The organism is Companilactobacillus suantsaicola, from assembly GCF_004745525.1.
Taxonomy (GTDB): Bacteria; Bacillota; Bacilli; order Lactobacillales; family Lactobacillaceae; genus Companilactobacillus; species Companilactobacillus suantsaicola.
This window is the reverse complement of record NZ_RKLY01000005.1, coordinates 1-57671: the sequence shown is the minus strand read 5'-3', so window position 1 is coordinate 57671 and position 57671 is coordinate 1. Positions and strand designations below refer to the sequence as shown.

42 protein-coding genes, 3 tRNA genes and 1 pseudogene are annotated in these 57671 nt (G+C 37.6%); 3 read left to right on the top strand and 43 right to left on the bottom strand.

Going from position 1 to position 57671, the window contains the following annotated elements; translation table 11 throughout:
* Positions 1–386: 386 nt before the first annotated feature.
* The 17 genes from EGT49_RS02935 to rbsK all read right to left on the bottom strand — a co-directional run bounded on the left by EGT49_RS02935 (position 387) and on the right by rbsK (position 19186).
* Entirely contained in the window at positions 387–611 is a 225-nt protein-coding gene (locus EGT49_RS02935; RefSeq protein WP_135371470.1) for a helix-turn-helix domain-containing protein, read from the bottom strand.
* Between the two features lie 95 nt (positions 612–706).
* Positions 707–892: a hypothetical protein gene (locus EGT49_RS02930; protein ID WP_135371469.1), complete on the bottom strand. Its 186-nt coding sequence runs from the start codon at positions 890–892 to the stop codon at positions 707–709.
* Between the two features lie 90 nt (positions 893–982).
* Positions 983–2341: a 23S rRNA (uracil(1939)-C(5))-methyltransferase RlmD gene (gene rlmD, locus EGT49_RS02925; protein ID WP_135371468.1), complete on the bottom strand. Its 1359-nt coding sequence runs from the start codon at positions 2339–2341 to the stop codon at positions 983–985.
* 60 nt (positions 2342–2401) lie between these two features.
* Complete coding sequence (locus EGT49_RS02920; protein ID WP_135371467.1) at positions 2402–3409, bottom strand: diacylglycerol kinase; 1008 nt, start codon at positions 3407–3409, stop codon at positions 2402–2404.
* Positions 3410–3421: 12 nt separating this feature from the next.
* Positions 3422–4852: an Asp-tRNA(Asn)/Glu-tRNA(Gln) amidotransferase subunit GatB gene (gene gatB, locus EGT49_RS02915; protein ID WP_135371466.1), complete on the bottom strand. Its 1431-nt coding sequence runs from the start codon at positions 4850–4852 to the stop codon at positions 3422–3424.
* Positions 4852–6309, bottom strand: coding sequence for an Asp-tRNA(Asn)/Glu-tRNA(Gln) amidotransferase subunit GatA (gene gatA / locus EGT49_RS02910; protein WP_135371465.1), 1458 nt, complete (start codon positions 6307–6309; stop codon positions 4852–4854). The genes gatB and gatA overlap by 1 nt, the downstream gene beginning before the upstream one ends.
* Complete coding sequence (gene gatC, locus EGT49_RS02905) at positions 6309–6608, bottom strand: Asp-tRNA(Asn)/Glu-tRNA(Gln) amidotransferase subunit GatC (protein WP_135371464.1); 300 nt, start codon at positions 6606–6608, stop codon at positions 6309–6311. Before gatC ends, gatA begins: the two co-directional genes overlap by 1 nt.
* A 15-nt stretch (positions 6609–6623) precedes the next feature.
* The gene (locus EGT49_RS02900; protein WP_167849732.1) at positions 6624–7757 is read right to left on the bottom strand and encodes a CamS family sex pheromone protein; all 1134 of its coding nucleotides are present in this window, start codon (positions 7755–7757) and stop codon (positions 6624–6626) included.
* Positions 7758–7767: 10 nt separating this feature from the next.
* On the bottom strand, positions 7768–9783 hold the full coding sequence (gene ligA / locus EGT49_RS02895; protein WP_135371462.1) for an NAD-dependent DNA ligase LigA: 2016 nt from the start codon (positions 9781–9783) through the stop codon (positions 7768–7770).
* A 15-nt stretch (positions 9784–9798) separates the two neighbouring features.
* Positions 9799–12033, bottom strand: coding sequence for a DNA helicase PcrA (gene pcrA / locus EGT49_RS02890; protein ID WP_135371461.1), 2235 nt, complete (start codon positions 12031–12033; stop codon positions 9799–9801).
* Between the two features lie 714 nt (positions 12034–12747).
* Entirely contained in the window at positions 12748–14043 is a 1296-nt protein-coding gene (purB, locus tag EGT49_RS02880) for an adenylosuccinate lyase (protein ID WP_135371460.1), read from the bottom strand.
* Between the two features lie 3 nt (positions 14044–14046).
* A complete protein-coding gene (locus EGT49_RS02875; protein WP_135371459.1) occupies positions 14047–15177 on the bottom strand; it encodes an ATP-grasp domain-containing protein in 1131 nt (376 codons plus the stop codon).
* Between the two features lie 19 nt (positions 15178–15196).
* Positions 15197–15778, bottom strand: a complete 582-nt coding sequence (locus EGT49_RS02870; protein WP_135371458.1) for a xanthine phosphoribosyltransferase — start codon at positions 15776–15778, stop codon at positions 15197–15199.
* 53 nt (positions 15779–15831) lie between these two features.
* Complete coding sequence (locus tag EGT49_RS02865; protein WP_135371457.1) at positions 15832–16467, bottom strand: glycoside hydrolase family 73 protein; 636 nt, start codon at positions 16465–16467, stop codon at positions 15832–15834.
* 77 nt (positions 16468–16544) lie between these two features.
* Positions 16545–17732: an MFS transporter gene (locus EGT49_RS02860; RefSeq protein ID WP_135371456.1), complete on the bottom strand. Its 1188-nt coding sequence runs from the start codon at positions 17730–17732 to the stop codon at positions 16545–16547.
* A gap of 155 nt (positions 17733–17887) precedes the next feature.
* The gene (locus EGT49_RS02855; protein WP_057812991.1) at positions 17888–18088 is read right to left on the bottom strand and encodes a cold-shock protein; all 201 of its coding nucleotides are present in this window, start codon (positions 18086–18088) and stop codon (positions 17888–17890) included.
* A 189-nt stretch (positions 18089–18277) separates the two neighbouring features.
* Positions 18278–19186 carry a ribokinase gene (rbsK, locus tag EGT49_RS02850; protein ID WP_135371455.1) on the bottom strand — a complete coding sequence of 303 codons (909 nt, stop codon included), beginning with the start codon at positions 19184–19186 and terminating at the stop codon, positions 18278–18280.
* Between the two features lie 156 nt (positions 19187–19342).
* Here rbsK and EGT49_RS02845 point away from each other — a divergent pair, with 156 nt between their 5' ends.
* Positions 19343–20743 carry a hypothetical protein gene (locus tag EGT49_RS02845; protein WP_135371454.1) on the top strand — a complete coding sequence of 467 codons (1401 nt, stop codon included), beginning with the start codon at positions 19343–19345 and terminating at the stop codon, positions 20741–20743.
* Positions 20744–21184: 441 nt separating this feature from the next.
* Here the strand turns inward: EGT49_RS02845 and EGT49_RS02840 are convergent, their stop codons facing one another.
* The 5 genes and pseudogenes from EGT49_RS02840 to EGT49_RS12800 all read right to left on the bottom strand — a co-directional run.
* Positions 21185–24175, bottom strand: a complete 2991-nt coding sequence (locus tag EGT49_RS02840) for an SLAP domain-containing protein (RefSeq protein WP_179949610.1) — start codon at positions 24173–24175, stop codon at positions 21185–21187.
* A gap of 652 nt (positions 24176–24827) precedes the next feature.
* Positions 24828–25337 carry an SLAP domain-containing protein gene (locus EGT49_RS02830; protein WP_135371452.1) on the bottom strand — a complete coding sequence of 170 codons (510 nt, stop codon included), beginning with the start codon at positions 25335–25337 and terminating at the stop codon, positions 24828–24830.
* A 333-nt stretch (positions 25338–25670) separates the two neighbouring features.
* Positions 25671–26171 (bottom strand): SLAP domain-containing protein, encoded by a 501-nt coding sequence (locus tag EGT49_RS02825; RefSeq protein WP_135371451.1) that lies wholly within the window; start codon positions 26169–26171, stop codon positions 25671–25673.
* An 89-nt stretch (positions 26172–26260) separates the two neighbouring features.
* Positions 26261–26941, bottom strand: a complete 681-nt coding sequence (locus EGT49_RS02820) for a hypothetical protein (protein ID WP_246013788.1) — start codon at positions 26939–26941, stop codon at positions 26261–26263.
* A pseudogene (locus tag EGT49_RS12800) lies at positions 26942–27118 on the bottom strand (helix-turn-helix domain-containing protein); the annotation flags it as partial.
* A 295-nt stretch (positions 27119–27413) separates the two neighbouring features.
* On the opposite strand from EGT49_RS12800, the gene EGT49_RS02815 reads away from it, so the two are divergent.
* A complete protein-coding gene (locus tag EGT49_RS02815; protein ID WP_135371449.1) occupies positions 27414–28403 on the top strand; it encodes a tRNA-dihydrouridine synthase family protein in 990 nt (329 codons plus the stop codon).
* Positions 28404–29032: 629 nt separating this feature from the next.
* Here EGT49_RS02815 and EGT49_RS02810 read toward each other — a convergent pair.
* From EGT49_RS02810 to EGT49_RS02770, 9 genes are all read right to left on the bottom strand, one after another.
* Positions 29033–29118: transfer RNA gene (locus tag EGT49_RS02810), tRNA-Leu, on the bottom strand.
* Between the two features lie 48 nt (positions 29119–29166).
* Positions 29167–29622 carry a SprT family protein gene (locus EGT49_RS02805; protein ID WP_135371448.1) on the bottom strand — a complete coding sequence of 152 codons (456 nt, stop codon included), beginning with the start codon at positions 29620–29622 and terminating at the stop codon, positions 29167–29169.
* A gap of 1 nt (position 29623) precedes the next feature.
* A complete protein-coding gene (locus EGT49_RS02800; protein WP_135371447.1) occupies positions 29624–30058 on the bottom strand; it encodes a hypothetical protein in 435 nt (144 codons plus the stop codon).
* 5 nt (positions 30059–30063) lie between these two features.
* A complete protein-coding gene (locus EGT49_RS02795; RefSeq protein WP_135371446.1) occupies positions 30064–31044 on the bottom strand; it encodes a glycosyltransferase family 2 protein in 981 nt (326 codons plus the stop codon).
* Positions 31045–32493 carry a hypothetical protein gene (locus EGT49_RS02790; RefSeq protein WP_135371445.1) on the bottom strand — a complete coding sequence of 483 codons (1449 nt, stop codon included), beginning with the start codon at positions 32491–32493 and terminating at the stop codon, positions 31045–31047.
* A 28-nt stretch (positions 32494–32521) separates the two neighbouring features.
* A complete protein-coding gene (locus EGT49_RS02785) occupies positions 32522–33685 on the bottom strand; it encodes an aminotransferase class I/II-fold pyridoxal phosphate-dependent enzyme (protein ID WP_246013787.1) in 1164 nt (387 codons plus the stop codon).
* Between the two features lie 343 nt (positions 33686–34028).
* The gene (gene nadE / locus EGT49_RS02780) at positions 34029–34844 is read right to left on the bottom strand and encodes an ammonia-dependent NAD(+) synthetase (RefSeq protein WP_135371444.1); all 816 of its coding nucleotides are present in this window, start codon (positions 34842–34844) and stop codon (positions 34029–34031) included.
* Between the two features lies 1 nt (position 34845).
* Entirely contained in the window at positions 34846–36318 is a 1473-nt protein-coding gene (locus EGT49_RS02775; RefSeq protein ID WP_135371443.1) for a nicotinate phosphoribosyltransferase, read from the bottom strand.
* A 39-nt stretch (positions 36319–36357) separates the two neighbouring features.
* Positions 36358–37434, bottom strand: coding sequence for a glycosyltransferase (locus EGT49_RS02770; protein WP_135371442.1), 1077 nt, complete (start codon positions 37432–37434; stop codon positions 36358–36360).
* A gap of 58 nt (positions 37435–37492) precedes the next feature.
* Between EGT49_RS02770 and EGT49_RS02765 the strand changes: the two genes are divergently transcribed.
* Entirely contained in the window at positions 37493–38218 is a 726-nt protein-coding gene (locus EGT49_RS02765) for a WecB/TagA/CpsF family glycosyltransferase (RefSeq protein WP_135371441.1), read from the top strand.
* A gap of 686 nt (positions 38219–38904) precedes the next feature.
* On the opposite strand, the gene EGT49_RS02755 is transcribed toward EGT49_RS02765, so the two are convergent.
* From EGT49_RS02755 to EGT49_RS02700, 12 genes are all read right to left on the bottom strand, one after another.
* Positions 38905–40299: an O-antigen ligase family protein gene (locus EGT49_RS02755; RefSeq protein ID WP_135371439.1), complete on the bottom strand. Its 1395-nt coding sequence runs from the start codon at positions 40297–40299 to the stop codon at positions 38905–38907.
* Between the two features lie 95 nt (positions 40300–40394).
* Positions 40395–41096, bottom strand: a complete 702-nt coding sequence (locus EGT49_RS02750; protein WP_135371438.1) for a GntR family transcriptional regulator — start codon at positions 41094–41096, stop codon at positions 40395–40397.
* 134 nt (positions 41097–41230) lie between these two features.
* Positions 41231–41302, bottom strand: a tRNA-Gln gene (locus EGT49_RS02745).
* Between the two features lie 5 nt (positions 41303–41307).
* Positions 41308–41390 (bottom strand) — tRNA-Tyr (locus tag EGT49_RS02740).
* Between the two features lie 1150 nt (positions 41391–42540).
* On the bottom strand, positions 42541–44016 hold the full coding sequence (locus tag EGT49_RS02735) for a peptide MFS transporter (protein ID WP_135371437.1): 1476 nt from the start codon (positions 44014–44016) through the stop codon (positions 42541–42543).
* Positions 44017–44163: 147 nt separating this feature from the next.
* Positions 44164–45666 carry a glycerol kinase GlpK gene (glpK, locus tag EGT49_RS02730; protein ID WP_135371436.1) on the bottom strand — a complete coding sequence of 501 codons (1503 nt, stop codon included), beginning with the start codon at positions 45664–45666 and terminating at the stop codon, positions 44164–44166.
* Between the two features lie 33 nt (positions 45667–45699).
* Positions 45700–47208 carry a glycerol kinase GlpK gene (glpK, locus tag EGT49_RS02725; RefSeq protein WP_135371435.1) on the bottom strand — a complete coding sequence of 503 codons (1509 nt, stop codon included), beginning with the start codon at positions 47206–47208 and terminating at the stop codon, positions 45700–45702.
* A gap of 85 nt (positions 47209–47293) precedes the next feature.
* On the bottom strand, positions 47294–49867 hold the full coding sequence (locus EGT49_RS02720; RefSeq protein WP_135371434.1) for a YfhO family protein: 2574 nt from the start codon (positions 49865–49867) through the stop codon (positions 47294–47296).
* 810 nt (positions 49868–50677) lie between these two features.
* Positions 50678–52018 (bottom strand): FAD-dependent oxidoreductase, encoded by a 1341-nt coding sequence (locus EGT49_RS02715; RefSeq protein ID WP_135371433.1) that lies wholly within the window; start codon positions 52016–52018, stop codon positions 50678–50680.
* Positions 52019–54510: 2492 nt separating this feature from the next.
* The gene (locus EGT49_RS02710) at positions 54511–55740 is read right to left on the bottom strand and encodes an NAD(P)H-dependent oxidoreductase (protein ID WP_135371432.1); all 1230 of its coding nucleotides are present in this window, start codon (positions 55738–55740) and stop codon (positions 54511–54513) included.
* An 11-nt stretch (positions 55741–55751) separates the two neighbouring features.
* On the bottom strand, positions 55752–56360 hold the full coding sequence (locus tag EGT49_RS02705) for an NADPH-dependent FMN reductase (protein WP_135371431.1): 609 nt from the start codon (positions 56358–56360) through the stop codon (positions 55752–55754).
* A 101-nt stretch (positions 56361–56461) separates the two neighbouring features.
* On the bottom strand, positions 56462–57391 hold the full coding sequence (locus EGT49_RS02700; RefSeq protein WP_135371430.1) for an FAD:protein FMN transferase: 930 nt from the start codon (positions 57389–57391) through the stop codon (positions 56462–56464).
* Between the last annotated feature and the right edge of the window lie 280 nt (positions 57392–57671).

The window sequence follows — 57671 nt, the reverse complement described above, 5'->3', positions numbered from 1 at the left end:
ATTTCACGAATTGCACACCGGGCTTGTGTGTGATTTGGGGAATGTAGCTATATGGCTGAGTCTGGCTTGTGTAACTCGTTTCAACTAGAGAGTGGAACAAGAGCGGTCAGCTCCCGGAGGATAACGTAATTTCAGGAACTGCTCGTCGCACTTTGCGAGTGATTCTTGAAATTTTGTTATCTCGGAGGGGGTTGCTCTTGTGTAACTCGTTTCAACTAGAGAGCAGGACATAAAAAGGTCATTCAAATATTAAATCAAATAGCACCGGATAATCACTCTTTGATTACCCGGTGCTATTTTTTTAAGAAGAAATTACAATGTCATGTTCCTCGTTTATGCTGCAAGTTTAGGAGTAAAAAATAGTTATGTCCCAAACTCTCTTCATTTTAATTCCGACCAACGAGCGCATCCAAACTGACTCCATAGACATCGGCAAAGCGAATTATTGTATAAATATCGGGAGTACGAGTACTGTGCTCATATTTAGATATCGTTGTAATATCAACATGCAGCATCTTCGAAACTTCACGTTCCGACAACTTACATTGCTTACGGCATTCACGTAAATTATTACCTAAAATAGTCTTCTCACGATTTAATGACTCTCTCATAAGATCCCTCAATTCCTAGTTATGGAAACATTATATTTCAGAATTAATAAATGAACCATAAACTTCTATGAACGTAACAAATTTGCCGATTAACGTTAACCAAAAATTTTTAAGAAACCAAATACGATCAAAAAAGCCGCAAATAACATACTAAATACTACTGCAATAATCGAAAAGACCATCGGAGCCGATTGATGACGCATATTATCAAAATATTGCTTCGAAACAAACACTTGCCAGACTCCCAAAGCTAAGGCACCCAGACCCATGATTAGATTCATTCAATCACCTTAATTATCTATTTTCCATTATTTTAGCATATAAAAAGCCTTCCAAGTTTTTGATTAGCTTAGAAGGCTTTTAATTATTATTTATTTCAATGTTAAAGCAACAACACTTTCAATATGGTTAGTCATTGGGAACATATCAACTGGTGTTACGTCGCCAATCTCGTATGTATCACTTAACAATGACAAATCACGTGCCAAAGTTGCTGGGTTACAACTGATGTAGACAATTTTCTTAGGTTGGATATTCTTCAATGAATCGATCAATGAATTAGCCAATCCTTTACGTGGTGGGTCGACCATCAAGACATCAACTGACATGTTGTTCTTAGCCCATTCATCTAGAACGTCTTCAGTTTTACCAACAACAAAGTCAGCATTTTCGATACCGTTTAGTTTGGCATTTTGGTCAGCATCCTTAACGGCATCTTCGATAACTTCAATTCCAGTGACATGTTTAGCTTTATCAGCCAACGACAAACCAATCGTACCGATACCAGAATACGCATCGACTACTTCTTCTTTGCCCGTCAATTCAGCTTTATCAATGGCCATCTTGTACAAGTTTTGTGTTTGAACTGGGTTAACTTGATAGAAAGATCTTGGTGAAATTCGATAAGTATGTCCCAAAATCTTATCATCAATGTACTTCTTACCAGCCAACAAGGTCATTTCTTGACCGAAAATCACGTTAGTATTCTTCGAGTTGACGTTCAAATACAATGACTTCACATCAGGATTGTCCATGATTTCGTTAGTGATGTCTTTGTAATGAGAAATGTCACGGGTTCTAGAAACCAAAACAACCATCATTTCACCAGTAAAGTAGGCGCGACGAACCATGATAGTTCTGATTTGGCCTTTTTGATTTTCTTCATCAAAGCCACGGACTTTATATTTTCTCAAGATGTCACGAACCTTGATGATCTCTTCATCAATCTTTGGATCTTGAATCAAGAAGTTTTCCATTGGTACGAGGTCATGTGAGCGACGACGATAAAAGCCAGTTGTCAATTTACCATTGATCTGTCTAACCGGAACTTGGGCCTTGTTACGATAATTGAATGGTGATTCCATCCCTAAAGTTTCGTTTACAACGACATCTTTTAAACCGATCTTATTGAAATCGACAACGACTTGATTACGTTTGAATTCAAGTTGCTTGTCGTACTTCAAATGACTCAAAGGAGCAATTCCAGTTTGAGCATAGATTGCATCGATGTCGTGAACACGGTCAGGAGACTCTTTAATGACGTCCAAAGTTCTCGCAAAGCCAAAGTTTTTGTTAATACGAGTAATAACCGCATTAACTACTTCACCAGGCAAAGCGTTGTCGACAAACAAAGTAAAGTCATCAACTTTGGCGACACCCTTACCTTCATAAGACAAGTCTTCAATTGTCAGTTCAATTTTTTGGTTCTTCTTTAAATTAGGTTTTTGCATTTTTCCTCTTTACACAGAAAAAAGAAGTGTCCAAAACTGATCCACTTCCAATTTCTTTTTTTATTTCTTATCTTTATTTTTATTATCTAGATTGCGTTCTTCTTCGATAATCTTTTCTCCAGCGTCTTTTTCACTGAGAGTTGAACTACTAATGGCCTTGAGTGGAATTGAATCTACATTTGCATAGATGTTCAAATGCTTATGTAAATTGATAAATTCCATTGGAGCATCCCCACCGTATTCACCATCGAGATTAACCATCAAGCGGTTCTCATCGTTGGCGTGAACGGAGATTCGTTTCGTCTTCGTATAAATAACTTTTGGATTATTAACGTGACGTCCACCGTTTAAAACTAAGGCAATCAAATGTACTAAATCTCTTAAATTAGTTTCTTTAACGATAATCAATGAAAATGTCCCATCACCAATGACCGAATCAGGAGCAATTTGCTCCATTCCACCGATTGAATTCGTTAAACCAATCAAGAACATCGTGGCTTTGCCGTCAAAGACACCCTCGTCATATTCGATGTGCATATCGATTGGACTAACCCGAGGCAACATTTCAGCACCTTTAACTAAATAAGCTAGATAGCCCAAAATGGACTTGTAGGCTGAGGGAACTTCATAAGTTAATTCCGTCATTGAGCCACCACCGGCAATGTTGATAAAGTATTTAGAGCCTGCTTGGCCAATATCAACCGGCAACTTTTGGCCCTTCAAAATAACTTTAGCAGCTTCGACAACGTCATCTCTTGGTATTTTCAACGCACGAGCGTAATCGTTGGTCGTCCCAGCTGGGATAATAGCCATTTCTGGACGATTTTCAAGGTCAGCAATCCCATTGACGACCTCGTTGATCGTACCGTCTCCTCCGGCAGCAACGATTAAATCAAAGCCTTCCTTAGCTACTCTTCTAGCTTCATTTTTAGCTGAGTTTTTTTTAGGTGTAGTTCGGTAAGCACTAGCCTCATAACCAGCTTTTTCAATAATATTCAAAATGTCTCCAACATTACTGTTCATAGTCTCATGACCTGAAGTTGGATTATAAATAAGTCTAGCACGCATATCTTTCCCTCACTAACGACTCTTTAACTCTTCCATCAAAATCTTATTAACAACCTTTGGATTAGCTTGTCCGTGTGTTTGTTTCATGATTTGACCAACCAAGAAACCAACAGCACGATCTTTACCATTCTTAAAGTCATCGATTGATTGTTGATTATTATCGAGAATTTCTAAAATCATTGGTTTCAATACTGCTGGATCAGACTCTTGTACAAGTCCTTTATCCTTAACCCATTTTTCTGGTTCAGTACCATTAGTAATTGTTTCTTTGAAGACCTTTTTAGCAATCTTCGAAGAAATAGTTCCGTTAGAAATCAAATTGATCATCTTAGCCAAGTGTTCTGGTGTCAACTCAGTATCTAAAAGACCAATCTTCTTTTCATTCAAGTATCCGTTAACTTCACCCATCAACCAGTTAGAAACTAGTTTTGGATTAGCATCATAAGATACAGCTTCATCAAAGAAGTCTGACATTTCCTTAGTATCAGTCAAGACACCAGCATCGTATTCAGGAATACCCAATTCGTTGATGTAACGAGCACGTCTTTTAGCAGCTGATTCTGGCAAGCTAGCTTTGATTTCTTCGATCCAAGCTGGAGCAATGTCGTAATCTGGTAAATCAGGTTCTGGGAAGTAACGATAATCATCTGCACCAGACTTAACACGCATTAAGAATGTTTCGCCAGTCTTTTCATCAAAACGTCTTGTTTCTTGGCCAATTGTACCACCACTCTTTAAAATAGCGGCTTGTCTTTGTTCTTCATAAGCTAGACCTAATCTAACGTGGTTGAAAGAGTTCAAGTTCTTCAACTCAACTTTTGTACCATAAGTATCTGAACCAACTGGGCGAATCGAAATATTAGTATCGACACGCATTGATCCTTCTTCCATCTTAACATCAGATGCACCAGTAAACTGGATAATCTTACGAAGATTTTCAAGATATTGGTAAGCTTCTTCTGGTGAATGCATATCAGGCTTTGAAACAATTTCAATTAATGGTGTACCTTGACGGTTCAAATCGACATAGGAATAACCATTGTTACCGTGAGTATTCTTACCAGCATCTTCTTCGACGTGAAGTTCTTCGATACCAATTTTCTTCTTTTGACCATCAACTTCAATTTCAATATAACCATCATGCCCTAATGGCTTGTCTTGTTGAGTAATTTGATAAGCCTTGGGATTATCTGGATAGAAGTAATTTTTACGATCAAAATGAGTATGGTTTTCAATGTTAGCATTCAAAGCTAAGCCAACCATGATACCAAGACGATAAGCATTCTTGTTAACTGTTGGTAATGTACCTGGGAAACCAAAATCAATTACGTTGGTATTAATATTAGATTCAGCACCATAAGCAACGGGTGATGGACTATACATCTTTGAATTAGTCTTTAATTCAACGTGGACTTCCAGTCCGATAGTTGTTTCAAAATTCATTAGTCTTCCCCCTTTAGTGCAGTTGGTATTTGTTCATAAAATTTATTTTCTTCTTGTAATGCAAAAGCAGCATTCAAGACACTTTGTTCAGCAAATGGCTTACCGATAATTTGAAGGCCAACTGGTAATCCTTCAGCAAGTCCAGCTGGAACTGAAGCGGCTGGAAGACCAGCTAAGTTAGCAGGAATTGTCAAAATATCGTTCATGTACATTGCCAATGGATCGTCAACTTTTTCACCAATCTTGAAAGCAGGTGTTGTAGTTGATGGTCCCATAATTAAATCATAATCCTTTAGGACATTTGTCATTTCTTTAATAAAGATAGTTCTAACTTCAGCAGCTTTCTTGAAGTAAGCATCATAAGCACCGGCAGACAAAGCGAAAGTACCTAACATAATACGACGTTTTACTTCTGAACCAAAGCCTTCTGAACGAGAGTTAACGAACAAGTCATTGATGTTCTTAACATCTTTTGCACGATATCCATAACGAACACCATCATATCTTTGCAAGTTAGATGAAGCTTCACTAGATGCCAAGACATAGTAAACTTCAACCGCATGCTTCAAAGTTGGTAGGCTGACTTCTTCAACCGTTGCTCCCATTTTTTTGTATGACTCTAATGCTTTATTGATGTTATCTAAGACATCTTGATGGGTACCTTCTTGCCAGAATTCCTTAGGAACAGCAATCTTTACCCCTGTCATGTCTTTGTTCAAATTAGCACGGTAGTCAGGAACTTCTTTTTCTGAGCTAGTAGCATCATGATCATCGTGACCAGCGATAACTGATAAAACAGAAGCTGAATCTTCAACACGTTTTGTCATGACACCAACTTGGTCAAGACTTGATGCAAAGGCAATAACGCCCCAACGAGAAACACGACCGTAAGTTGGTTTGATTCCGAAAATACCATTAAAAGCAGCTGGTTGTCTGATTGAACCACCAGTATCAGTACCTAAAGCGGCAACTACTTGACCACTGGCAACAGCGGCAGCAGAACCACCAGATGAACCACCAGGAACACGACTGAAGTCCCAAGGATTAACAGATGTTCCAAAGTGAGAAGTTTCTGTGGATGAACCCATAGCAAATTCATCAAGGTTGGTTTTACCGATATCGATTGCACCGGCTTTATCCAATTTATCCATAACTGTAGCGTTGTATACAGGCATGAAATTGTACAAGATCTTACTTGCAGCAGTAGTCTTGATACCATTTGTCACGATATTATCCTTAATAGCGATAGGAATACCAGACAATGGTCCCTTAATACCGTCAGCGTCAATTTTCTTAGCATCGTCAACAGCTTTGTCATTAACGGTGATAAAAGTATTAAGTTTGTCTTCTTTGGCATTGATTTCAGTCAAAGTTTGCTTAGTTAGTTCTTCTGCAGTCAATTCTTTGTCGGATAATTTCTTATGCAACGAATCGATTGTTTCCTTCATGTAATCCACTATTCATCGTCCTCCTTGTCAACAATTGTAGGTACTTTAATAAGGTTGTTGTCAGTTTCGGGAACATTTTCCAACATTTGTTCTCTAGTTTGAGTATGAATTCCCTTATCTTCACGAAAGACGGTTTGTGTGTCACCCATATTGTAAGTTGGCTCTACGCCAGTTGTGTCAACACTTGCCAAATTATCTTCCATATTAACAATTTTGCCTAATTGACTGACAAAATCATCTACTTCATCATCTTGAAGTTTTAAGTTAGCTAATTTAGCAACGTGTAAAATTTCATCTTTTGAAATCATTTAGTTTCTCCTTTTTTAATCTGCATCATAAACGTGTGAAGTGAATTTACCATTCGAACGTGTCACAAAGGCTTGCTGCTCATCGACAGTTTGAATACTGATATCCAAATCTGCTCCTGAAGGCAAGTACTTCGAAGCACTCTGTTGTACGAATTGTGTAAAACTTGTAACCTGTGCCAAACCATCAAATTGCGTATTGATCGTAATATCCAATGACTTCAAAGTATCACCGTCATACTTAGCTTGAGCTGTTACCCCGGACAAGTTAGGGAAGTAATTTTGAATGTGATCTTTAAAGTTGGCAAAGGCATCAGCATCACTACTGTTAATGGCATTTTCACCATTAACAGTTGGTAACATTTGATTACGATAATTCAAATCTTTCCAGCTACCTAGACTATCACTCTTGCTGATGGAGTATTGGAAATAAGTTCCACCAACTAAAGTATCTTGTGGAGCAACCGAATACAAGGCTACGACAATTGGAATATTTCCAACTTCCTTATTAGCCCGAAGTCTTTTAACTACTTCTTTGGCAATTCTTTCGCCTTGTTCCTTTTGTTCTGCCGTACTGATAGAAGTCTTATAAGTTGCGCCATACTGCTTCTTTTGATAGTAATCGATCTTGTTCATCGCAATACCGATCGACATCCCTGCCAACTTGTATTTTCCATCTTGCTTAGTCAAATAATCTTCTTCCAGCATTTGTTGGAAATACATTGGTGCACGCTTGTTTTCATCCTTAGAACCATTGTCCTTAGGATTTAAACCAGTTGGATTGGACTTAGACTTCCTACCAAGCCAATCTACTACCTTACTAGCAGTCAAAACTTGTCCTTCTTGGAAAACATAATTGTTGGTTGAAAATTGTTTTTTCGACAGACTCATTAAGCCACTTTCAAAACTTCTACTATTAAATTGATTAGTATTGTCAGCAGCTGTGAGCCCAGAAATTGGACTTGTCTTGTACTTACCGCCACTTAATAAAACATCATAACTACTTGAATCAGACGAACTAGTCGTTTGGACACTTGTTTTGTTCGTGTCGCCACCACCTGATGACAAACTAGAATTTTGCAAGTTTCCACAGGCAGTCAACAGCAACGAACACATCAGTAATAACGATGTAGTTTTTAAGAATTTTTTCAAAACTGATCTCCTACTCTTCATTGCCCAAATAATCCGACAATGTTGCTTCATCAATAATCTGAGTTCCCAACTGCTGAGCCTTGGTTAATTTACTTCCAGCTTTTTCACCAGCAATCAAAATATCAGTCTTCTTAGTAACCGAACTAGTTACTTTCGCACCAAGATTTTCCAATAATTCAGTCAATTGAGAACGTTTATAACTTTTTAGTGTTCCGGTTATAACAATTATTTTATCAGTAAAATGGCTATTTGTTTCATTAGAATTAGAACTACCCAAAAAATTCATATTGACATTAACTGATTTTAATTCATTTATTAACTTTTTAACATCACTATTTTCAAAATATGTAGCAATACTGTCAGCAATGATTTCACCCATTGTGTTAATCGCAAGGATTTCTTCAGCTGAAGCATTCATTATACTATCTAAATCACCAAAATGCTCAGCTAAGATTCTCGCTACTTTTGCACCAACGTGACGAATCCCTAAACCAAATAACAATCTTTCCACTGAATTACTCTTAGAATTATCAATTGCAGTTAATAAATTGTTAATTGATTTTTCTTTAAAGCCATCTAAAGTGGCTAAATCATCTGCCGTTAACTTATAAAGATCCGCGACATCTTGAATCAATTCTTTACTGTAAAGTTGCTCAACGATTTTTGGTCCTAATCCATCAATGTTCATCGCATTTCTAGAAGCAAAGTGTGTCAATTGTTCCTTAACTTGAGCCGGACACTTAGGATTGATACAACGCAATGCCACTTCATCTTCCAAGTGAATTAATTCTGAACCACAGTATGGACAATGCGTGGGAATTTCCGCTGGTTGTGAATCTTCAGGACGTTTACTCAAAACTACTTGTGACACTTCAGGAATAATATCGCCCGCTTTGTGTAACAAGACAGTATCACCAATTCTGATGTCCTTTTGTTTGATCATATCAACATTGTGTAGCGTCGCTCTAGAAACAGTCGTACCTGCCAAACTGACTGGATCCATCACTGCCGTTGGCGTCAACACGCCAGTTCGACCAATCGTCCAACTGATGTCATGGACAATTGATTCAGCTTGTTCAGGTGGAAACTTATAAGCAATTTCCCAACGTGGTACTTTAACCGTATTACCCAAACTTTGTTGCGTGGCCAAATCATTGACCTTCAAAACTACTCCATCGATTCCATAATCCAGGTCATCACGAACTTCACCGTAATGTTCGATAAAGTCTTTGACTCCATCTAATCCAGTAGTAACTTGAGCAGTTGGATTAACGTTAAAGCCTAATTCTTGAAGTGTTTCAAGGGCTTCATGTTGCGTAGTTACATTTAAATCATCAAACGTAACAATCGTATACATGAACGTATCTAGCTTTCGTGAAGCCGTAATTTTAGGATCTAATTGCCGTAAACTTCCGGCAGCAGCATTTCTTGGATTAGCAAAAACTTGTTGTCCTTGAGCTTCACGTTCCTGGTTCAGGCGTAAGAATTCTTTTTTTGACATGAAACATTCGCCACGAACCTCAAACGTTAATGGTCGGCTCAATTTCTGAGGAATGTCCTTGATAGTTTTTACATTCTCAGTCACATTTTCACCAATCGTTCCATTACCACGAGTTGAACCTTGTACTAAGATACCATTTTCATAAATTAATGAAAGTGATAATCCATCAATTTTTAATTCAACATTATAATCAACAACATGACCAACATTTTTTTCAATTCGATCATTAAATTCAGCCAGTTCGGCTTCAGAGAAGACATCCCCCATCGACAGCATCGGAATGTCGTGAGTTACCTTGTTGAAATCAGGTAGCGTGACATCCCCGACTTGTTGTGACGGTGAATCTGGCGTAACTAATTCCGGATACATTTTTTCCAAATCTAAAAGTCGATTATAAAGTTTGTCATAAACATTATCTTCAACTACGGGAGCATCTTTTGTGTAATAAGCTTCACGCCAACTATTTAATTGGGGACGAATTTTATCTAATTCTTGACTAGCTTGTGCTTTAGTTATTTCAGCCATGCTCTCACCTCTAAATTAATCAGTTACTTTTTTAATTGGTGCATATTCTGCTAATAATCGTTTAATACCCTGACTGTCAAAAGCAATATCCAGTTCAGCATTCTTGCCGTCACCATTGACTTTGACGACCGTTCCACGACCCCATTTCTTGTGATCGACTTTATCGCCCACATTCCAATGAAGTTTTTCCGCACCTTGAGCTCCTTTAGCTTTCAAGGTTGGTGAAGTAAATGTTGCACTCGTTGCAGCCCGACGACGACGTTGTTTGAAGGATTCGTTTCTGCTACCAAGGTTACCAGCGTTCGTATTAACTGGTTCCAAGGCGTCATCATTGATTTCTTCAACGAAACGAGAAGTTGGATTGTTTTGCGTCCGTCCATAAAGCGTTCTGCTAAAGGCATTAGTTAAGTACAAACGTTTTTCGGCTCGAGTAATACCAACATAAGCCAAACGACGTTCCTCTTCTAGATCGTCTTCTTTTAGAAGTGAACGGCCTAATGGGAAAATACCTTCTTCCATACCAACCAAAAATACTACTGGGAACTCTAGTCCCTTAGCGGCATGCAAGGTCATTAAGGTAACTTCAGTTTGTTCTTCTTCAATATCATCTTGATCACTAACTAATGATAGTTCAGTCAAGAAAGTCGTCAAACGAGTTTCATCAACTTCTGGATCTGGCTCATAGGCTTGATCAAATTGAGTCGTAACTGTTAAAAGTTCTTCAATATTTTCAATTCGAGCCTGTGATTCCAAATTATTTTGTTGCTTCAAATCATCAACATAACCTGAATCTTCCAATAAGTGATTCATCAAGACCGTCATCGATTCAGTTTCTGACAATTTAGTTAAGTCGTCGATCACCTTAGCGAAATGACCAATTGTTTTTCTCGGTTTAGCACCAAGTGGTGACAATTCAATGTTTTCGGCTGCTTCAAGTAGTGACCAACCGTGTTCATCAGCGTAATTTTGAAGTTTTTCAATCGTACCAGGTCCGATACCACGTTTAGGGCTGTTAATAACTCGTTGAAAACTCATCGAATCATCATGATTAGCAACCAAACGTAAGTAACCTAAAACATCCTTAATTTCTTTTCGATCATAGAACTTATGCCCACCGATAATCTTATATGGCATATTAGCTTGCATAAGTTTCTCTTCAAACGTACGTGATTGAGCGTTAGTCCGATAAAGAACCGCAAAATCGCCATAGTTAAAGCCTTGTAACAGTAAATTTTTGATTTGGTCGACGACGAACAAAGCTTCATCAGATTCATTTTGCCCACGGTAGAATTTGATCTTCTCGCCATCAGCATTATCCGTCCATAACTCCTTAGGCTTGCGGTTGGAATTGTGGTTAATAACTTCGTTAGCAGCTTTCAAAATAGTCTTAGTTGAACGATAATTTTGTTCCAATTTAATTGTCGTAGCTTCAGGATAATCTTTTTCAAAATTCATGATGTTTTGAATATTAGCACCACGCCAGCCATAAATACTTTGATCAGCATCACCAACAACACAGACGTTACGATACTTGCCACCAAGCTGCTTAACTAACTTGTACTGAGCTTCATTAGTATCTTGATATTCATCAACGTGAATGTATTGGAATTTTTCTTGATACTTTTCCAAAACATCAGGATTTTCATCAAACAATTGACTAGTAGTCATAATCAAATCGTCAAAATCTAGTGAGTTGTTACGATCCATCTCTTTGGCATATGCATCATAAACACTAGCTACCGTTTGTTCATAAGGACTAGCGGCCACTTGTGCATAACGTTCCGGTGTCAACAATTCATTCTTAGCATTGCTGATTGTACCCAACAATGCACGAGGGTCGTAACGCTTAGGATCCAAGTTCATTTTCGTTAAAATTTGTTTCATCAAAGTTCTTTGTTCACTAGGGTCCGCAATCGTAAATGTCTTAGGCTTGCCCATCTTGTCGATATCTCTTCTTAAAATTCTTACACAAAGAGAGTGGAAAGTTGAAACCCAAACGTCACTAGCTGATTCATCTAGCAACTTACCGATTCTTTCCTTCATTTCTTTGGCGGCCTTATTCGTAAAAGTAATCGCTAAAACATGCCAAGGCATAACATTTTCTTCTTCAATCAAATAAGCCACACGATGTGTCAAAACTCGTGTCTTACCAGAACCGGCACCAGCCATGATCAACAATGGTCCCTGTGTTGCTTTAACGGCATCTTGTTGCTCTGGATTAAGACCTTTTAATAATGTATTATCCAAAATTCTACTCCCTCAAATCTTTGTGTAAAAAAATTAGTTGCTCTTAAAATAGCTGTTTATATTGTAGCAAATTTTTATGTTAAGAGCGAAAAACTATGGTTGCAAATTGAACATATGTTTCTATTTTTATTTTAGTTAGTGTAGTGTAGGATGCCGTCTTCCGCACAAGCCCTGTGATGGACTGGAACGCTGCCGGCGCAACTTTGAGCTTTTTCAAGCCCGGAAAAATCTCAAAGATTGGCCTTTTCCTAATCGCTAAAGCGATAAGGAAAATATGGCGGCTGAGCCATCACAGGGCTTGTGCTCCAGACTAGAGTCTGATTCTATTATTTATTCCATTTAATTTCAAAGCAGTCGTGCTAATGGGAATATTATTTAAAAATTCATTCAAATTAGAAAGCAACAAAAATCAAAAACAGTATCTATTCAGGAAATTCCCAAATAGATACTGTCATTTTTTATAATCATATAAATTTTTTGAATAGAACATCTATCCCTAAAACATTAGAAAGTAATAAAAGATAGAACAACAATCCAGTCCGGAGCAACAAACTCGATTTGGCTCAGATGTGAAATTCTTGTTGGTGCTTTAGCACCTACAAGAAGGCCAAGCTTGGAGATTGCGCGCACTTTGCGTAAGCTTCAAGTTGTGCCCACATCGTTCCAGCCAAAATCGAGTTTGTTGCGGAGGACGGCATACTTAACCAATTAACAAAACTATTCCAAACCTACTCGTTTGAAAATTTCGTCAACATTTCTTAGATGCCAGTGATAATCAAAGGCATCGTCAAGGTCAGCGTCTGATAATTTATCTGTTACTCGGTTATCGTTTTCGAGCATTGTTCTGAAGTCTTTCTTTTCATCCCAAGCTTTGGCTGTCATTGGTTGAACAATGTCATAAGCTTGTTCACGTGAGTAGCCTGCTTCAACTAGTTTCAACAAGACACGTTGAGAATAAATCAAACCGTGTGTGATGTTCATATCTTCTAGCATCTTGTCTGGGAAGACTGTTAAGTCTTTTGTGATCTTAGTAAATCTTCTCAAGATGTAATCTAATAATTCGGTTGTATCAGGAATGATGACACGTTCAGCTGAAGAATGTGAAATATCACGTTCATGCCACAATGGCACATCTTCTAAGGCTGTGAAGGCATGTCCGCGAATGACACGTGCTAAACCTGTTACATTTTCTGATCCGATCGGGTTACGCTTGTGCGGCATGGCACTTGATCCCTTTTGTCCAGCAGCGAAGAACTCTTCAGCTTCTCTTACTTCAGTTCTTTGTAGATGACGAACTTCTAGAGCAAATCGTTCGATTGATGTGGCAATCAAAGCCATCGTTTGAATGTATTCGGCATGAAGATCTCTTGGGAGAACTTGTGTTGAGATTTCTTGAGCACGAATTCCTAATTTATCACAGACAAACTTTTCAACACTGGTTGGAACATTCGCATAACTACCAACAGCTCCACTGATTTTACCAGCTTCAACACCTTTAGCAGCATGGTCGAAACGTTCGATATCACGTTTGATTTCTGAATACCAGTTGGCCAAAACTAAACCAAAAGTAGTTGGTTCAGCGTGAACACCGTGAGTTCTACCAATCATTGGAGTATCTTTATATTTCAAAGCTTTTTCTTTAACTACTTCGAGAAATTCATTAAGATCTTCACGAATAATGTCATTAGCTTGCTTCATCAAGTAACCATAAGCTGTATCAACTACGTCAGTTGATGTGAGTCCGAAATGAACCCACTTTCTTTCTGGTCCTAAGTAACGTGAAACGTCTCTTGTGAAAGCTACCACGTCATGCTTAGTTTGTTTTTCAATTTCCGCAATCTCAGCGACATCAAATTTCGCATTTTGAGCAATCAATTTAGCATCTTCGACTGGGATTTCACCCAACTTACTCCAGCCTTCAACAGCGGCGATTTCTACTTCTAGCCAAGCTTGAAATCTATTTTGATCAGTCCAAATTGGTTTCATCTGTTCAGTTACATATCTATCAATCATGAATTATTCTACTCTCCAAATATTAGTTGTTAAGATATCATTCTTTAATTCTTCTAAATCATCCGAAAAAATCGAGATATAACCGACATCCCTGTCAGCTTGATTCTTAGCTTTAAAACCTGTGTAATAGTTAAATTTCCATTGAGCTTTTTCCTGAAGTAGATCCAAACTTTGTGCCAAGTTACCTTCAATGATCTTCAAGGTAGCGGCATTGGTTCTTGGAAAAATTTCAGGAATTGGCCAATCACAAATCGCTCTGATATGTAATTCAAATTGTGAAACTCCTGTTGCTTCTTGATAAACGTTAGCTGAATAGTTAGTTCCGGGAAAAATCCCTTTGACGTACAAAACGCCAGACTCCGACAAAATAAAACCAATACCGAAGATTCCTACATAATTAACATTTTCAGCCACTAGCAAGGCAACTCTTTGCATTTCGGCTTCAACATCTGGATCATTCTTTTTATAAATGAAAGAACTCATCAAATGTTCGCCATCATAAATCTCTTGAATCATCGGGAAAGTATGAATCTTCCCATCTTTACCCTTACTTACCATGATAGAATATTCCGACTTGGTTTCAATCCAAGCTTCCAAAATGTATGTTCCATCTTTCAGTAATTGATAAACGTGCTCCACATCTTCTTCGTTGTACAGAATATGACGTTTTAAGACTTGTTGATTTCGCGTGATTGGTTTCAAGATACAAGGGAATCCAATTTCATCGATCGCTTTTTTAATATCATCAACTGTAACAATGGAAAAGAATGGCGGAACGTTTAATTTCAAATCGTTTAAGAAGGTTCTCTCGATATATCGATCTTGCACAATGCCCAAAAGGTCGGCTCCCTGCGCAACATTAAAAGTTTTCGCCAGTTCCTTCAACAAGGTACTGTCGAAATTTTCATCCATATATAAGAGAAGATCACTTCTATGGCCCAATTCGCTTAGATTCTTTATTTCCTCTAATGCACCGACTAAATAACTGTCAGCAGCTTGAATTGCAATATCATTCTCTTCATCTGTTAAGAGCATCGTCCGAAAACCCATTCTCTTAGCTTCTAATTCAAAAATATAAGTTTCACTGCCGCCACCAATTATGCCTAAAGTTTTACCGGGCGCAATAAAAGTCATAACTCCACCTTCTTAATTACTACTCGTCTTCTTTTCCAAAGACAACTTGTCCGTTCTCAAAAGCTGTAATTCTAGCTAGTGAATAGATTGGAATACCTGATTTATCAATCATTTGTCTACCTTTTTGGAATGACTTCTCAATCACGATTCCGATACCTGCTAATTGAGCTCCGGCAGCATCAATAATTGTATTTAAACCATTAACAGCTTGACCATTAGCTAGGAAATCATCAATGATCAAAACTTTATCACTACTTGAAAGATACTTCTTAGCAATACTGATATGATTAGAAGTCTTCTTAGTGAATGAATAAACTTCTGATGAATAAAGATCATCACTCAATGTTACAGACTTGTGCTTTCTGGCAAAAACAACTGGGACTTGGAATTTCAAACCAGTCATCACTGCTGGAGCGATTCCAGAAGATTCAACAGTCAGGATCTTGTTGATTCCTTCATTTTTAAAATGTTCGTAAAATTCTTCGCCCATTTTTTCCATTAACATTGGGTCAATTTGATGGTTTAAAAAACTATCAACCTTTAATACGTCTTTACCTAAAACGCGACCATCCTTTTTGATTCTTTCTTCTAGTTCCTTCATTACACGTTCTCCCCTATTTAATAGAATAATTAGAGTCTATCATACTTTGTTTTTCACTTGATACCTTCATCATACTTTTTAAGATTATATTTTTGTATAATCCGAATAATTTTACTTGTATATCCCGGATCGGTCGCATATCCATCAGCTTGCAATGCGACAGCAGCATCAATATAATCTTTCGATTGCAGAACTTGCTTGTATTGCTGCGAATTCCACGTTGTACCATTGACCAACAATTGTGTATGATCCTTCATCGACTCACGAAAATCCGAATAAACCCGAAAACGTCCGTTGATTGTTACCCACTGACCGTCAGTATATTCTTTCGTCTGCAGAACTTTAGTATTATTCGGGTCAGACCCCTTGATACCAAAGTAATTGTTGTACTGGCTAGCTAAAGTACTGGTTCCCCAATCACTCTCCAAAATAGCTTGAGCAATCGTGATACTTGGTAACACACCATAAGTTTGTCCTAATTCCACAGCGTACGGCGAAATCTTTTTGATAAAAGCAGCGTGTTTTTGTTGAACCATCTCAACTTGCGTCTCATTTTGATGCTGGACATATCTCCTGTAACCAAAGAAGCTGATAACAAATACAGCTACGATTGCTAATAAAATTACCGTTGTATTATTATTTTTCCGACTCTTGTGCCGCCTTTTTGTATATCTTCTCTTTTGTGGCAATTGATCTATCCCTTTTAAGTTTATTAATTCTCATTATAGCCGATAACTTTGAAAAATTTGTGATTTGAAACAGAATTTTAATAATGTTTCTGCTTTAAATAATTCAACCAAAAAATCAAAGCTAAAAATTCTAAAATAGCGGAGAATAAGAAGATACTCTTATACCCAAATCCAGTCGCAATCACTGCCGCAAGCATTGGACCCAAGACGTTTCCAAAAGCCTGTGCTGATTGATTATAACTAAAAATCCGACCAAAAATGGCCGACGGTACATTTTGTACAGTTAAAATTTGAATCGACGGAATCAAAGCTGCATCAGAAATCCCCAGAACAAATCTTAGAACTGCTAACTGCCAAACGCCTGTCACGCAACTAGTCAACACTAAACTGCTGATTGCCAAACTTAGAAAAATCAATAGACTCTTGATTGCACCGATTCGATCGATAAAACTCCCAATCACCCCTGCCGTCAAGACCGTCGCCAATCCCGGAGCAGAAGAAACGATTCCCGTCACTATAACAAGGTTATTGCCACTAGAATCAAGCTCTTTGACAAGTAAACTGATCATAGGTGTAATTGCATTGGTCGTCGCTTGAATGGCTAAGAGCGAGCCAAACAGTGCTAAAAAGAAACTGCCACCAATTTTTTTCATCATTGGTAAAACCGGCTGTAGATCTTGCTTTTTAATCAGTGTAAAAGTTTCTTTAACGAAAAATAATGTTAACAGAAAAACCATCCCCATTAAAAAACTCGTCAGAAAAAAGGCTCCTCGATACCCTAACCAAGTGGCCAAAAAGCCCCCTAGTAGTGGTCCTATCAAAGTCCCAGTAATACTGCCGGTGACTAGTTTACTCAAAACTTTACCTTGAATGCCTTTAGGCGCTGAAACTGACATCAAAGCGTTAGCATTGTTGATATAACCTGAAAAAGCTCCCTGCAAAGCTCGAAAAAACAACAGCCACCAAACATTAGGTGATAGTCCTACCATCAAGATAGTTATCGTCATCACCCCAGATGCTCGCAAGCACATTAATTTTCGACCTTTTAGATCAGCCAATCTGCCCCAAAATGGCGAAACAAAAGCTTTCATTAAATAGGTCAATGAAAATGCTGCCGCTCCTAAGAAATTCAACTGGATATTGGAAAAATTACCCAAGGTGTCGATGAACAAGACAATAAATGGTAACGTCATCGCATTTCCCATCTCCGTAATGAAGCTGCCAAACCAAAGAACTCTAAAATTCTTCTTCCATGTGTCTTCCATACTCACCACCCTTTACACATCAGGTTTTAATCATAAAACACCAATGTTTAGTTATTGTAAATTTTCTGTAAAGTTTTCAGAGCATACTTTTGAAGACACAAAAAAAGCCAATCCGTTGGATTGGCTTAAAATTCAAAGTTTATTAAAGTTTATAATTAGTCCTTAACAACGTTTGAAGCTTGTGGTCCGCGATCGCTATCTTCGATATCGAATGTTACAGATTGACCTTCTTCAAGTGTCTTGTAACCGTCACCTTGGATTGCTGAGAAGTGAACAAATACGTCACTACCATCTTCGCGTGTAATAAAACCATAGCCTTTTTCTGCGTTAAACCATTTAACTGTTCCGTGTTCCATCAGACTATTCCTCCTGATAAATAATATATTAGTTGTGCATTTATTTCGTGGTACATTATGGAAGAAAGTCTAAAGTACGAAACATTCAAACCATCCGAACCATTCACCATTCAAAAATACAACTCTTATAGTAACATGATTAACAACTTATTACAATCTAAGTTAAATAAAGTTTTCCCCGATAAATGCCTAAATTTTAACATCTTCAACGTAAGGAATTGAATTTTGCGCTCCCTTGGTCTGAACAGCAATCGATGAAGCCTTGCTAGCAAACTTCATGGCTTCAACGACATTACCTAAGTCAGAATCTAACTTAGCTGCCAGATAACCAATGAAAGTATCACCTGCGGCGGTTGTATCAATTACTGGCACCTTGTAAGCGTCAACAAATTCTTCTTTACCTTCAGAGTAATAAAGTGATCCCCTGCTACCAATAGTTATTATAACACGGTTTATGCCCATTTTATTCAATTTCTCGGCAGAATTTATTATGGATTTTTTGTCTTCAACTTTTATACCCGTTATAGCGCTGGCTTCAGTCTCGTTTGGAACGATAATGTCAGTCAACTTTAACAAATCCAAAGGAATATTATCCTTTGCTGGGGCGGGATTTAGTATCGTGATAACACCGTTTTCCTTAGCAATTTTGAAAGCTTCAATCGTTACAGAGATTGGTGTTTCAAATTCTGAAATTAAACAGTCACTTTTTTTAATTGTTTCTTTTGCAGCGTTAATATCGTCTATACTTATCGTCTGATTAGCACCGCCATAGATCAAAATACTGTTTTGACCATTCTCGTCCAGAAGAATATAAGCTTTTCCCGTACCCGCTTTTGAGGTTTCTGTTACGTGGTCAATATTTAAACCATCTTTTTTAAAAGTGTCGAGCATAAAATCTGCTGCATGGTCATCACCAATTTTGCTAACAAAAGAAGTCTCAGCTCCTGCTCTAGTAGCAGCTAAAGCTTGGTTGGCACCTTTACCACCGCCGGCACTTGATTGTCCATCCATCGCCATCGTTTCTCCAGGCAGTGGCAAGCGTTTGATGTTCAAAATTGTATCAACGTTAGTTGATCCTAATACAACAATTTTCTTCATATTAAATAGTCCACCTTTTTATTAACATTTAAGAATTTTTTCTAATATCAATTAATTATATTATCAATAGTAGGATATTTACCACAAGTTAGCGCTCATATTTTTTCAAACCATGATAAAATATATTTTTAGTTAATAAATTTAAAGGACATATTTATGAAAAGAACAGCCAAACTCAGCTTTTATTTTGTTTTATTCATTATTTTCGGTCTGATAGGAATGTGGATGCCACTTCTTGGTGATGACTTGCATTGGGGAACTTACTTTGGAAGTAATTACTTCCCTAATGGCATTTTCACTTACTATGACGGACGCTACCTAGGCGATCTCTTAGTTATCATGATGACTAAAATTAAGACCGTTGCCTTTCTGGCTTACGGAATCTTCCCCACAACGATTGTTTATTTAATTCAAAAGATTCGTGAAGAAATTACTCCCACAAAAAATATTGGACTAGTTTCCAGTGCCATTGCCACGACTGCAATTCTGTTAAGTCCAGTAATGATTTTTAAGCAAATTTTAGGTTGGCACGCCGGTTTTGCTAATTATTTACCTTCCGCCATTTTTCCATTATTCATGCTTTATCTAGTTTTAAAAAATTACGAAAACAAGCACGTTCATTACTACCGTACACAAATGGTATTAATTTTCTTAGCCGCAGTTGCCGCTCAGTTCTTTGCTGAACACGTTACCTTACTCAACTGCTTCAATGTCGTTTTAGTTTGGATCTTCTTCAGAAAACACTTCGGCTCTGAATTCAAAAAAGTTCTCAACCTTATATTAGGAGGAAACTTCTTAGGTGCTATCCTGATGTTCATCAACGGTGCCTACATCAAAATCCTCTTCGGTTCTGATGCTTACCGCTCTGTTTCAGGATCAGGCACAAAAGATACACTTTTCCACTACTTACGAATCACTTATACACCAAAGCATCTGATTATCGTTGGTACAGCCGTCTTGATTTTCTCAATCTTCACTATTTTCTATAGTTTGAAACTCAAGAACACCAAACAAAAAATCGCTAACTTTGCCTTATTGCTATCAACTTATGTCGTTATCGCACCATTTATCGTTGTTTCACCATTTGGTTCCAGATGTATGTTTGCTAGTTACGTTTTTCTAGTTACAATTTTTGCCGTTAATTTCGATATTTTCTTCAATAATTATGGAAAAATTCTGTTACCACTATTTGGATTGGTGACACTAATTCTTGGAGTTAGAATGGATTATCTTTCCCATGATTATGGTCAAACCTTTGATATGCAAATTAGATATTCGCAATATCAAAACACCATCACGCGTGATACACAGTACTTCCTGCAATATCGTAACGACAGGTATATTTGGATGACCGGTCCTATTCAAACGGACAATAATTTCTCGGAATTATACGTCACCCACAAGGATCGTAATATGGTTCCGATTAATTATTACGACTGGACAGATGCCCAAAGAAAGCTCAAGAATAAGCGCTTCAAGAATCAAACCGATTATATGAAGGCTTTCGACAAACAAATTTTGAAAAAAGTTAAATTAATTCAAGCTAAAGAAAAATAAAAGAGGCGGCCAGATTGGTCGTCTTTTTTGTTTTGATTTTGGTGGAAGTATGCCGTCCTCCGCAACAAACTCGATTTTGGCTGGAACGATGTGGGCACAACTTGAAGCTTACGCAAAGTGCGCGCAATCTCCAAGCTTGGCCTTCTTGTAGGTGCTAAAGCACCAACAAGAATTTCACATCTGAGCCAAATCGAGTTTGTTGCTCCGGACTGAATAATGGATCTATGTTTTATCTGCTTTCCGTTTATTTAAGAATAACGGTTCTATTCATAATTGTATGGATTCGGTTCTAAATCAGGTTTAAAGCAAACTAAAAAAATAGCATCTATTCTTCGATAGTGCAGGATTATGAAGTAATCTTACGCATATTGAGAATAGGTGCTATTTTTTTAAAAACACTATCTAGTTTAGAGCAACGTCTAGTTGCTCTGACCTAAATAATTAAGCTTTAACGTACTCATCGGTTGCAACACGATAATACTTTTGTCCACCGATAGTTACTGTCTTATCAAATCTCCAAGCTGTATCAGCGGCTAAATTCAAATCGGTCAAATTGCCCTTCTCATCGTAAATTGGAACGACGTTTTCGACATCGATCACATTATTAGCAACTGTGATTGATGTGTCAGGTACTTTGACGAATTCGTTTTCGGCTACACGATAGTACTTAGCGCCATTGATTTCAGTAATTCTATCGACTTTCCAAGCAGTACCTGGATCAAGAGTTCTCTTAGTCAATTCACCTGTAATGTCAAAGACTGGTGTATCGGTCGTACTATTGAAGACGGTCTTGACTGAGGTATATGGATTGACATTTTCTGCTGAAATCCACTCGTTTGTTCCGACATGATACATTCTGACACCGTTGATTGTTGAAATACCATCAGTTGCCCAGTCACTGTGAGTTGGCAAAACTCTAGTAATCTCTTTGCCTTCAGAATTGTAAACTTCAACTGGGGTCTTAATGGTCAAATCAGCTTTAACAGGCGTGTAAGCTAATGAATCGTCAGCTGACAAGTACTCGTTATTACCGACTTCATAATATTGTTTTCCTTGAATAGTAACGATTCTATCGTATTTCCAAGCAGTATTAGCGGCCAACTTATAATCAAGTGTCACGCCCTCTGAATTTACCAAAGTTGCATCAGTCGTGCCAGTCTTCGCGATACCTGTGCTTGCTTGATAAGTATTGAAGTCACTAGCAGGTACCCACTCGCCATCACCAATTTGATAATACAAAGTACCATTAATCGTTGCACTTTGTTTAATAGTAGTATCAGCTAAAATAACTGTCTTGCCAGAAATAGCTGAGCCATCCGGGCCATAAACCTGAACTGGATTCTTTGAAACAGCTGAAACAGTGATGTCAACTGGCTTTGTCGTAATGACTGGAGTTGTTGGTGTTGATGGAGTTGTAGTACCTTCATCATCATAAGTATCTGATGGCACTGTGCTTGGTGTCGTTGTCGTACCAGTGCTTGGAGTTGTTGTTCCTGTTGTTGTACCAGTACTTGGGGTTGTTGTAGCTGTGACTGGATTTTCCTTAAATACAAATGTTTGTGTCTGTGGATCTTGAGTATATGCGCCTGTCAAAGAACCCGAAGAACTAACAAATGTATAACCGGTCAATTTAGTATATGGTGTCAAATCAAAGTTTGAACCAATTTTAGTCCCATCAACAGTTTCCGTTAATTGAGAACCATTTGACAAAATCGGTTGATTATTGGAATCAACGTAAAGAATTTTAACAGTTGGAGAATTTTGCCAAACAATGGGTTGTGTAGTAGTGCCTGAATAATAAAAGTATGTGCCACCCACTTTTTCTGAGTATGAATTGCCTAAGTTATACGCTGGTATTACATTTCCATAAGTAAATGTAGTACCAGAACCAGTAGGATCATTTACAACGTATTGGTCATTTCCTAGATAGCTCATATTATTGTCGTGATATTCTGACAAAGGAACATTAGGCGTAATAGTATATGTCGATGATAAGTCCTTTCCATTTAATCCTGTAATATGTTGTGCGGTGAAGGTCATTGGTTGTCCAGTCACAGCATACAAGGTAGTTGGATCTACAGAATTATTGTTCACAGTCAAGGCATTTTTAGCAGAGGCACCTATACCATTCAATGGTGAAAGATCAGTAATATTAGTATTGTTCAGGAAAATACTTGGACCATTAGGTAAAAATGGTGAAACCGTTGAAGCAATCTTTATAAGTGCTGGTGCCATCTTCTCCAATCCAGCCTGATCGATACCGCTATGATCTGAAATTAAACTTGATCCAGTTAAAGTAATGACACTTGCGTTACCTATACTCAAATCGCCAATTTGACTGGCATCAATTTCCTTATAATTTGGATCACTAAAGTTTCCGACCAAACTGAATCTTTGGGTAGTAAAATTCAAACCTTCAAGTGGTCTTAAATCTGGATTAGCATTTTTATCCCATGCCACGGTTACATTAAGTGATATTGAACTCACCGGAGATAGAAATTTCAAATATTGTAATCCACTAAACGTTTCTACTTGAGAACCAACGTAGCTTGGTCTATTAGTTAAATAATAGGCATCGTATAAGTTCATAACCCCATTAAATTTTTTAATATCAGCTACAGTTATATTTTGATTTTCACTTAATTGAAGGTTTTGCTTAACCATATAATTTAATAAGGAATCTGGAATATTTACAACAGTATCATCGGGTACATAACTTGGGAGTGCATAAGGATCCGTTACAGTTGCCGTTGAGGTAGTTGAATTCGTTGCTGTTGTGCTAGTACCTGGTGTAGTCGTGCCAGTCGTTGTCGCGCTAGTACTTGGTGTAGTCGTGCCAGTTGTCGTCGATGTGCCAGTACCTGGTGTAGTTGTTCCAGTCGTTGTCGTGCTAGTACTTGGTGTAGTCGTCCCGGTTGTCGTCGATGTGCTAGTACCTGGTGTAGTTGTTCCAGTCGTTGTCGTGCTAGTACTTGGTGTAGTCGTGCCAGTTGTCGTCGATGTGCTAGTACTTGGTGTAGTCGTGTCAGTTGTCGTCGATGTGCTAGTACCTGGTGTAGCTGTTCCAATCGTTGTCGTGCTAGTACTTGGTGTAGTCGTGCCAGTCGTTGTACCGGTGCTTGGACTTAAAACAATTCCCGTTGAACCTGTAATACTGGTGCTTGGTGTTATAGTTCCTGTGCCGCTTGATGTTCCGGTAGCTGGAATCGCAGAGCTTGCAGAATTTTGTGTCGTAGAAGCAGGTTCAGTAGTTATAGTAGCTGTACTCGTTATTGTTTGATCTTTAGTAGATTTAATACTTGGATCATTAACCTGTGTTGAAGTCGATTGATTAGTCGTCGCAGCCTTAACACTTTGATTATTCATTGAACCTAATATCATTGCTGAAAATAATGAAACTCCTAGATAAATACATTTCTTGTTTAATAACATTTCAATAATCACTCTTTTCTACTTTCTAATATAAATTTTAGTTCCATAATTTATATATACCAATCAAAAAGATTAATTAAAAAGTTTCAATAAACTCCGTAATTTCAAGGTGTATAAGGTTTATAGCCAAAAGTGGAACATATATACCATTCGTATGAGTGAGTAATCACTATCACATTATTTATAAAAGCATCCCTTTTTGCATGCTAATCAATATGAACGGGTTAATTATCATTTAATTCATAATACTGTTTTCTAAATAAATCGTTCACAACCTATTGTTAAAATTAGTTGACAGAAATTAGAACATTGACTAGAATTGGCTTTATTGGGGCATTAATTTTAGTGCCAAGTGTCACACAATCGTAATTTATTATCTATTTTTTGGATTTTTAATGCTTCTTTTTATATTCAATAAATTTGATTCAGTTCTGGAAAAAGCTTTTTACAAAACTTGATTCAAAATTCTAATCAAATGATAGTAAACTACGAATTGTATTAAGGATACAACTCATATATCTAATAAATAATTAAGTACATTTGGCAGTGTACATTAAGATTGATATATACATAGAAAATAAAAAAAGATATCCATGGTCGGCATACCACGAATATCTTTGAGTTAAGAATTCACACACATATTAAATTTAAATTAATTAATAGAAGCCTTAAATTGTTGTTCAGTTACGTCAAACATGGCAACGTATTGATCAGTAGCGACACGCAAGAAAGGCATACCTTGAGACGTATAAATTGCTGAGTCGGAGTACCATTTAGTTCCGGAAGCAAGTGATACGTCTGTTCTCTGTTTCAAATTATGATTGTAAACACGAATAGGACTGTCGTCAGATGATTGAACTTTAATAGTCATCTGGCGTTTTTTGTATGCAAAACTATCGTTTGTGCTTAAAAATTGGTTAGGTGCAACTTGGAAATATTCGTTTCCGTTGATCTTAACTAGTTGGTTAACTTTCCAAGTACTGTCTTTTTCAAGAGCAATATCGGTTTTGTTTCCATTTTGATCATAAATAGTTGTGTTATCAATAACTTGAGCATAGTTTCCCTTCGTAACTGATTGAGCACTAACATTGGTTGTTGAGGCAGTTGCGGCAAAACTACCACCTAATAAAGCGCACACTAATAATGCAATTGTTTTTTTCATGAGTAATTCCTCACTATATCTAATAAATTTTTTCCCCAGCTATTTTTTGGCAGAAAAATAGCGTACATCAAGCTTGATTTTATACATATCAAATAAAATTATATAAACTCACACGTTGCCTATAATTTTTATTCGGCATATTTATAGGCTACTTAATAGTACAAGCATTCCACACATTTTTCAACATTTTTATCTCTATAATGATATATAATCTTATTAATTATTTTATATATCCGTTATTCCATGGGCATGTAAACGTTCATAAAAAAGTGAAATTTTAATATAAAAAAAAGAACATTCTACAATAATTCTTCGAATGTTCCCATCCAACAATTAGTATTTTTGTGTAAATTTCTGCTGTACAACGTACCACATTCCAACATACTCATTTGTTGCAACACGGACAAACGGTATACCTTCAGGTGTAGTAATCACGCGATCACTATACCAGGATGTTCCTGGTGCGAGCGCCACATTAGTACTTTCAACAAAATCATGGTTATAAACGGGGACATCTCCATTACTCGAAACTTTGATAACCTCCGGTCTATTTTGATAAGTAAAACTATCACTAGAACTCAAATACTCATCAGTAGCTACTTGATAAAAGTTTTTCCCATTAATATTTATTGTCTTTCCCAAAAACCATTCGCTATCTTTAGGCTCCGTTTTCCCTAAAGCGCGACCTGTGGAATTATAGAGTTTCGCTGAACTTACACTAACTTCCACAAATTTACCAGTATTGATGGATTCAGCCTTGACACTATGGACAGATAAAGTTGAAAAGCATCCTAACAAAATAACTAGGAACGTTACCAAAGTACTTCTTTTCATAATTTATACTTCCTTAGTCTCCTTAGACTAAATAAAGTATAAATTGTTTAAACATCTTTAACAAAATTTATGCATAAGCTAGTATGAAATTATTCCATACGGCTTATTTTTTCTAACAAGGTTTCATTTTGATCAGACTTAGCCAAATAGTAGGCTAGGCGTGAATAATCATGATATTGTTCTTCCCTATCTGGACTATCTTTCAGTGCTAAAGCAGCATTGAAATACAATTCGGCTAGGTAATAAGTTGAATGATTCTCCTTAGCATAATTCAATCCAAAATGAGCAAATTGATATGCGTTTTGGAATAATCGCATTCCATTGAATGATTCGGACAATGTCTTACAAATAAACAATCCTTCTAAGTCATTGGCATTGATGACATCGATATTTTCTTCGACAACATCCCCAATCATTTGAAAATAATATTGTGCACGATCAAGATGATTTTGACTCAAATAGTTTAGACCTTTGAACAAATAAGCGAGCAACGTATATATATCGTCATTGGCTGACTTAGTTAATTGCAAAACTTTATCCAAAGTGAACAACGATTCATCATTACTACCGTTGTAATAATTCAAAGCTCCAGTGATCAATTCATACTGTTTCTTATCATCATCACCAAGTTTTCCTTGCAAATTGGATAGCTTCTCGTCTATACCAATTAATTGATTCAATAGCACTTCTTTTTCAATTGCATCAAGGAGACTCTCTTTGGCGTCAGTTTTTTTGTCAGCAAAATCACTAAAAACATCATTTAAAGTCAAATCCAACTTCAAACAAATTTTGATTAATATATTCACAGTTGGAGCTATATTATGTTTTTCTATTTTACTAATAGTGTTTTGAGTGCAAATATCGTTGGCAAGCTCTATTTGCGTCAAATTCATTTCCCGTCTTTTATTATAAATAATCGACCCAAGAAACAAGAACAACACTCCCATCTATCTAATATGATATTTTTCATATAATACTATACCACCTTGTATAAAAATTTCTGTATTTTTTATAAGTAGTAGCATTAAGATTTAAATACAAAATTATGGATATTTCGATTATTTTGTAAAAAAAGTATCCTTTTTATGCGTTTTTTTCTATTATCTTGTCAATAAAAAGTTTTTTTTACAAAAATTGGCTTTTAATTAAAATTTATTTTCAAATAGATGACAATACTAGCTGTGCCAAGGAAAAACTAGTATTATAGATTCTATGTGATTATTCAACAAAGGAGTTCTTATTTTGACGGAATCAAATTTTTGGTCGGACATTGCCCAAACAGCTAAAGCACAAAACCGACCCTTTTTTACAATGGCACCTATGGAAGCAGTCAGTAACACCGTCTTCCGTCAAGTGGTTGCCAAAGCTTATGCTCCTGATGCTTTTTTCAGCGAATTCGTCTATGCAAAAAGTATCACCGATCCAAACACCAAATTCCCGGTGGATGGACGCCTCTACATCGACCCTAGAGAAACTAAGAAGCCAGTCGTTCAGCTGTGGGGTGACTCACCAATCGACTACCAAACGGGAACCAATTTTCTTAAAGAACAGGGCTTCAAAGCAGTTGACATCAATACCGGCTGTCCTGATAAAACGGTCATCAAAAATCACGGTGGCACTTATTTGATCAGCAATCCCGAAAAAGTCGACGATCTAGTTGCGGCCTGCAAACAATCTAACTTAGCTGTCAGTATCAAAACCCGCCTCGGTTACAGCAAAGTGTCCGAGTATCACAACTGGATTCCCAAACTCTTGAGCCAACACGTCGACCTTTTAACAGTCCACTTGCGAACCAAAATGGAAATGAGCAAAGTCCCCGCCCACTTTGAAGTAATCGACGACTTAATCAAATTGCGAAACGAGATTGCTCCAGAAACCCTACTACAAGTAAATGGAGACATCCTAAATTACCAAGCTGGTGTCACGCTAGCCAAAGAACATCCCGGACTAGACGGAATCATGATTGGCCGCGGAGTCTTCACCACCCCATTTGCCTTCGAACCCGGTAACAAACCACATTCACTAGACGAATTATTAAATCTATTACGCCTACAACTAGACTTATTTGACGACTTCTCAACCCATTATGACACCCCAAGATTTGTCTCCTTAAAACGCTTCTTCAAAATATACGCTCGCGACGAATTAGGCGCCACCGACCTAAGAAACAAACTAGTCCGAGCCAACAATTCCCAAGAAGTCAGACAAATCCTAGACGATTTCCAGAATTAAGTGATAAAATGCCGTCTTCCGCACAAGCCCTGTGATGGACTGGAACGCGGCCGGCACAACTTGAAACTACCGCAAAGTACGCGGTATTTCCAAGCTTGGCCTTCTTGTAAATGCTAAAGCATTAACAAGAATTTGGCGGCTGAGCCATCACAGGACTTGTACTCCAGACTAGATAGTGGCCTTTATTATTTTTTCCACTTAATTTTATAAATAAAAATAGCACCTATTCTCAATATACGTATGGTTACTTAATAACCAATTGCATACTATTGAAGAATAGATGCTTTTTCTAACTTTGAACAGAAATGAATCCAAACCATAAAAATAGTAAAAACACATCACGAATAGAACCATTATTCCTAAATAAACGGAAAGCAGATAAAACATAGATCCGTTATTCAGTCCGGAGCAACAAACTCGATTTGGGCTCAGATGTGAAATTCTTGTTGGTGCTTTAGCACCTACAAGAAGGCCAAGCTTGAAGATTTTTTCCGGTTTTGAAAAAAGCTTCAAGTTGTGCCCACATCGTTCCAGTCCCAAATCGAGTTTGTTGCGGAGGACGGCATACTTCACCAACCCACAAAAAAAGGAATGCTGAAATTAATCAACATTCCTTTTCACAATATTAATGCGGGTAAGAAGATTCGAACTTCCACGGAGATAATTCTCCACAAGATCCTTAGTCTTGCGCGTCTGCCAATTCCGCCATACCCGCATGCAACAGAAATAATTATACATATAATTAAAAAAAATATCAAGACGATTATTTGATATCTTTAATGTATTTCAACTTTCCGTGGCATTTGCCGCAAACAAAACGTTTCGTATCGATTCTTTTGACCCGCAAATATTCAGTTTGACAGTGACTGCAACGATAGAGGTGATAAGTCTTGGTTTTTTTAGTACTAGGTAGCGGTGAAAAACGTAACCCATTGACCTGTTGTAATAAGACTTTAAATTCACGGTCCTTGTGCTGAGCCGGCAAACCATCGTTGTACAAATGATAGTGGCACAATTCGTGTTTGATCACGCCGACCAAAGTATCCTCGCCAAACTGGGACAAGATTTTAGGATTAATATCAATATTGCGATCACGCAAATGAAATCTTCCGCCGGTAGTCTTTAAACGACTGTTAAAATATGCTTGATGAACAAAAGGTTTCCCAAAATAGTCTTGGGAAACCTTTTTTACTAGTTCTGTTAATTCTTGATCTGTCATTTTAAGCCAAGTTAGTAAGCTTTTGGATCAATTTTGAGAATTTGTCCATTGCTTCATCTTGTTCTTTTTCGGAAGCATCAAACTTGTGACGGTCGATGTTTTTGTCATCACCGATACTATCAGTCATTTCTCCACAAGCTTCAACGTATTTTCTAAAAGCAGAAACTAAAGTAATGTGAGTTCCCATCAATCTAGCAGGTGCTCTACCTTTGTCTAATTTAGCGAGTGTTTCTTGATATTTCTTAGTTCCGGCTGCGAAGTCTTTTTGAATCTTTTCATATTCGATACTGTCTAATTGTTCAACCTTGCTACGATCCAAAGCATCACGTAACTTTTCAAATTCAGGATTCAACTTGTCTTGTTCTTCTTGAATCGTATTTACTGTATCATTAATCAAATTACCGTATTGCATAGCTTTCTTTTGTGCGGCATTCATAATAATTACCTCTTATTTTCTTGTTGTGTTTTTTCAGTATAAATATCTTCTTCAATGGTAAATCTTGGACGTTGTTTAACTTCACTAAAGATTTTCCCAACGTATTCGCCAATCACACTAATACTAATTAATTGTACACCACCAAGGGCCCAAATAGATATCATTAGTGACGACCAGCCGTCAACAACATTTCCATTGACCTTTTGAACCAAACTATAGATCAAAAGTACAATACTAATTAAAACAATAAAAAATCCTAATCCCATGATCATCTTGATAGGCACGATTGAAAACGAGGTGATCCCATCAATCGCAAACTTCAACATCTTCTTCAAAGGATACTTCGATACCCCGGCGAAACGTTCTTTTCTCGCATAGTAAACCTTGCTAGATTTGAAACCGACCAATGGCACGATCCCCCGCAAGAACAAATTACGTTCCTTATAACTCAACAAAACTTTACAAGCACGTTGGCTCATCAGACGATAATCGGCTGAATCGGGTACCAATTTAACACCTAGAAAGCCCATGAATTTATAAAACATTTCTGCCGTGCTACGCTTAAAAGCTGTATCCGTGTCACGGTTGTTACGAACACCGTAAACTACTTCCGAACCATTCAAGTATTCATCAACCATCTTGGGAATGGCATTAACATCATCTTGCAAATCTGCGTCTATCGTTATAACGGCATCCGAATCCTTTGAGGCAGTCGTGACACCAGCCAACAAAGCCCCCTGATGACCAAAGTTTCGACTAAGCTTAACTCCTGATACGACTTCATTTTCCTTTGAGAATGTGTCGATCAATTGCCAAGTCTTATCCTTACTACCATCGTCAACGAAGACAATTTTACTAGTCGGCGTGATCTTTTGATCAGCTATCAAACCGTGCAAAATGGCGGTTAATTCTTTAGTCGTCTCATGCAGTACTTCTTCTTCGTTATAACATGGGACTACGATACTCAATTTAAATCCATCAGACATCTAAATTTTCTCCCGTCTTGACTTGATCCAATCATAACAACTGTAAAGTCCCCAACCAGCTAAAATTGCAATTACTGGTAAGAACTCAAGTCGATATCTGCCTTGGACTTCAATTAACAATTGTACAACGGCATAAGCCATTAGTGGCAACAAAATCAAGAATAATTTATTATCATATTTTGTTCTAAACAGTTTCAATGAGCCTAACCATGAGAAGATAATCAAAATCACGCTTCCCATATACCCAAGGAGTTTAACCAGATTAGAAATTTTTAGCGAGTGGATCTTTTCGAATTCAGTGAAATCAATTGTCTGTGAACGTCCTGCCCAAAGCGTGCGGTTCTTTTGCCAGAACAGTCTGAGCCATCCGTGACTAGCATTTAAATTCCGAATGTTTTCTTTAATAACCTTATGTTCTTTGGCACTCATCTTGGCTCGACTAGCATTTAAATCGAAGCGATTGACCATATTTTGATCGTATGAACCACCCGAATTAGCATCTAAACCAACTACGAATTTCCATTCAGAATCGCGATTAGTCAGACCGTAAGAATTTAAACCGGAATTCTTAATTGCTAAACTGGCTCCAGAAAAAATCACTTGATAAATGACTAACGTCAACACAATTTTGCCAATTCCCTGCCATGAGAACTTATTATTACTAATGAATACGTACAATAATCCGTAAACAACGATCCCGGCAATAATAACTGGACCGATTGGCCGCACGATACTGCCGACTGCCAAAGTGATCCCAGCTACGATGTAGGTCCACAACTTATTCTGCATCAATAAGTAGAACGTCAACATAAATAGCAGCATCCCAATGTATTGATTGTCAGCTTGCGAATTCAAGGCAAACCAATCCAAGTCGATCATCAAAACTAAAACTGTCAAACGAGCAGCTTTAACTTTGTTGAAGATTTGCAGTGAAATTAAATATCCCAAATACAAAATTAAGACTTGGTAGATCACATTCAAAAATTGCAAAGCGAAAACATTTTGCCCAAATATCTTCACAACACCCATCACATAAACTAGAAAGCCAGTCTGATAGGCCCATTTAGCAAAATAATCATTGTCATAACTAAAAATCTTCTCACCTAACAAAGCTCTCGGTGCTACATTCCAAAATTCTCCGAAATCACTGATCTGAGTCTGTGGAACGACTTTCAGCCAAATCAAAGCTACGATCATAAAGATTGCTAAAAGACTGATCAAAATCAGCCGATTGAGATTTTTATCGTCATCCCGAATCTTAACTAAGAGCCAACCCGCCAATAAAACGAAAATGATTGCACAAAGAAAAACCAGTATGGCTAGTACTGGTTCGGGTTTTAAATAATTAACAGCAAAGAATTGACCCATCTGCACGAAAACGACAGTTGTGAAAATCCCTACACAAATAAGTACTAATTTACTAATAATACTTTGAAATTTGCTTAACATATTTCCCCTTCTAAAAATGCTAGTTTACTTATTTTACAAAGTCAGCTAATTTTGTTAAACAAGCAGAAATATCTTCCATACTAGCAGCATAACTGAATCTTAAATGATGCTCACCACCAACGCCAAAGAATCTACCTGGCAGGATAGCCAAATGTTCTTTATCTAACAAGTCGTTGGCAAATTTAACATCATCTTGTTCTAGGCCGTCAGGAATCTTCGCAAATAAATAGAACGCTCCATTAGGAGTTGGACATTCAAAACCAAGTTCCTCTAAGCCAGCAAGCAGTTTATCGCGTCGAGCTTGATACTGTTCACGCATTGGAATTGGGTCGTCATAGCCGTTCTTGTAGGCTTCTAAGGCCGCAAATTGGGTAATAGAAGTAATCGAAGTCGTAGCTAGTTCATGGATCTTATTGATCTGTGCAACGATTTCTTTAGGTCCACAGACAATTCCAAAACGCCAACCAGTCATCGCATGTGACTTGGATAAACCATTTAACAAAATAGTTTGTTCTGGCAAAATATTACCAAATGAAATATGTTTAAAATTATAAGTCAATTCACTATAAATTTCGTCACTTATTACAAAAATATCGTGTTTCTTTAAAATTTCTGCTAAAGCCACTAATTCATCTTCAGTGTAACTAACACCGGTTGGATTACTTGGATAATTCAATAGAAAAATTCGAATACGTGGATGAGTTCTCAATATTTCTTGTAAAGCTTGTGGTGTTACTTTGAAATCAGTCTTTGACGTATCGATATAAACCGGAGCTGCACCATTAAAGTCCGCATCTGGTCCATAAATTGTGAAAGCTGGAGATGGAATCAAAACTTCATCTCCTGATTGTAAAATGGCATTGAAAGCTGAGAAAACACCTTCCGTAACACCTGTTGTAGCTACAATTTGAGTTTCTGGATCATAATTCAATCCATACTTATCCTGCAAATATTTTGAAACAGCACTCAAAAGCTCATGATTGCCTTCTGGCACAGTATAATGAGTTTTATTTTCATTAATTGCCTGGATGGCAGCTTCTTTGATATGTTCAGGGGTAGCAAAGTTGGGTTCACCAACTGTCATATTAACGACTCCCGGAATACTTTTGGCGCGCGCATTGAATTTAAAAATCTCTTGTTGCTTAATTGCGACAACGGATGGTTTCATTAAGGAAACTAAATCTTTGTTCACTGTTTAACACCTCTCCATAGAATCTTACGAATAGTACAATTTTATTCTAACACATGAAATTTTGGATAAAAAACGTCGTTAGTTTGGAACTGTCTTATTGATAGGGTCAAAAAGGGGGTATTTCTGCTTGGAAATGCCCCCTTTTTTTCTGTTTTTTAAATCTATTTTTTAATAGGTTTGGTTCTTTTTTTAGATAACCATGGTTCTATGCAATATAGCTAAAACGCGTTCCGCAGGCCAGGACTTGGACATATAGCTACGCTTCCCAAATCACCCGCAAGTGCGGCGGGTAATTCGTGAAGCTAGGCTATCTGCCAAGTCCTAAACAGGCCTGCTACACGCTCTAATCAAATACAGTATAAGGCAATCGTCTCTTATGCGCTGTCTTCTTATACCATCCCTCAATAACTTCAGCAGCTTTTTCGTCGATATCTTTCCCCTCAAGATAATCGTCAATATCTTTATAAGAAACTCCCAACGCTTTTTCATCTGGTAAGCTTGGGCGGTCTTCTTCAAGATCTGCTGTTGGTACTTTTTCGTACAGATTCTTTGGTGCGGCTAGTTTTTCTAGCATAGCCTTGCCTTGGCGTTTATCTAAACGAAATAGTGGTGTTACATCGGCAGCTCCGTCGCCGTACTTTGTATAGAATCCGGTGATATTTTCAGCTGCGTGATCGGTTCCGACTACAACGCCTTTATTGTCCCCGGCGATTGCGTACTGAGCTATCATACGGGTTCTAGCTTTGATATTTCCTTTATTAAAGTCAGAAATATTCATGTTATTAGCTTCGACTGCTTTTACCATTGCGTCAACACTATCTTTGATATTAACGCGAACTACTTTGTCCGCTTGCATCCATTCGATTGCTTGCATAGCATCTGATTCGTCAGCTTGTTCTCCATATGGCAAACGCACGGCGATGAACTTGTAATCAGTGTCGCCACTTTCTTGACGTAACTCGGTCATTGCCATTTCGGACAATTTACCAGCTAGTGTCGAATCTTGGCCACCGGAAATTCCTAAAACTAAGGTTTTTAAAAAGCTACGATTCTTCACGTAATTTTTCAAGAAATCGATTGAACGTCTAATTTCTTGTTCGGGGTCGATTTCTGGTTTGGTATGTTCAAATTCAATAATTTCTTTTTGCAAAGGTCTCATTTTAGTCACCTAATCTAATATTGTTTACATCGTTTCTGATCTTTTCGATGTACTTCATCTTATGACTGTAAAGTTTTGAAGATAGATCCACTGGATAAACTTGTGGATTCAAGATACGTTTGTATTCATCCCAAAGTGAATCTAAGTTAGCTGCACAGTACTTCTTGATTTCTTTTACGTTTGGCAAATCATAAACTAATTTTCCATCAACGAAAATATCATGCAACATAGGCTTTGCTTGGAAGTCTTCAACGGTCTTATTGATGTAAGTGTATTGTGGATGGAACATGTAAAGTGAACTGTGTTCTCTTGGATCTTCATTCCAGAATGTTACATAGTCCCCTTCTGATTTGTCGTTCTTACGGTTATTAGTGATGCGCCAAACTTGTTTCTTACCTGGTGTAGAAATTTTAGCTGCATTGCTGGAAAGTTTCAAAGTATCCATCATGTTGCCACGATTGTCTTCAATACTTACCAACTTATAAACAGCACCTAAAGCTGGTTGGTCAAAGGCAGTGATAACTTTCGTACCGATACCCCAGACGTCGATTTTGGCATCTTGCATCTTCAAGTTCAAAACGGTCTTTTCATCCAAATCATTGGAAGCATAAATCTTAGCGTTAGGGAAACCAGCCTCATCAAGTTGTTTTCTGACACGTTTAGAAATATAAGCCATATCACCAGAATCAATTCTGACACCTAAGAAGTTGATCTTGTCACCCATTTCTTTGGCAACTTTGATGGCACTAGGCACACCACTCTTCAAGGTGTCGTATGTATCAACTAAGAAGACACAATTCTTATGAGTTGTAGCATAAGCTTTGAAAGCATCATATTCGTTACGGTAAGTTTGAACTAAGGCATGAGCATGTGTTCCCGAAATTGGAATACCAAATAACTTACCAGCTAAGACGTTACTTGTAGCGTCAAAACCAGCAATATAAGCGGCCCGAGTACCCCAGATAGCTGCATCAACTTCTTGAGCACGACGTGAACCAAATTCCATTACTGGATCATCACCACAGACAGTCTTGATGCGAGCTGCCTTAGTAGCAATCAAAGTTTGGAAATTGACCATATTCAAAATAGCCGTTTCAATTAGTTGGCATTGTGCCAATGGTCCTTCAACTTGGAGAATTGGTTCTTCGTTGAAAACTAAATCTCCTTCATAGGCTGAACGGACGGTACAACTGAATTGCATGTCCTTGAGCCAACGTAAAAATTCTTCGTCATATTCCCCATATTCACGTAAGTATTCAATATCTGAATCTGAAAAGCTGAGGTTCTTCAAATAATTGACCACATGTTCCAAACCTGCGAAGACCGCAAATCCGTTGTCAAATGGTAATTTTCTAAAGTAAACTTCAAAAACTGCACGACGATTGTGCAAACCTTTCTTCCAGTATGTATACATCATATTTAATTCATAATAATCAGTATGCAATGTTAAATCTTCATCTTGAAATTGAGTCATGATAACTCCCTTATTTATTTTTTCGCCCTATATTTTACTCTAATTTGCTTTTAAAGTCGCCTGATACCCATCATTAACCTTATGAGCCAGTGCTTCAATTGAATAATTGTCACGAACTTCTTGATATAAGGCCATTCCTTTTTGGCTCAAGTTGTCATCTTTCCAATATTCATGAGCATCATTTAAAGCTTGGATCAATTCTTGTTCATTATTTGATTCAACTAACCAACCATTTTCGTTGTCGATAACTTTATCCGTCGCACCAACATTTGTTGCAATGACCGGTTTTCCGTAAGCTGCTGACTCCAAGTATACTGCCGGCATACTTTCAGTCTTCGAAGTCAAAATCGAAACGTCGCACTCTTGATAATACTCACCGGTATTTTCCTTGAAACCGACAAATTCAACTTTATCATTGATACCAAGTTCAACCGTTAGTTTGTGCAGCTGATCCATCAACGGACCATCCCCCACAAGTACTAAGCGGAAATTGAAACTGACCTTGCTCAAAGCTTCTAACAGCAGACGATGATTCTTAACTTCAACCAAACGAGCAACCTCAAGAATCGTAAATGTTGGTTGATGATTGAAAACCGGATTCGTGCCCGCAAAATCGATAGCATTGAAGACTTCAAAACGTTTCTTGTGGTCGATCTTCAATTCATCAAAATATTCTTCCATGTCCGGATTGATGTAAAATAGCAAATTAGCCCGTTTTAGTGCGTGTAGATTTAATTTGAGCATAACTGACCCCTTGAGTCCGGAAAAGTCGATCCGGGGGTCAGAATGGACAGTAATCACCCATTTTGCGTGAATCTTCTTGCGAATCAACGACACAAGATAGTTTGCCCGTGGTCCGTGAGTGTGAACAATATCAAAATCATTATTATTGATGTATTGTACTAGTGGTTTCAAAATCGATAAGTCAAATCGTTGTCGTTGTGGCAAAACGGCTACTTTCAAGCCATTTTCTCGTGCCATCTTCGAAACTGGTCCCTCTTGGAAAGTCAGCAAGGCACTTTCTTCGCCAATTAATTTTTGACCTTTCATCAAGTTTACAATATAAGTTCTAGCACCGCCGTCTTCGTTACCGGCATTGATATGTAAAACGCGCATTTTGACACCTCTCAAATTAATCTTTCTCGTGTATAATAATACATTAAAGGAGATAGCTATGCACAAAAATAGAATAGATATTTTAGGTACACAATTTGATAATTTTACTGAAGATCAATTTCATCAACACTTGGATTACGATTTAGACGTCAACAAGAACCGTTTCATCGTCACAGCTAATCCAGAAATTGTCCTCGCTGCTAGAGAAGATAAAAAGTTCTTAAAGATCATCAACAGCGCTGATTACGTCGTTCCCGACGGAATTGGTATTATCAAAGGAGCTAATAGCTTAGGCACTCCTCTACCAGAACGTATCACCGGTTTTGATACCTTAAAATATTTGATTAATTCCGCTAACAAAAAACATTTAAAAGTTTATTTACTCGGCGCAAAACCAGAAGTCATCAGCGCCACTGCTAAAAAAATCGAAACTGACTATCCAAATGTCGACCTTGTCGGCTACCACGATGGTTATTTCAAAGAAGATCAACCGATCATCGATGAAATTGCCGAAAAGAAACCCAACATCGTCTTAGTTGCCCTTGGTTTTCCTAAACAAGAATACTTTATCGACAAGTATCGTAAGAACGCTGACGCAATTTGGATCGGCGTTGGTGGATCATTTGATGTCTTCTCAGGCACAAAGAAACGTGCACCAAAGATTTTCCAAAAACTAAGCCTCGAGTGGTTCTATCGTTTGATAACTGAACCAACCAGATTCGGCAGAATGTTGGCAATTCCCAAGTATATGAAACTTATTAATCAAGAAAAGAAAAATAGATAGATTTCGTTCTATTGATTGGATGGTTAAGTATGCCGTCCTCCACAAAAAACTCGATTTGGGACTGGAACGATGTGGGCACGACTTGAAACTACCGCAAAGTGCGCGGCATTTCCAAGCTCGACCTTATTCTAAGCAATAAATTGCTAAGAATAATTTCACATCTGAGCCCAAATCGAGTTTTTTGCTCCGGACTAAATTTCATTTTTTTATGTTATTTGCTTTCTACCCTTTTAGAAATAGTGGCTCTATACACTGATAGTTAAAGAATATAAATTCTAAAGTAAAAAATATAAGCTTTATTATCCTTACACGAAACAGTATATGAGATAATAGAGCTTATTTTATTGATTTAAAACAAAATAAAAACACCCATTCATAAGAACCGCTGAATTGACTATAAATCAGTCCAACACATCTTTTGAATAGGTGCTATATTAAATTTCTGAATTTATTAAGATAAAACATAAGAAACGTTATTTAGTCTGGAGCAACAGCTCTGGGAAATGCTCAGCCGTGAAATTTCTCTTAACGCTTTAGCGTTTAGTGAAAGACCAATCTTGGAGACAATTCCCGCTTTTGGAATTGGCTTCAAGTTGCGTCCACAGCGTTCCAGCGTTTCCCAGAGCTGTTGCGGAAGACGACAATTTAACACCTACCCAAACTACAGAACTAACGTAACTTTAAAATTATCTTTCAACATCAATAGTATAAGGATCCTCGTTCATTCGTAAAAAGATCCGAGCATTGAACAATGCATAAGCTAGTATTGAAACGAAGTAGATACTTACTGATGGTGCTTCAATAACGTGTCCGGTCATCAAGGCCATTCCAAAGCCTAAAATTACACTGGCTACTAACATAGCCCACTTGATTGACCACATATCCTTGAACTTTCTCAAGAAAGCGCCAATCAAGTAAATCAAACAATATGCTAGTGGTGCTAAGAAGATGATCGTGCCGATAAATCCAAATTGGAAGAAGATGTCGACGTAGTCCATTTCGACTAACTTAGCGTCACGAACTTTCTTGAAACTAGTTGCGTAACCCATTCCAAAGACCTTTTGTGGCAAAGTTGCCTTCTTAAAGTTGTGGGCAGCATTTTCAAAGTAGACTGTCCGACCACTGAATAAGTATGAAACGGTTTTGTTCGTTTTGACATACTTCTCTTGGTCTTTAGTGATACCTTTTTTGGTCTTAGCTTTTTGCTTTTTATCTTGAATCATTTCTGTATGCAATTCAGCTGTTCTCGAAACCGCCATTGCTGGATAGGCAGCGATGATTCCTCCAAGCGTGATTACTAACAAGGCAATTACCCCGGCAAAATATTTTCTCCCGGAACGGTTCTTGAAGAATTGAATCACGCTAGCTAGAATTCCCATGCACAAACTGAATAACAAGGCTAGTAGTGAACCTTTAGTTCCTATTAGTAATGCTGAGTAGACTGCTAAAATGATTGAGATCCAGTAATAAAGTCGTTGCCAAATGTTAATTTTTTTCAGTGCATACCAAATCATAATTGGGAAAGTGATTGAAACGATGGCACTTAGTTCATTGGCCGCAAAGAACCAACCACTCTCACCTAATTTATAATATGAATACGAGCTGAAACTTGTGTTAGTAAAGTGAGCAATTATCATAATTACACTGATGATATTGATCGCAATAAAAATTACCTTTGGGAAAAATCGGTTGATAATACGATCCTCAGCCAATTCTTCAAAGGCATAGAAGTAAGCTAACAACATTATTGGATAGTACAAACTTTTAGCTAAAGTTGAAATTTCAAGTGATGTTACAAATAATGTCTTCGTCTTGTAATTAATTATCATACTGATGGCGGAAACTAGTCCTAAAACGACAAAATACCCCATAACCATAAAACCGTGTCGATTATCGCGATTCAAGACTAAGAAAAGTAACAGATAGAACACCGTAACCGCCATAACGGCCATACGAATCAATACCCCAAACGAAACGTTCATATGTGCTTGAGTCATCAATCCAGTAACTGCATCTAGTACCGGTTGAAAGACGATGTACAACATTAAGAAAATGCTGTACTTTTTAATAAAACTTTGCATAGTGGTGACTCCCAGTTAAAGATTTAAAAACATGTTAAATAATATAGTACCTTAAATCGAAATTTAAAGATAATCATTGTTACATTAAAAAAAGATTATCTTTCTAGATAAAATTCGAAACGATCCCCTGCATATTGTGAACGAACATATTCAAATGGCCGATCATCATCAAGAGTCGTTACTTGTCTAACTCGTAAGATAGCAGAACCACGCTTAACATTCAAAAAGTTAGCAATTTTTTCTGAAGCTAAAATTGCAGAAACAGTTTGAGTTGCGTCACCCAACTTCAATCCCGCCTTATTTTCAAGTGCTTTATATAGAGAAGACGTAATGTCTTCTTTATCCAAAGACTTCACGATTGAAATTGGAATCGTTGCGACTTCGAAACAAATTGGTTGGTTATCCGCATAACGAATTCTTTCCATTCGTAAAATTTGGTCGCCATCTGCTAACTTCAATTTTTCCATTTCACTGATTGAGGGATCAGCCACGTGATAAGAAACAGTCTTACTTGAAGGATGTTTCCCCTGGCTTTCGGTGATTTCCGTAAAACTAGTTGTTCCAGACATCTTTTCTTGAACTTTACTACTTGCTACATAAGTTCCTGAACCGACTTGTCTTTGAAGGATTCCCTCATCAACTAATGTTTGAATTGCTTGTCTTAGTGTCATTCGACTGACGTTGAAGTCTTGTGAAAGCTGTCTTTCTGAAGGGATTCTCTCCCCAACACTCCACTTGCCAGATTCGATTTCTTTTCTTATTTCATTGTGAATTTGTATATATACTGGTACCTTCATTTTAAATTGGCACTCCTTTATGCGCATTACTTCCATTAATTATACAGTATTTCATATAAAAATTAAGAACTGGTCTAAAAATTAGAAAAATAAAAAGGCAAAATTCATATTCAGAATTTTGCCTTTTGCATTTATTGGGTTAGCTGGATTCGAACCAGCGCATGATGGAGTCAAAGTCCATTGCCTTACCGCTTGGCTATAACCCAATGAATGGAGGGGAGTGGATTCGAACCACCGAACCCGAAGGAGCGGATTTACAGTCCGCCGCGTTTAGCCAGACTTCGCTACCCCTCCATGAGTTGCTACGTCATTCATTCGACTTAATAATACTACCGAAAATCAATGACCATTTCAAGGGAAAATTGAAAAAAATTATATTTTTGGTAGTGGAAGTTCTTTTTTTAGTTGTAGTAGTATGCCGTCCTCCGCACAAGCCCTGTGATGAGCTGGAACGCTGCCGACGCTATTTTGAGCTTTTGCAAAGTACGCAAAATCTCAAAACTAGGTCTTCTTGTAAGTGCTAAAGCACTAACAAGAATTTGGCGGCTGAGTCATCACAGGGCTTGTGCTCCGGACTGAATTTCTGGTTTATTTTTATTTGCTTTCCCTTTATTTAGAAATAGTTCTTCTATTTTTTTGTGTGGGAGTTAATGTTTTAGGGGTTATTGTGTGTCTCTGTTTAAAACGAAATTAAGATGTGCCAATAAAATAATTATTTCAAAAAGTCATTAAGGCTCTTTTGATTTTAGTTTTTCATGGTTTAATTCTACCTAGAAATAAGCCAGATTCTTTTTCCGTTTTGAAATCAAACGCCTTCCATGCGTTATAACGATGCTTTTCTAATCACGGATAGTCATTAATCCCATTACAGCAATCTTCTTCCATAAAAGTTTTCCTCATCCCAAAACCGTATCCAGACTATCTAACAATTTAACACCAACCTCAAATAGATGCTGCTTTCCCACTCCAAATCCACCGATATAAAGTAAAAATGTCGTTATCTAGTCTGGAGCAACAGCTCTGGGAAATGCTCAGCCGTCAAATTCTAGTTAGCGATTCATCGCTTACTAGAAGGCCGAGCTTGGAGAATTTTTCCGGGTTTGAAAAAGGCTTCAAGTCGTGCGCACATTCTCCAGCGTTTCCCAGAGCTGTTGTGGAAGACGGCATTCATCCACCACCAATCCAAAAGGACTAAACACAAAAATACCTCGTCCACTATTCCTGAAAAGAAACAGTTAACGAGGTATTTTTTCTTATTTTGACTGATTAGTGTTGTTCTTTTTGAAAAGAACCATTGTTCTATGCGGAATAGCTAAAACGCGTTCCGCAGGGGCAACTCCCTCCGAGATAACAAAATTTCCCAACTCACCCGTAAAGTTCGACGGGCAATTCGTGAAATTACGTTATCCTCCGGGAGCTGACCGCCCCTGCTACACGCTCTGCTCTAGTTTACTCCACCCATCAATTTCTTAATTCTAGGCACGAACAAAATCAATACTAATGCTGCTACCAACGTTACAATTCCTGTAACGCCGAAGAACATCATTTCGTTTTGTGGGTCTCCTGGAACGAACAATTTAACTAATTGAGCGTTGGCTGCTTGTCCGGCTGAGTCGGCTAAGAACCACATACTCATCATTTGACCAGCGAAGGCTTTTGGTGCAAGTTTTGTTGTGGCTGACAATCCAACTGGTGAGATCAACATTTCACCAATTTCGATGATTCCCCAACTCAATACTAGCCAAAGTGGACTAACTTTTCCGCCTGGTGCTAATCCCATCAATGGAATAATTAACACGAAGTAAGAAATAGCTGTTGCGATTAGTCCCATCCAGAATTTAGATGGTGATGATGGTTGGCGTTTGCCAAGTTTGATCCATAACCAAGCAAAGATTGGTGTATAGATGATGATGAAGAATGGGTTCAACATTTGGAACTGTGATGGTGCCAAGTGGAATCCGGCAAAGTTCAATTGTGTTTGTTCGGCAGCAAATAATGCCAAAACAACTGAACCTTGTTCTTCAATTGCCCAGAAGATCATCGCAGCGATGAACAATGGGATGTAAGCCAGTACTCGTGATCTTTCAATCTTAGTAACTTTCTTACTTGTTAACATCATGATGAAGTATCCAACCGGCAAGGCAATACCTAAGATACTGATGATCAAGATGATATTGTCGATTGTAAAGGCGTGCGTAAAGATCATTACGACGACAATTACAACGATGGCGACTAATGCGATGATTAGACGTCTGAAGAACTTACTACGTTCCTCATCAGTAATTGGATCTGGGGCTTGTAAGCTTTCTTTAGGAAGATACTTACGTCCGTCCCACCAGTAAACAATCAATCCAATAAACATACCAATAGCAGCTAATGAGAATCCCGCGTGGAAACTAATACCTTTCCACATAAAAGTAACTGCTGGTGGAGCAAACAATGAGCCTAAGTTGATACCCATGACATAAATACTGAATCCAGAATCACGTCTTGGATCTCCTTCAGTATATAATCCACCAACCATTTCGGATACGTTTGGCTTCAATAGTCCGGTACCTAGGACGATAAGTCCAATAGAAACGAATAAACCAGTTTCTCCAATTGGAAGCGACAAGACGATGTGACCAAACATAATGGCAACACCACCCCAGAAGACAGTTCTTCTGGCTCCCATAAATCTGTCACTGATAAATCCACCTAGCACACTAGACATATAAACTAGTGAACCATAAATGGACATAACAGAGGCTGCTGTTGTACGATCCATGCCCAAACCGCCTTTAGTGACAGCATAGTACATGTAGTACAACAGAATGGCACGCATACCGTAATAACTGAATCTCTCCCAAAATTCAGTTAAGAACAGCGTACGCAACCCTTTAGGTTGACCGAAAAATCCTCGGTCTGCTTTCTTATCCATTAAAAATTTCTCCTCACATTACACAAAGATGTATTAATATTAAACTTTTCAAAAACTCATGTCAAAGTGTTTTTAATAAAAAGTACCGGATTGCTTTTATATCAACAAAAAAAAATAAGAGCCTTTTAAGATAGACTCTTATAAATATTAACCATTGTGTTTGAATGCCATCGTTGCTGAAACCGCTTTTTGCCAGCCATCATAGAGATCTAAACGCTTCTTTTCTGACATTTGAGCGTGATAAGTCTTACCGACTTGATAATTCTTTTTAATATCGTCCAAATCTTTCCAGAAACCGACTCCTAATCCTGCCATGAAAGCAACTCCTAAGGAAGTAGTCTCTAATTCTGAGGACCTTTGCAAGTCGATTCCTAAAATATCAGCTTGAAATTGCATCAAATATTCGTTGGCGGTAGCTGCCCCATCAACCTTTAAGAGCTCAATTGGCATCTTAGCGTCAGAGCGCATCGTTTCAATAATATCTTTGGTCTGATAGGCGATTGCCTGTAGTGTTGCCTTGATAATATCCTTGTCCGTTGTGCCACGAGTTAAGCCAAAAATCGTTCCGTGAGCGTGATTATCCCAATAAGGAGCACCTAAGCCAGCAAAAGCTGGTACAACGTAGACTTCATCCATGTCGGTTGATTGTTTGGCAGCGTCTGAAGTTTCAGGAGTACTGTCAATTAGATCCATCTCATCCCTTAACCACTGTAAAGCCGCTCCAGCGACGAATACAGAGCCTTCTAAGGCATATTTGACCTCACCGTTAAGACTATAAGCAATCGTCGTCAAAAGGTTGTTATCAGACAAAGCAGGCTTATTGCCGGTATTCATGACCGCAAATGCACCCGTTCCATAAGTGTTCTTGACCATCCCCGGTTCAAAGGCCATCTGTCCAAATAACGAAGCTTGTTGCGAACCCGTCATCCCCGAAATGGGAACTTCTGATCCATAAAATTGATAATTTTGTGTCACGCCAAAAATTTCGGAGTTAGATTTAACTTCTGGAAGCATTTTCTTAGGAATATTAAAGATTTTTAATAAATCTTCATCCCATTCTAACGTGTTGATATTGAATAACATCGTTCGACTAGCGTTAGCGGCATCAGTTAGGAAGCTTTCACCATCTGTCAATTTCCACAATAACCATGTGTTGATTGTTCCAAACAAAAGTTCACCGTTTTCAGCTTTTTCCTGAGCGCCTTTGACATGATCCAAGATCCAACGAATCTTTGTCGCTGAGAAATAAGGGCTGATGATCAAACCAGTTTTTTGATGAATCTCTTCCTTATAACCTTGCTTGATCAAGTCGTTAGCTAAATTGGCTGTCTGCCGACTTTGCCAGACGATAGCGTTATAGATCGGCAAACCGGTCTTTTTATCCCAAACGACCGTCGTTTCACGTTGACTAGCAATTCCAATCGCTTTGATCTGTTTAGGCTTGATACCAGAATCGATCAATGCGGTGGCAATCGTTGTTTGAATGGCATTCCAAATCTCATTGGGTTCGTGTTCGACCCAACCGGGGTTAGGTAAAATTTGTCTAATGGGATGTCTGGCGATAGCAACCTGTTTGCCTTCATGATCAAAAATAATCGCTCTAGCAGTAGTTGTTCCCTCATCAATCGCTAAAATGTATTCTTTATCCATTATTTACTCCCACACAACAAAAAAGGCGTGGCCTTACTTAGTTGCTTTATGTTTAAATTTTCTCGTTGCACTGACAGCTTCACGCCAACCTTCGTATAGAAAATCTGCACGATCTTTTTCCATATCTGGTTCAAACGTAGCTCCAGTAGCGTATTGTTGCTTGATATCTTCTAGATTATCCCAATAACCAACTGCTAGTCCAGCTAAAAATGCGGCACCTAAGGCTGTCGTCTCCAAATCTTTAGCACGTTGGACTGGCGTTTGCAGGATATCAGCTTGAAATTGCATCAAGTAACGGTTATTAGCTGCTCCACCATCAACTTTCAAAGTTGGAATATCAATTCCGGTATCTTTTTTCATCGTTTCGATAACGTCACGTGATTGATAAGCTAGTGACTGCAAAGTTGCTTTGATAAAGTCGTTTTTAGTCGTCCCACGAGTCAAACCAAAGACAGCCCCACGAGCATCCGCATCCCAATAAGGTGCACCTAAGCCAGTAAAGGCCGGTACTACATAAACTTCATCTTGATCCTTTGAAGAAAGTGCAGCCGCTTCTGATTCAGGAGCCGAGTCAACTAAATTCATTGCATCACGCAACCATTGAATGGCTGAACCAGCAACGAAGATACTACCTTCCAGAGCGTAATAAACTCGATTATTGATACCATAAGCAATTGTCGTCAACAAATTGTTGTCAGATAATTGCGGTTTTTCACCCGTATTCATCACGATAAAAGCTCCGGTACCATAAGTATTCTTGACCATTCCTGGTTCAAACGCCATTTGTCCAAACAAGGCCGCCTGTTGATCTCCAACCATCCCTGAAATCGGCACTTCTGAACCATAGAAGTGATAATCCTTAGTTTTAGCATAGACTTCAGAATTAGGACGAACTTCCGGTAGCATTGCTTGAGGAATGTTCAAAATTCTTAAAATATCTTTGTCCCACTCCAATGAGTGAATATTAAATAACATTGTCCGGCTGGCATTCGAGTAATCAGTCACATGGGCTGCTCCACCGGATAACTTCCAAAGTAACCAACTGTCGATCGTTCCAAAAAGCAATTCGCCATCTTCAGCCCGCTTTTGAGCACCTTTGACGTGATCGAGAATCCAACGGATCTTTGTGGCTGAGAAGTAAGGATCAATCAATAAACCAGTCTTTTCGTGAATCATCTCACCGTATCCACGACCAGCTAATTTTTCAGCAATGTCAGAAGTTTGTCGACTTTGCCAAACGATAGCGTTATAAATTGGCAAACCAGTTTCCTTGTCCCAAACGACCGTCGTTTCACGTTGATTAGTGATCCCGATTCCTTTGATTTGGTCCGGTTTGATACCAGATTCAATAAAGACGTTGGCAATAGTAGATTGGACCGCGTTCCAAATTTCGTTAGCATCGTGTTCTACCCAGCCCGGTTCAGGAAAGTATTGCGTGAATTCACGTTGAGCATCGGCGATTTTAGTTCCTTTTTGGTCGAAGATAATGGCCCGAGTACTCGTCGTTCCTTCATCGATCGCCATAATATATTCATTAGACATCGTTTCACCCCATTTTTTATGTAAACGTTTCATATCAGAATCTTATAACATCTACAGAATTTTGCAAATGTTTCCGTAAGATTTTTTATAATTTAGTTCTATTAGACTTTTTATTAAATGTTTTAAATCTAATATTTGACTTTTCTATCAGCAAAAAGCCAATAAACAAAATAATCGCAGTGATAGAAATCACCCAACCAAGTTTCAAGCCGGGAACTTGATAGTCCAAAGTGACTTGATGATTCCCTTTCTTTAAATCAATCGCCATTAAATCAGAAGCGACTTTATGAATCTGGACTGTTTGACCGTCAACCTTGGCACTCCAACCATCATCATAAGGGATACTCAACAACAAAGGACTCGCCTGCTTAACATTTATCGTGCCTCTTACGGTATCGTGATTCAAGTCCGATTTAATGTTGAGTGAATTCCGTTTAAGTTTATCAGTCGTTAAATTAAATTTCTTCTGATCAAGTGACATGAAGTTTCCGGGATTCACATTCAGTGACTGCTTCGCCAAAATTTGGACCTTAACCTTTTGATTCCGTTTAAAAGTCCCCAGCTTCAAAGTGGCACTCTTGTAAACATTGATGTGCGCCGGTTTGACTCGTTTATTGTTGACGTAGATTTTTTCTGCATTAAAATTAAACGGCGTTACATTAAAGTATAACGGTCCCGTTGCTCGTGGAACTAGCTGGTAAGTGTAGCTTTTTTGATGATTGACACTCGATTGCTGCATGCTCGTCAACAGAACATTCTTCAAATACTCAGCACTACTGCCGTTGATTGCTTGCCAAAGTCGATCTTGATTGGACAAAGCCTGACCTTTTTTCATCTTAAAATGATAAATATCTTTATTTACCAAAAAGCCTAAGGTCGGCGCATGATAGTTTTCCTCAACATAATAGTGTTTGTTCCACTGCCGAACTTGATAATAAACACCGAGAAGTGCATTGGTGATCTTGGTTCCACCAAAATAACTGACTCGACGAACATTTAAACTATAATACCCTAAATCCTGCATCATCTGTAACGTATCCTGATTCAAAGTTGAGCTATACAAGCTGAGGCCATTGATATTAAACAAAATCGGATCGTTATAATTATTGTACTTTTCCGGAAAGGCTCGATTCAAACCAGACTTGGAAACGATAATTCGATGTCCTAAGTGACTTCTATCTTTGACCTCTTGTAAAATTTTGTTTTCTTGGTCGAATTCAGCTTGATAAATTGCCTGATTACCAAAATTTGCAGTCGCCATAACTGACGTAAAATTGGCGGTAACTTCAAAAGTAACTACTATAAATAGCAACAAACTGTACTTACGATTATACTTGATCATCACTAAGAAAAATCCCGAAAGAACGATGCACAGTAAACTCAACCAATAATAATTGCCATTGATATTGCCGCTCAACTGATCAAATCCTAATTGACTGATAGTCTTTGGCAACAGCCACAAAGTTAAGTAACCGATACTCAACAAAGCCCCTGCTAAACAGCTACTTTTGACGATTGTTTCAGTCTGCGTTATAACGCCGTTTTGATATGCCTTCGCCGCAATAAAAATACAGGCAAATGAAAAGATGAAACTATTTCTAAACGGAAAGCCGGCCGGATTTTGAAACATGTGCCACATCGTATTAAAAGTTGTCACAAACATACTTACCAGCAAGATTCCCAGTAGGAAAACGGCGTTTTGCTTATCACGGTTAACAATTTTTTTACTCAAGAAATAACTCAACAATAAAATCAGCACCATCGACGTCATAAAAACCGATGGCCCGTGTTCAAGCCGCTGACTGTAACTGTTGCCACCGATTCCCAATTCCGTTAAAGCTTCCAAACCGAATCGAGCGGACGGCAAGTAGTTGAGCACATTAAATGAAGTCTTAGCTGTCTTCAACATCCCCACCAAAGTCGGAATCAAGACAACTGCCGAATTCAAACCAGCCAAAATTGAAACAATTAGATAGTGGCGAATTACTAACCACTTGTCACGCTTCTGAAATAGTCGTTCTTCAAAACCGATAAAGATGAAAAAACAAACAGAGAAAATACACAGCATGTAGCCTAAATAGTAATTAAAAATAATTGCGAAAAGAATTGAGAAATAATAAAGCAGATACTTCTGCTCTTTGATGACCTTCATCACACCGACCGCAACCAATGGCAACATGATCAAAGCATCCAACCACATCAGGTCATAAAAATAAGACGCCACGAATCCACAGAAACTGTAAGCAATTGTGAATAACAAGTTAACTGCATCATATTTTTTGAAATACGATCTGAGAAAATAGCCCATCGTGACACCCATGGTGGAAATCTTGAGCATAATCAAAATATCAGCCGCCACAGGAATATTTTTCGAACTGAAGAAGACTAATAACAAATTAAACGGCGAAAGTAAGTAATAACTCATGACTGGGAAAAAGTTATCACCTAATGATTGACTGAATAAGTAGAAATGCAAGTTGCCAGAAACCAACTGCCGTCTAAGTTCAGTCAGAAAAGTTAAATACTGTGTTCCCAAATCGCTACTCAAAAAATTATTAGTTCCAAACGGAACTAAATTCGAGTAAGCAAAAATCAGCGACACAATTGCCAAATTAATCAAAAACGCACCAGAATAATAAAATAACCGACGTTTATTCATAGTTTTTCTCCTATCATCAAGAGGTTCTTTTGGCGTGGTTAATTGCAGTCTTCCGCACAAGCCCTGTGATGGGCTGGAATGCCGGCACAACTTTGAGCTTTTGCAAAGTACGCAAAATCTCAAAGCTTGGCCTTATTCTAAGCAATAAATTGCTAAGAATAATTTGGCAGCTGAGTCATCACAGGGCTTGTGCTCCAGACTAAATAGAGAGTTAGATTTTTTATCCACTTAATTCGATCACAATAGAATTATATTTAATGAAAAATAACACCAATAAAATATCTTCGTACTTCTATTACCAAACGATAAAAGAACCCACCAAAATGATATGAAAAATTGCGGTATAAGTAAAATTATAAGCTGTTAAACACAAAAAAGGCTTGCGTAAGCAAGCCCATGTTTTGATCGTTTTTCATAAAATTTACCTCTGATTTGATTAATTAAATGGTTAATTAGTTATTTGAATGTATTTTGAATGTGTTCGTTGTTGTATTTTTGTTAGTTTAAAAATCTTTTTGCATTACGGTTTCTGATTACCTTTGTGCAAACTGTTGCTAAAACTGAGACACCCGTAAGAACGAGAAAGGGATGTTTTTTCATATGCTTCACCTCGTTTTTTGTATAGCCATATTTGACTATGTATACATAATAACTTGGTTGTATGAAAATACTTTTATCAAAATAAGAATAATCTATGAAGTTTAGTGTTCTTTACTTTCGAATAGACTAAACAAAAAATACTGTAATAAAGAATCGGTTAGACCCCTATTACAGTATTCATTTAAATTTAGAATTAATGGAACAAAAGTATTATTTATCAGCTTTTTCCACAGCAGCTCCGGCCAAAGCACTGACATAGTTGACTGGTTTGTCATAGTTTGGTTGGAAGAGGAAGTCTACCATTGATAGTTCGTCAATTGTAACTTTCTTTTGAATTGCTAATGACAACAAGTTAGCTGATTGTGATACGTCGTACATACTTGTTAGGGCGCCACCTAGAACTTGTCTTGTTTCTGGGTCCCAAACGAGATTCATTAAGACTGGAGTTGTGCTCAACATGAATTCAGGACGGTAATTATCTTCTAAGCTGACTTCTTCAACTTTTTTACCTAATACATCGGCATGAGTTTTGGTCAACCCACTAGCTGCGTATGTTCTACCAAATAATTCAACCGCTGAACTAGCTTGGGTCCCCATATATGCGGCAGTGTCCTTCTCGATATTTTTCCCAACTAAGATTCCTTGGCGAACTGAGTTAGTAGCTAAAGGAATGTATTGGTTATCACCCGTTGGATTGTAGTGGACACTTGCAGCATCCCCAGCAGAATAGACGTCGGGAATACTTGTGTGCATGTACTTGTCGACAATCAATGCGCCATTTGGAAGTGTTTCGAACTTGTCAGCGAACATCTTTGTATTAGGACGGAAGCCAACGCACATTACCGCAATATCGGCTTCATAAGTATTTTTATCTGTTTTTACAATTACACTATGATCTGTTTCTTCAAATGATTGAACTTTTTCGCTCAAGCCTAAAGTTACTCCGTTGTCACGGTAGTCCTTTTCAGCAATTGCGGACATGTTTGGATCAAGGTTCTTAGCTAGTACATCTGGCAAGGCATCGATCAAAGTTGTTTCTTTGCCTAGAGTTGCGTATCCTTCAGCTAATTCAGCTCCGATATAACCGGCACCGATAACGATAGCACTCTTGATACCACTAGCATTTTCTTTCAATTCATTGGCGTTAGTCCAGTTCTTGCAAAGCATTACTCGTTTTGAGTCGATGCCAGGAATTGGAGGGATGATTGGTGCAGAACCTGTTGTGATAACTAATTTGTCGTAGTCTTGTTCAAAAGTTTCCCCACTAGTTAAGTTCTTCACTGACAATTTCTTGTTATCAAAGTCGATATCTGTTACATCATGTTTCATGTACATGTGTGCGCCCAAATCGCTCAATGCATCTGGTGAAGCATAAAACATCTTATTAGGATCAGATACACGATCACTCACCCAAAGTGCAATCCCACATGATAGGAAAGATAAATTATCATTACGCTCAAAAACTGAAACTTCCCAGTCGGGATGTTCCTTCAAAATGTTCATTGCTGAAAAAGTTCCCGCATGAGTACAACCCACAATACTTACTTTCATAAATAGACACCATCCTTTTTTCTTATTATTATAATTTATTCACGAACTCATTGAAAGCGATTACGAAATATTTAAAAAAATATATTTTATTTATATATTTCACTTATAATCGTTAATAAATTCGTTTTTAAACCTCACAATTTCGAACTTTGTGTATTAACTATCAATAAAATCAAAAATTTTATGATACCGTTATTATCCGCCTATTTATAAAATTTGTGCTATTAAAAATAAATAAATATTTTTTTCAAAAATGAATTTAATTGTTTAAACACATGTGGTATATTAGTAACTGTGAAAGGGGTAACGATATGTAAGTGCAATTCCTTCCTTTTTAACTCTTAATGAAAGGTTTGCGATACACATCCTCATATCGTAACCTTACTAAGCTTACTACGCATAATTAATAAGAATTGCCCCCCCTCAATCAATTCTTATTCAGTCAAATGCGTTATCCCATTACAATAATTTACTTTGAATGCTTTCATTAATTAACAAATCCCTCTCTATTTGACAAACATGGAAACCTCACAAGCATTCATATCGTACCCCCGACACTACTGGTAATGCCGCTATCAATTTAGCGCAAAAAAACAAGCTCGTCCCCCCAAGATGAGCTGTTTTTTTTTTTGCCTAAAATCGTCATTTATACGAATAGCATTCACAGATTAGTTCTATTTAATTACAAAATTATTTCTCAATCTCTAATTCTTCATCTAATTAATTGACCACGTTTTTTTGATCTAATTCAGCAACATTTTATAAAAATAACTATACTTTTTATTAATTAAATATAAACATTGTGATATTAAAAACAAACAAATTTTTTTACAAAATCTGAACGTATATGTTTAAACACATGGTGTATATTTATAACTGTGAAAGGGATAAAGATATGAATCCAATGTGATTCCTCCTTTATTACTCTTAATAACAGTTGTAATACATCCTCATATTACGACCAAAATCTAATCGAATTACTAAAAATAAGTTGTCCCCCCTCAAACAGCCTACTTTTAATAATTAATTCCATTACAATAATTTACTTTGAATGCTTTCCACTTAATAAAAAATCCTTCTATTTGACTATTGGAAACTCATTACAAATAAATTTGTATCTATTATCCCCGACACTACTGGTAATGCTGCTACAGTGTAGCAAAAGACAAGCTCATCCCCCCTCAGGTGAGCTTCTTTTTTTGTCTTGTTTTAAGTACATATTAAAAAAATTGTCAATTTATCAACATTAATTTTTATTTTAATTTTCAATAAAAATTTTTTTCTATTATGGATTAACATGTTTAAACATATGTGCTATATTTATAACTGTGAAAGGGGTAAAGATATGAATCGCAATTCCTTCCTTTTTAACTCTTAAAAAATTGCGATACATCCTCATATCGTAAACTCACAAAAAACCATTCATTGACCCCCTCATTCAATGAATGGTATCCCATTACAATAATTTACTTTGAATGCTTTCATTAATTAATTAACAAATCCCTCTATATTTATAAATTTGGAAACCCTCATAAGCGTTCATATCTTTATCCTTTCACTACTGGTAATGCTGCTACTCCATTGTAGCGAAAACGAGCTCATCCCCCCTCAGGTGAGCTTTTTTTTTGCTCTTTTAGTGGTTGATGAATAGAACTTGTTCCTTAGTTTGGCTAGGCGTTAAATTGCCGTCTTCCGCACAACCCCTGTGATGAGCTGGAACGCTGCCGGCACTATTTTGAGCTTTTGCAAAGTACGCAAAATCTCAAAACTAGGTCTTCTTGTAGGTGCTAAAGCACCAACAAGAATTTGGCGGCTGAGTCATCACAGGGCTTGTGCCCCAGACTGGATCCTGATTCTATGCAGTTATCTCCGTGAATTTTTATGGATATAATTTCTATTCAAATTGTGTGCGGAACTGATTTATAGTTGGGATTCGTTATTGAACTTCTTTTCTAAATTTATTCAAAAATAAAAGGATATTACTTGGATCACAGTAAAATGCTGTATCCAGTAACATCCCTTTTTTTATTAAACTTATTTTAAATAGAGGAAATACAATAATCTATTCAAATACTAAATTCCATATCAAAATAGAACTATCATTCCTAACCGAACAGAAAATAAATAACTCATAGAACTGAAATTTAACTCGGAGCGACAAGCTCCTCCCTCCAAGAGTCGTTTTCAAAAATAGCGTGACGCCAATTAAAATTCCAATTCTATAAATATAAGAACATAGGTTAATTCCAATAGAATACCTATTTCTAAAAAAATGGAAATCAAATAAATCATAGATCCATTATTCAGCACCGGAGCAACAAAGCTGATTGGCTCAGCCCTGAAATTATTCTTAGCGCTTTAGCGCTTAGAATAAGGCCTACTTTTGAGATTTTGCGAACTGTGCAAAAGCTCAAAATAGTGCCCAGGGCGTTCCAGCCCAATCAGCTTTGTTGCGGAGGGCGGCATACTTCACCAAACAAACTAACAAGAAATTAGTGTTCAGAAGCTCCGCTTGTTGCATCTACTTCTGGTTTTGCTGCTGGTGTTGGAGCTTGTGGGGCATCGTCTTTTTTAGAAGCTCCGGCTGTAGCGTCAACTTTCTTATTTGGATCTGGAACTAGCATTTGGCCAGTTTCTTTTAAGTACTCGTTAACAATTGGCATCAAATCTAAGACCCATTCGTTAACACCTTTGTAGTTGCCTTCTTCATCATGCATTGCTTTGTAATAATGCATGATGTGTTTTGTTTCGTTATTTCCAGGTACTGGCATCGAAACTAGGTCTTGTTTGCCTGATCTTAAAATACTGATTACTTGTTTAACGTGCTTGATTACTCTTGCTACATCGGGATGGACGTCTGCTAGTGGGTCTCCGACTTGAGCTGGAGTTCTCTTAGCTAGCATCTTTTCTGTTGGCAAGAAGTGATTGTAATAGATGAATTGGTTATTTTCATCGACATACGACAATTCGATTGGTGTCGTCTTCAACATGTAGTTTAATTGGTTAACTGTTAGTAAACCACTGTCCAATTTAACGTACGTGTCACCTTCGACTGCATTTACCTTCTTAGCTGCTTGATCCAACCAGTCGTCAGCTTTCATATCGACACCTTCAACTGTTGTGTCCGCTTTGCCTGAAGCTGTAAGGTCTTCTGTTTCATAATCGTCAGTTTTGTCAATCATGTTGATCACCTTCGCAAATTTAATAAACTTCTTAACCGTTGAATCGAGGAACTTCACTGTACCCTCATCTTTTAAATTCCCATTGTCGTCAAAGGCAGTTTTGACATCACCCAATAAGAATTCATTCCCAGGTAGGACGATAGCATTAACTCCGGGTGCTTCCAAAATTTGACGAAGATGCAATTGTGCACGAGATGAGCCTTGAACGTGATAAGAAGCGCCCACGATCATAACTGGTTTGCCATCGAAAGGATGAACCTTGTAGGACAACCATTCGATAACATTCTTCAAAGCCGCGGGAACTGTGTGATTGTGTTCTGGAGTAGCGATAATTATTCCGTCAGCAGCTTTAATTTTTGCACTTAGATTTTGAATAACTGGTGTATTGGTTTGATCATTGTCCTGGCTAAACATTGGTACATCATTGATATTTAAAACCTCAATGTCAACGATACCTTTGCAGTGTTTAGCAATAAAATTCAACAGTGTACGATTGTATGATTGGTCAGCGATTGAGCCGGCGATACCTACTAATTTCATAATTTACCCTCCTAGTCTTTATCCCAAGAAAATTCTTCAGCTTTTTGTTTGTTAACATCATTAGCGTTATTTAATTGTTTGGCAATATTAACGAATTGTAAGAAGTCTTGGAAAAGACCATCTAATTGTTCGACAACCTTTTTATCTTTCAAATTGCCATCCTCATCGAATGCTTGTAGTGAATGTCCCAACAAGAATTCTGAACTAGGCATGATACGAGCTTTTATTTCAGGTGAATCTAGAATTTGACGCAATTGTGCTTGAGCACGAGATGAACCAAGTGAACCATACGAAGCTCCGGTAATCATCACTGGCTTATCAACCAAGGGATGAATTCCATATGACAACCAAGCCAAAGCGCTCGACAAAACAGCGGGAATTGAGTGGTCATATTCAGGAGTCGCAATAATTACCCCATCGCTGGCCTCAATTTTTTTGGCAATGTCCAAAGCTTCTTGAGGAACAAATTCATCCGGAGTCTTCTTGTATAAAGGCAATCCTGAAATTTCCACAAGTTCGATCTCAGCCTTTGACTGAAAATGTCTCTTCATATATTTCAACAAATCACGGTTAGTTGACTTCTGTGAATTCGAGCCAACAATAGCAACAAATTTATTCATAATCACCAATCACCTTATTCATAATATTATCTTACTAGTTTATTGTAAATTTATTCACATAATAAATCAATCTATTTTTGGAATACTTTTAATATATCATATTATATCAGTCTAAATTTATCTCTTAACCCACTAGTAACAAAGCATTGAAGGTTCTTCGTGATAAAAATTGCTTCTACCCCAGGCTGTTTTTCAATTAATTTGGAACCGTTTTCTATACCTTGATAAAATCCAATTGTCGACCAGATTTCACCGTCGATTGATAAATCACTAACAATCGTCACACTAGCCAAATTATTTTTAATCGGGTACCCGGTTTTTGAATCAAACATGTGATGATACTCATGCCCGTCAATCACCAATTTACGCTCATAAATCCCCGAAGTACCAATCGATTTAGCAGCTGTATGCAGTACTCCCAGCGACACATTGCGTTCCCTGATTGGATTTTGAATCCCAATGTTCCACATCCCATCTGGATGTTGACTGTTACCAACTAATAAGACATTCCCACCGAGGTCGATGATGCCAGAAGTTACACCCATTTTAAGCCACAATTCTTTAATTTTATCAGCGATGTACCCTTTGGCAATCCCGCCAAGATCAATTTCCATCCCCGAGTCATCCAAATAAACTGAACGCTTGTCATCATCTAAAACGATTCGCTCAGGATCAATAATTTCGAGACGTTGTTTGATATCGTCATCACTAGGCTTATTAGCTCCTTTAAAACCAATTTTCCACAATTTAACCAATGGACCAATTGCCACGTTAAAGCCTAGATGCTTACGACTGACCAAAACGGCCCGTTTAACCAATTGATAAGTATCTTCCGGTACCGCCACTGGAGCAACACCAGCATTGTGATTAATCGACATAACTTCAGAAATATCTCGATTTACAGTTAATTTATTTTCAAAATTTTGAATCAATTCATAGCCGGCATCCAGTTCCTTTGCACCGGCAGGTTCAGCCACAGTCAGGTTAATCGTTGTTCCTAAGCCATGATAAGTCTTGTTGATCAAACCCATAGTCATCCCTCAATTCGCTTTATTACAATCTTCACAATAATAACAATAACACCTCATGAAATTTGCGCCAATAAAAAAAGGAGAAACACAAAAATGTGCTTCTCCTTTGGGAGTTTTTATCAATTCATTATCTAATATAATTATTATATAATAAATGTAACGAAAATGTGTTAAATTAGCTTCGCAAATTGCAAGAACAAGTTAGCCACTCCGAAAAAATAAAAAAAACTTAAGATCTATCAGGATTGGAGTGCCAGATTATTAGTAGCCGCAAGCCAAG

Bases quoted from the DNA above. Each gene is read 5' to 3' on its own strand.
- EGT49_RS02935 (WP_135371470.1), bottom strand. From the start codon at position 611: ATGAGAGAGTCATTAAATCGTGAGAAGACTATTTTAGGTAATAATTTA.
- EGT49_RS02930 (WP_135371469.1), bottom strand. From the start codon at position 892: ATGAATCTAATCATGGGTCTGGGTGCCTTAGCTTTGGGAGTCTGGCAA.
- rlmD (WP_135371468.1), bottom strand. From the start codon at position 2,341: ATGCAAAAACCTAATTTAAAGAAGAACCAAAAAATTGAACTGACAATT.
- EGT49_RS02920 (WP_135371467.1), bottom strand. From the start codon at position 3,409: ATGCGTGCTAGACTTATTTATAATCCAACTTCAGGTCATGAGACTATG.
- gatB (WP_135371466.1), bottom strand. From the start codon at position 4,852: ATGAATTTTGAAACAACTATCGGACTGGAAGTCCACGTTGAATTAAAG.
- gatC (WP_135371464.1), bottom strand. From the start codon at position 6,608: ATGATTTCAAAAGATGAAATTTTACACGTTGCTAAATTAGCTAACTTA.
- ligA (WP_135371462.1), bottom strand. From the start codon at position 9,783: ATGGCTGAAATAACTAAAGCACAAGCTAGTCAAGAATTAGATAAAATT.
- purB (WP_135371460.1), bottom strand. From the start codon at position 14,043: ATGATTGATAGATATGTAACTGAACAGATGAAACCAATTTGGACTGAT.
- EGT49_RS02875 (WP_135371459.1), bottom strand. From the start codon at position 15,177: ATGACTTTTATTGCGCCCGGTAAAACTTTAGGCATAATTGGTGGCGGC.
- EGT49_RS02870 (WP_135371458.1), bottom strand. From the start codon at position 15,778: ATGAAGGAACTAGAAGAAAGAATCAAAAAGGATGGTCGCGTTTTAGGT.
- EGT49_RS02860 (WP_135371456.1), bottom strand. From the start codon at position 17,732: ATGGAAGACACATGGAAGAAGAATTTTAGAGTTCTTTGGTTTGGCAGC.
- EGT49_RS02855 (WP_057812991.1), bottom strand. From the start codon at position 18,088: ATGGAACACGGAACAGTTAAATGGTTTAACGCAGAAAAAGGCTATGGT.
- rbsK (WP_135371455.1), bottom strand. From the start codon at position 19,186: ATGAAGAAAATTGTTGTATTAGGATCAACTAACGTTGATACAATTTTG.
- EGT49_RS02845 (WP_135371454.1), top strand. From the start codon at position 19,343: ATGAAAAGAACAGCCAAACTCAGCTTTTATTTTGTTTTATTCATTATT.
- EGT49_RS02840 (WP_179949610.1), bottom strand. From the start codon at position 24,175: ATGTTATTAAACAAGAAATGTATTTATCTAGGAGTTTCATTATTTTCA.
- EGT49_RS02830 (WP_135371452.1), bottom strand. From the start codon at position 25,337: ATGAAAAAAACAATTGCATTATTAGTGTGCGCTTTATTAGGTGGTAGT.
- EGT49_RS02825 (WP_135371451.1), bottom strand. From the start codon at position 26,171: ATGAAAAGAAGTACTTTGGTAACGTTCCTAGTTATTTTGTTAGGATGC.
- EGT49_RS02805 (WP_135371448.1), bottom strand. From the start codon at position 29,622: ATGACAGATCAAGAATTAACAGAACTAGTAAAAAAGGTTTCCCAAGAC.
- EGT49_RS02800 (WP_135371447.1), bottom strand. From the start codon at position 30,058: ATGAATGCCGCACAAAAGAAAGCTATGCAATACGGTAATTTGATTAAT.
- EGT49_RS02795 (WP_135371446.1), bottom strand. From the start codon at position 31,044: ATGTCTGATGGATTTAAATTGAGTATCGTAGTCCCATGTTATAACGAA.
- EGT49_RS02790 (WP_135371445.1), bottom strand. From the start codon at position 32,493: ATGTTAAGCAAATTTCAAAGTATTATTAGTAAATTAGTACTTATTTGT.
- nadE (WP_135371444.1), bottom strand. From the start codon at position 34,844: ATGAGACCTTTGCAAAAAGAAATTATTGAATTTGAACATACCAAACCA.
- EGT49_RS02775 (WP_135371443.1), bottom strand. From the start codon at position 36,318: ATGACTCAATTTCAAGATGAAGATTTAACATTGCATACTGATTATTAT.
- EGT49_RS02770 (WP_135371442.1), bottom strand. From the start codon at position 37,434: ATGCGCGTTTTACATATCAATGCCGGTAACGAAGACGGCGGTGCTAGA.
- EGT49_RS02765 (WP_135371441.1), top strand. From the start codon at position 37,493: ATGCACAAAAATAGAATAGATATTTTAGGTACACAATTTGATAATTTT.
- EGT49_RS02755 (WP_135371439.1), bottom strand. From the start codon at position 40,299: ATGCAAAGTTTTATTAAAAAGTACAGCATTTTCTTAATGTTGTACATC.
- EGT49_RS02750 (WP_135371438.1), bottom strand. From the start codon at position 41,096: ATGAAGGTACCAGTATATATACAAATTCACAATGAAATAAGAAAAGAA.
- EGT49_RS02735 (WP_135371437.1), bottom strand. From the start codon at position 44,016: ATGGATAAGAAAGCAGACCGAGGATTTTTCGGTCAACCTAAAGGGTTG.
- glpK (WP_135371436.1), bottom strand. From the start codon at position 45,666: ATGGATAAAGAATACATTTTAGCGATTGATGAGGGAACAACTACTGCT.
- glpK (WP_135371435.1), bottom strand. From the start codon at position 47,208: ATGTCTAATGAATATATTATGGCGATCGATGAAGGAACGACGAGTACT.
- EGT49_RS02720 (WP_135371434.1), bottom strand. From the start codon at position 49,867: ATGAATAAACGTCGGTTATTTTATTATTCTGGTGCGTTTTTGATTAAT.
- EGT49_RS02715 (WP_135371433.1), bottom strand. From the start codon at position 52,018: ATGAAAGTAAGTATTGTGGGTTGTACTCATGCGGGAACTTTTTCAGCA.
- EGT49_RS02710 (WP_135371432.1), bottom strand. From the start codon at position 55,740: ATGAAATTAGTAGGTATCGCCGGCTCAATCGCTGACCAATCATACAAT.
- EGT49_RS02705 (WP_135371431.1), bottom strand. From the start codon at position 56,360: ATGAATAAATTTGTTGCTATTGTTGGCTCGAATTCACAGAAGTCAACT.
- EGT49_RS02700 (WP_135371430.1), bottom strand. From the start codon at position 57,391: ATGGGTTTGATCAACAAGACTTATCATGGCTTAGGAACAACGATTAAC.